The organism is Nitrosomonas oligotropha (assembly GCF_900106555.1).
Lineage (GTDB): Bacteria > Pseudomonadota > Gammaproteobacteria > Burkholderiales > Nitrosomonadaceae > Nitrosomonas > Nitrosomonas oligotropha_A.
Map to the genome: position 1 here is coordinate 1 of NZ_FNOE01000013.1, position 57,671 is coordinate 57,671.

Here is a 57,671-nt window from a genome sequence, read left to right on the forward strand (position 1 = left end):
AGGCCGTACTGCAACGTCTTGAACCGTTGGTTGGTACTATTACGCGGGACAAATTCCTGTAGCCTGGCTCGTTTCAGTACGTCATAAATCGTTGGACGGCTGACCTGGAAGCGTTCCGCAAAATGCGCTACCTTCCACAGCCGGGTTTGATATAGCTGCCAAATCTCCTGGCGATCCAATAATATTAAGCGAGTGCGTTTGTGTATCTTCATCTACAGTATTCTCCTGAATACTGTAAACAACGCCAGGAATTCTTACACCTAAGAGAATCCTGAATTTAAGCCCCGCCACTGAGCGGGGCTTTTTATTGTCCGGCGCGCAATCGATGTTATTTTTAAGTCATCGGACTGCTATGCGTATGCGAAGTGACGGAATGGGAATGCGGCTCTTGTTTCTGCTCGAGCGGAACGATATGCAGCTTGCCATGCCGTACTCCGTTGGTGGCGATCACCTGGTGTGCAAAAAGCCTGACATCTTGAATGGTGCCACGCAGAATCGCAACCTCAAGGCAATTATCGTGATCCATATGCACATGCATGCTCGACAGCGTTAAATCATGATGATGGTGGTATGCGGAGGTTACTTGACTGGCTAAATCTCTTTCATGGTGATTATAAATGTAGCTGAGTGTGGCAATGCAATAGCCTTTGTTGTCTTTTTCCAAGCGGGTGGATTCAAGGTAATCTCGCACCAGGTCGCGGATTGCTTCCGACCGATTATCATAACCGCGTGCTTGGGATACCTTATCAAATTGCTTAAACAATTGATCATCCATTGAAATAGTAAACCGTTCCATAACATTTCCTTGAATTTTCACCGGCCAGAGTCTATGACGGCCAGATTCCGGTAATTAAAAGTTTGCCACCAGATTAACACGAATTGAACGGCTTTCTATGGGATGAAAGTGTAAGTCCTTCACACCGGCGGCAGGTTCACCCGGTAGCCTTGATGCATAATAATAATCGATTGCATGGGCTTTGGAATTCAACAGATTAAATCCTTGCACGGCTACTTGCACATTTTTGCCGATTTTGTAGCCGATCTGCCCATTCAACGTAATTGTATGATTCGATTGCACGCTGTTATCTTCAATCAACGAGCGCTTGCCAAAATACCGCCACTGCATGTTACCAAACAACCGCCCGATGTTGTCCACCGATACCGCCAGCTTGCCGGCGCCTCTGATCGCCCCCGGTATATGGTCGCCACTCGGGTCGGGATCACTAAAATGTGCACGCGCCAGAGCATAATCCAGGTCGATCGTTAGCCAATCGGACGGCATATAAAACGCTGAGATTTCAAACCCCTCCCGCCGACTTGGGCGACTGGCTTCGGTAGTGCCGGCATCGCCGACAAATAATAACTCCGAATCCAGATCCAAGCGAAATACAGCCAAAGATGCTTGCAATCCGGGAATAATCCCGGTACGCACACCGGCTTCATAGCCTGTCGAACGCACCAGCGGGTTGACCCTATTCACCGGATCGCCGGATTTGGGATCAACGGTAGCCGTCGTGCCGCGTGCGTCGTTGCTATGAAACCCGCTACCGTAATTAACATAGAATTCGGTTTGCGCCCACGGTCCAAAAATCAGGCTGAGTTTTGGATTGGTCATGCTGTCATAGCGTTTGCCCGAATTAACATTGAGGCTGCTGTCGACATCGAACCAGTAGTAATCCGAACGTACACCGGCCACGGTACGGAATTTCTCCAACCATTGAATACTGTTTTGATAGTATATGCCTACACTATTTTCATTTATATGATCTCTTCGAGTAGTTGATAATGTCTGACGCTGCTTCGTACTGAGCAATCCATTGTCGATCACGTCATTTTGCAACTGCACTCCGGCTGTATTTTCGATTTCGAGCCCGCCGATTTTGTTGATCCAGAGATGATTGATATTCAGCGCAGACTGGAAGCGCTTATCGATTTGAGAGAATTGATCACCGTTGACGGGATCATCGAGAAAATAGGTAAAATTTGAAAATAGCGCCAGATTACTGTGTACGGTATAGAGATTTAATTGCGTGGTACCCAACCGGCTCACATGTTGCAATGCACCCGAAAGGCTGAAGCGATGCGATTCACCGCCATCACTGGGATCGATCGCCCCCAGCCTTGGAACGTAGCCATTCACAACGCCCCGGAGCGGAATCTGATCAGTGGAATTCCATTTTCCGCCATATCCCATTGCCGTCACATTAAACTTGGTCGGGCCACTATCCTGACTATAGCGCAACACTGCATTAAATTTTTTGAAATCTTCATTCTTAATCCAGGGACCGTCTTTGGTCAGCAGCTCCAGGGCATATAAAACATGACCTTTGCCGGTCTCATGCGATTTTGCTATCAATCCGCGCATAAATCCTTGCTGACCCAAGCCGTAGCTGGCGATGCCTTTCGGCAACTTGTCAACGTAGCTCATGCTGACTGCACCGGCTGAGGAAAAATCGCCTTGATTGGCATAATAAGGTCCTTTTACGTACTGCACATTACCACTCAATTCTGGAATGATGAAATTGGTATCCGACCAGCCCTGTCCATGCCCATGCGAGCGCTGATTGACCAGCATGCCGTCCACGGTAATGCGTAAGTCTGTGCCATGATCGAGATTAAATCCACGTAAGAAATATTGATTGGCTTTGCCTTCACCGCTATGCTGCGTAACGATCAAGCCGGGCACGGTTTCCAGCAATTCTCCCGGGCGATAAACGGTACGCGAATCGAGTTGCTGCTTTAGGACTGTACCCTCACTGGCGGAATTCGCAGTGCCGATCAACTCGCGCAAATTAGCACGTATAATCATTTCCTTAAGTGTCGGAACGCCTGCTGCATCGATTGAGAAAGGCATCCATGCCAATAACAAAATACTGTTACGGAAACTCTGCCGTTTCAATGTAAAAATTAGTTTTGTTCTCTTCTCCACACATTTTTCCTCGAAAAACTGCTCGTTTTCATGCACTAATGTGATATATCTATAAACTGGCTCAGGATCTAAGAATGTATGATAAATTGATTTTTTTTCATATTATCTTGCTATAGCGTAAGTACAAAGGAAAATTTCACAATGAAAAAATTAATGGATCGAATCGCCAGACTGCTTCTATACGGGTTCGCGCTGATGCTTTCACATTCGGCGCCAGTATTTGCGGTTGATGGAAAATTGAATATCGTGACCACCGTTTCACCGATTACGAATATTGTGCAGAATATTGGCGGAAGCCATGTCAAAGTAACCGGAATCGTTCCGGACGGAACCGATTCTCACACTTTTGAACCCCTCCCTTCCGATGTAAAAACACTGCAAGCAGCCAGCATCATTATTGTGAATGGTCTTGATCTGGAGTCGCCAACACTGAATCTGGCCAATAAAGTAAAAAATCCTGCCACACTCATTCTCCAATTAGGTAACCGGGCATTGACCGAAGCGGAATGGCAGTACGATTTCAGTTTTCCGCGTGAACAAGGGCATCCGAATCCGCATTTATGGCTCAATATTGCATTAGTGATGCGCTACGCGGAAATCGTCAAGGATCAATTGATCGCGATGGATCCAGTCAATACGGCAAGCTATCAGCAAAACGCAGCAATCTATCTGGCCAAACTGCAAAAACTCGATCAGGCGATTTTCAAGTGTGTTGAGAGCATTCCGGAAAACAACCGTAAACTCGTCACCTATCATGATTCTTTTGCTTATTTTGCGCCACGCTACGGCATGACCGTAATCGCGGCCATACAACCTTCCGATTTTTCAGAACCGGGCCCGCAGGAAGTCATCAGCATCATTAAGCAAATCAGAGAATCCGGCGTACCCGCGATCTTCGGTTCGGAAGTTTTTCCCAGCAAGGTGATGGCGCAAATCGCACGTGAATCAAAAGCCAAATTTGTCGATCAATTGTCCGACGACGCATTGCCTGCCGCGCCTAACCATTCGTTTATTGGCATGATGGTCCATAATATGACCATCATGACCGAAGCGCTTGGCGGAAACCCAACATGCGTGGCTAACATCGATGCCAGCAACATTCCCTTCTGATCCGCAAGTACACCATGCGGTCAAATTAACCGGCGTCACCGCTGGCTATGAGCACAATATCGTATTCGATAACCTTTCGCTGGAAATCGCCGCAGGTCAATTTGTCGGCATCGTCGGTCCCACAGCCAGCGGTAAAACCACGCTGCTTAAAATTATTTTGGGCTTGCATTCAGCGCACGCGGGCAAAGTACAATTGCATGACAGCACACCTGCAAATAAAGTAAAGCCGGGCGCCATCGGCTATGTGCCGCAACTGGGCAGTGTCGACTGGAATTTCCCGGTAACCGTCGCAGAAGTAATTACGATGGGGTTATACACCAATGGCCGTATTTGGCCCTGGCTCAGTGGGCAGGAACACGCACGCGTGCGCGATCTTGCACATCGATTGAACATCGACAATTGTTTACAGCATCATATTAGCGATATATCGGGCGGCCAGCGGCAGCGTGCATTTCTGGCGCGCGCGTTGATCAACAATCCCAAACTGCTGATACTCGATGAACCGACTTCCGGCGTGGATATCAAGACGCAACATGAGGTATTGCATTTATTGAGCGACATCAACCGGGAAGGCATCAGCATCATTCTGACGACGCATGACCTGAACGCAGTGGCCTCTCACCTGCCATGGATTATCTGTTTTAACCGGGGAATTGTGGCGCAAGGCCGCCCGCGCGACATTTTCACGAATGAAATCATGACCCGGACTTACGGCGGTGATATTGTCATCGTAAAGTACCAAGGTCACTTACTCATCGCCAACAGCACACCGCTCAATTTCAACGGCGATAATCAGTAATGGAGTTTCTGCTTGAACCGCTTGAGTATGAATTTTTTCGTCATGCCTTGCTCGCGGCCTTCATGATCGGCGCATCCAGTGGACTGATCGGCGTTTATGTCGTGCTGCGCGGCATGAGCTATGTCGGTCATGGACTATCGCATGCGGCAATTGGCGGCGCAATCGTTGGTATCACCCTGAATTTGAATTTTTATACGGGTGCATGTGCAATGGGGCTGCTCGCGGCGCTGATCATCAACAAAATTACAAAAAATAATAAAATCAAACTCGATGCCGCTATCGGTATAGTCACAACCGCCATGTTTGCGCTTGGTGTGGCGATTGTCAGCAAAATGCGTAATTTCAAGCAGAACTTCGAAGCGGTATTATTCGGCAACATCCTCGGCATCACCGGTGAAGATTTAATGATCATTGGATTGGTTACTTGTATCACACTGATTACAATGTTCTTTAGCTACCGCGCACTACTCTTCTCCACATTTGATAGCGAAGCGGCGCAGGTATCCGGTATCAAAACGGCGCCGGTCCAATTGCTATTTTCCTTGTTACTGACACTTTCCGTGATTGCATCCTTGAATGTAGTTGGCGTCACCATGGTTGCTGCCACACTCATTGCACCTGCGGTCACGGCGAGAATGTTGACCGATAGCTTTAGCAAAATGATCATTTATTCCATGTTCTTGGGTGCGATAACCGGCGTAACCGGCATGTATCTCAGCTATATTCTTAACGTGCCTTCCGGCACAACCATCGTGTTATTCAGCGCACTGGTATTCAGCCTGTCGTTATTGATAAAACCGGCGCGCAGCCTCAAAAAACGATTATCGCTTCCCTAACGCCCAGCGTCTTTCCAGCAGCTCCGCTCAAAGAATCGAGAGTTATGTCGCTATATAGTTCACTTTTATTTGCGGCATGTTCGATTCAACCAACACCGGCCCATTCGGGTAACAAGGAGCGCAAGAATATGGAAGGATTGATTGTTGAACCATCCAGGACTTATCAAAAACTTCTCTCAACCGCGATTGAATCAGGCGGACTCGGAACCCGGCAGGTTTCAACCGGCAACGAAGCATTGATTCTGCTCAAACAACAATCTTTTGATCTGGTATTTATCGCGACCCATCTGCAGGATATGGATGGCCCAATGTTTTCGTCGCAACTCCGCGCCGATTCCCGTACCCGGCAAATTCCGCTGGTGATGATTACCGCAAACGACAATAAGGAATTTCAGGACGAAGCATTTTCAGCCGGGGTAACAGAAATATTTTCCAAGCACGAACTGGATAAAATCACCAGCTACACCGTGCAGTTCTCGAGAAAACGATGCAACAAGGCCATGAGCGGTCGTATTTTGTATCTTGAAGACAGCACATCCATGGCAAGCGCGGTGACTACATTGCTCACCGAATGCGGTTATACGGTAGATCATTTCAGTAGTGGTGAAAAAGGATTGCTGGCGTTGCAAGACAATGATTATGATCTGGTGTTAGCCGACACTTTATTGAAAGGAAAGCTCAATGGCCACGGTATTGTCAAAGCGATCCGCAATCTTGAGAATGATAAAAAGGATGTGCCGCTACTGGTTTTCTCGGTTCTGGACGATGTTACGCGTAAAGTTGAGCTGCTGCGTTCCGGTGTGAATGACTACGTCAGTAAGCCACTCATCCAGGAAGAATTGCTGGCGCGAATCAACACGCTGATCAGCCATAAGAAACTGCTCAATAAAGCAATCACTCAGCAGAACCGGATGCACGAGCTGGCGATGAAAGATCCGCTCACCGGTTTATACAATCGCCATTTTCTGCTGGAGACGGCGCCGTCAAAATTGCGTGAAGCCGCCCGGCACAGCATTCCATGCAGCTTGATCGTGGCCGACATCGACCGGTTCAAAACCATCAATGATAACTTCGGTCTCGCTAGCGGGGATAAAGTATTAAAAGAAGTTGCTGCGACACTCACCGGATCCATTCGCAGAGAAGATATCGCGTCACGTTATGGTGAGGAAGAATTCGCCTTGCTGCTGCCACATTGTGATCTTGCTGGTGCGGCAATGATCGCCGAAAAAATACGCCAATCCATCGAGCACCTGCAACCTTCTGGCATCCATGTCACTGCAAGTCTGGGCGTTGCCGAACTGCAGTTCAAAACATCCGATGGCTTCTCCGATCTATTGAAAGCCGCAACGGAAGCGGTCGATCGTGCTAAATCAAACGGATGCAATCAAGTTTCCGTACATCATCCATAAACAATCGCAAGTATCAATCGAACCGCTATGCGGAATTTCGCTTTAGTATGGCGGCTTCGTGGCTCTCAATATAGCGTTGATGTTTCTTTTCCTTGATGGCGCCGACATGCACCAAAATTAGCGCGTCCACACAGTTGGAAAATTGCGGATCGATATTAAAACCGAGGAACTCGCAACCGCCCGGCTCGCATAATTCCACGTACTGCTTATACAGAACCGGCACTTTAACCCCGGCCGCATCCAACTTTTCTTTCAACAGTGCATACGCTTGCTTGTATCCCGTTTCATCGGTAGCTTTGCCAAACCTTGCGAAATCCGCTGCTGCATTGAATTGAAACGGAAGCCTGGGCGCGGCCAACTGATTGTCATTGCCGCACAGTTGCTGATAGAAATTTGCAATCGTCTGCTGAGCCGCTTCCGGTAGCGCAGTGCTCATCGACACCGGTCCGGTCATATAGCGAATTTCCGGGTGCTTATACAGATAAGCGCCAATGCCGTACCACAAATAATCCAGGCTGCGTTTGTTCTGGTAGCGCGGTTGAATGAAACTGCGCCCAAGTTCTATCGAATGTTCCAGATACGGCAGAAATGCCGGGGTGAATTTGAACAAGCTATGCGTGTACAACCCATCCGCACCGCGTGCTTTGAGAATTTTTGCCGCTTCACCGATACGATACGAACCGATAATCTCCAGTTCGTCTTCGTCCCACAATATCAAATGACGGTAATAACGGTCATAGCTGTCGATATCTAGTGTGTTGCCGGTGCCTTCCTGCACCTGACGGAAAGATAATTCGCGTAAACGGCCGATTTCACGCATCACGCTGGAATTCGGCATGTAGTCAAACAGATAAATATGCTTGCCATCCTGGGTTTTCCCGATGAGTTGGGAGGCTTTTAACTCCTTGCGGATTAACTTGGTGCGAACGGGGTGAATTATGTTTTCAATCGGTTTGAACAGCTCTTTCTTCTTCCTTTCGCCCAGTAAATAAACCTGCTTGCGCATCAGTTTCGCCACAGCCTTTTTAGACAAATCCATTGCCGCAATCGATTCCCATGGAATCGGCTTGCCGATACGGAACGAAACCTCACCGCCTTGCTTATTGAACATTTCATTGACCAGCATCATCGTGCCAAGCGGTCTGTAGATACTGGATAGACCGTAAAACATCGCGGAATTTTTACCACCGATATGAACCGGTACAATCGGCGCTTTGGTTTTCTTGGCCAGCGAAATAAAACCGGATTTCCACTTGCCGTCACGCACGCCCAGCGGGGAAATACGCGATACTTCACCGGTGGGAAACACAATCACCGCTTGTTCAGCTTCCAATGCCTCGATAATCTGATTCATGTTGTCACGGTGCTGCGCAACTTTGGAAAAATTATCCACCGGCAAAAACAGACTTTTCAGTGGATCAATACAATCCAGCAAGCTCGTCGCCACAATCTTCACATCGGCGCGAATCTCCGACACCAGCTTCAACAGCGCCAAACCATCCAAGGAGCCGAGCGGATGATTGGCTACAATCAACACCCGCCGCTGATCGGGAATACGCGCCCGGTCTTTACTGGAAACCTGAAACGAAAAATTGAAATGCTCCAGCACCGCATCGTTAAATTCCAATCCCTCCAAATGCCGATGCGTCTCGATGAAACGATTGATCTCATCCTGATGCAGTAACTTCTTCAAAAACGAAGAAGCCGCTTTCATCAGCGGCTTGTCGCTTTGCGTATCCGTGCCTGGAAAATAATCTTTCAACATCGCATCGACATCCAACATAAAACCGACTCCATTACGGGAATTGTATGCTGATGAAGATATAGGATTAATGTGACAAGAAAATGACAGTTAGCCTAAGATTCTCTAACAAATCATTCCAGTGAAATATTGACGTTAAAAGTCACAAAACCGACGCATCTTTCAGCCTCAGATTGTCAACATATGGGACAAAATCACGATCTGAGAAAAGCAAAGGTGTTTTGGTTTCGATGCAGTACGTGGCGATGAGGCAATCGATGGTTTTTCTGATGGTAATGCCTTGCTTTCTGAGCGTGCGATAGTTTTGGGCCGATTTAATTGCCAAATCACTATTGCAAATTTGCACGAGTTCAAGCTCTGTCAGTAGTGATTTTGCTATTTGGTAATCTTTGTCGCTTCTAAATCCTTGCAGCACTTCAGCCAGAATTAAATCTCCAACGATGATCACCGTGCTGGACAGATAATGATCGAGTTTTTCGGTCTGACTGCTAATTTTGCCGTTGAAAAAATCCACCCATACACCGGTGTCGACCAATACCATCAATCAGTTCTCATCTCATCGAGATTACCATCCCATTCCAGTTTACCCCGATGCCGCTTGATCTCTTCTTGTTTTTTTATTCTTATCAAAGTTAACAGGCCGAGTTCTACGGCTTCTTTTTTGGTCTTTGCGCCGGTCAGCTTGATGACTTCATTCATCAGTTCGTCGTCAATAACAATATTGGTTCTCATCATACCTCCATGTGTATGGTTGCACTCTATTTTACACATAGAATATAGAATACGCATAGGGTTCACTCGTTGCTATTGGCTGGATAGCTCGCTTATCGCTGTATCGAACCAATGCCTGATGTTTTGAGCCAACCACTCCGGTTCATCCAGCGGCAAATCATGCCCGGCGGATTCATGTTCAATATAGTCAGCACCCCAAGTTTGCGCCAGCTTACGGCTACAGCGGTAATCGACCAACCGGTCTGCTCGACTGGCGACGACCAATAGCGGTTGCTGCGGTTTTGTGGTGACTAAAAATTTCATGGCAGCGAGGAATTGGTTTCTGGCACTGGCGGGCGTTACCGGGTTTTGCCGTTGCCATTGCTGCCAGGATTCGAGCAATTTTTTATCGTGTTGATGACGGTTGGAAGTCAATCGCAGAATGCCCGATTCTCTTTGCGCAGCAGAATGAAGAATCAGCGGCAGAACATGCGGATAAGCTGTCCAGCGTAAACGGTGGTAAAACGGTGATAGTGGTCTCGCACTGGTATTGATCAACACTGCGGCTTCAATTTCGGCGGGATAGCGCGTCATCCAATCGATGGCCATCATGCCGCCCATCGACAAAGCAATCAGCCGGATTGGTTGAGTTGAATTGATTTGCTGGTGCAACGCGCCGGTCATAGCGGCGATGGTGTCCGGGCTAATTTCATGATTACGCAAGCCATTGCCGGGAATATCCGGTGTGCTGATCAGCGCAGCAGGAAATTGTTGTTGCAGTTGATCGGTAAATTTTCCCCAATGCCGCGCTTCGCGCCATAAGCCGCGCAGCAACACGAAATGCGGCGGATGGTTCATGGATACCACAGCGCCAGCGCCTGTTGTTCCAGTTTTTCCGCGTCACTTTGATTGATCCAATTTTGGTATGACAGCGTGGCGTGCAGCAAAAATTCCATCAGGATCAAATGGCTTCTCAGCACACGATTCAGACGGTGCGGTTTGATCGGGTGATACAGGCCAAGCAATTGACGCAGCTGCAGCGGATTCTTGCGGATCCAGCGCCACGATCCCATTTCCAGCGTCAATGGCAGAAAAACATTGTTCTGTTTCAATGACTCTAAATACAAAAAATCCCACAAGTCGCCATGCACCAGATAGTGCTGCGATTGCGGTTCAAATAAATAGTCCTGGTGCGGATAGGTTTGCATGAACAGGTTGCGCAAATAGCAGACTTCCTTCAAATGTTTGATCGGCTCGCAGCGGCTGCGGGCATAAGGAAACCAGATCTGATTGCGGAAACCGAAACCGGAATGGCAGTCGAGCACGAGGCTGAATGGCGCGGGCAAGACTTCCTGCGTGATGAAATCGCACAGTGCTTGCGCTTCGGGTTGCATGGGTTCATTGGTTTTTCCGCGATACCACGGCAAAGCGGATGAAATCCGGTGCCCACCAGCGAGCAGGATGGTTTTTTCCTGACTATCGACCGGCGCGTTGCGCATCAAATCGACACCCTGCCCGTTCGCGCGGGTTTTATTCAGCATGCCGGCCGGATTGACGAGGGGTAGAAAATGAATGCGCACGCGTTGCAAAATCTCGGCCAAAACCCGGTCCCACTTCAAGCGCTCCAGCAAACCTTCCAGGAACGCGATGACAACTTGCGTGCCGATACGCTCTAAGCCATGAATCCCGCCGACATACGCCACGCATGGCACATCCGGCGCACGATTACCGAGCGTCAACGCATACACCGGCAACTCAGCAGCACCATACGGCACTTGGCACAGCACTTGGTGGTGCAGATACGCCGCATTGCCTTCTTGCAGAATGGTTTCAATCTGTTCGAGTTCCGGAAATGGTTGTTGAATCCTGGATGGCGCGCGCATTGTTGATTAAGAAAGTGTTGCCGGAGTCCCGGTTGCGATAAAAAGCCCATGTTACTCGAATCATTTCATTTGCAGCAAAGAATCACTGCAAAAACGGCCCTCTTTCTCTTTTTTCACAAAGATTTCATCAATATTTAACAAATGCTTCAAAGAAGCTTAACAAAATCGCTTTATGCTGCACTGCCATCACCAATCCATTTAAAAAGGCATTTATGATTAAGAATAAAGCCCCCATCAAGGTACGCAGTGTTTGGATTTCGGATGTGCATCTCGGGTTTCGCGGTTGCCAGGCGGAAGCATTGCTGCATTTTCTGCACTCGGTTGAAACCGATTATCTCTTCCTGGTCGGTGATATCGTTGATTTCTGGAGCATTAAAAAGAGCCCCTACTGGCCGCAACATCACACTAATGTGATCCGCTCCATCCTGGGTAAAGCCAAGCACGGCACCAAAGTGATTTATGTGCCGGGCAATCACGATGAAGCGTTGCGCGATTGTATCGGTCACGTCTTCGGCAACGTCGAGATTCACCAGGATTACGTGCATACCACCACGGATGGTAAGAAACTGCTGGTCATGCACGGCGACGAGTTCGACATGATCGTTAAAAACAGCCGCTGGCTCGCTAAACTGGGCAATATCGCCTACGATACCCTACTGGATATGAATCACTACATCAATCGGTTGCGCAAATTCTTCGGTTATTCCTACTGGTCGCTCGCAGCCTACTTGAAGCTGAAAGTGAAGAACGCGGTCAGTTATATCAGCAGTTTTGAAGACGCACTGGCGCATTTGGCCAAGGATCGCGGTGTCGATGGTGTTGTATGCGGTCATATCCATCACGCGGAACTGCGGGAAATCAATTCAGTGCTGTATTGCAACGACGGCGATTGGGTGGAAAGCTGTTCTACCCTGTTGGAGCATCTCGATGGTTCGCTGGAACTGGTTTTTTGGGCTGAGCGGTTTGAGCAGCACAAAAATCTCGTGCACGCAGAATTGCTGGCCAGTAAAAGAGCAGCTTGATTCATTTGAAACACTCACTGCCAATTAAAACCATTCTAAGCCTGGACGGCGGCGGCAGCCATTTGCTGATTCAGTTAAGCGTATTGGCCTGCCTGGAAGAAGATACCGGCGTTGCCACGTACGATTTGTTCGATCTAATTGCCGGTTCTTCTTCAGGCGGATTGATCACCTGCTTGATCCTAGGACGGCAATTGAGCGCAAAGCGCATAATCGAAAAAGTTGTGCAAGAAAAATTGCTGGAAAAAATAATGTCGGAACACCGGTTCGGCCGTTTATTGAACAAATTGCAAGTTCGCCCGAAGTATCAAGGCATTCCGAAAAAACTGACGTTGCAACAGGAACTGGGTGATTTGAAACTATCGTCGCTCAGCAAACAGATTTTTATTCCCTGCTTCAATCTCAATCAGGATCAGCTGGAAATTTTCACCAATGACAGCGAGCCGGATTTTTTACTCAGCGAAATCGCTGATGCCTGCACGGCCGCGCCATCGTATTACCCGCCGGTGCAAATGCAGGATGGCGGCTGGCGCATCGATGGCGGTGTCGGCATGAATAATCCCGGATTCAATGCTTATCTCTACGCGCAACGCTGTTGGCGTCAGCATCATATCAAACTGCTTTCGATCGGCTCCGGCTGGCGCAGTTTTGCAATCAACGGTACGAAAGCTTGCGGATACGGTGGCGTGCAATGGTCAGCGCAAGGCATTGCATCGATCATACTCCGAGAAAAGATGAAGACCAATGTGAAAACAACCGCGGAAATATTAGGCGATCAAGTGCTATACATCAATCACCACTTGAAAGATTATGACATGCCGGATCACATGGATTCCGCCAATAACGCGGTCGTACAGCAAAAAGCGCTGGATATAGGCAAACGCTGGTACGCCCTGCAGCGCGAACAAATTCAGCAATGGCTGCAACCCGCGTAGCCACAGCAACCTTATCCAGCCAGCTGCAAAATTCTTTGTCCGGCAGATTGAGAAAGCCAAGATAACAGTTGATCAAAAGCGCTGTTGCTTCTTCACATCCGCGTTAACTTTACGCTTCGCAAAATTATCTCATAATCCAAATTAACTAATCACTCAAATTAATTAATTTTAAAAGTGATTTTTCTCACAGTAACTGATATTTAATTTAGGGTATACTGCCGCGGCATTTTAATGAATGCAATAGTTTATCCTAATGAGACAAATAGTTACTACCACCTTTCAGGGAGAAAGCACGATGGCTGCTAATTCGGCGAATCAGAAAGCAAATTCATTTGAGCAAAATTCCAAAGCTCAGAATGACAGTTTCACGGATTTAAACAACAACCGTGACAGCTTCATACTTAATGTGCTGGCAAATGATCAAGGTGGCTTATTAAAAGTATTATGGTCTCTGGACGAAGGCAGCGGTACCTGGAACGAACCCAGCGATTTGTTGACCCGTGATAATTACGACGCGATTAACTATAGCGAGCTAGGCGCGCAGATTTCGATCACCAAATTTGGTACCGTTTCTTACGTTATTACACCGGAATTGCAAGCAAAACTTAAAGATCTATCAACCGGCGAGAGCTTAACCGATACCTTTATCTACGCCATGAAGGTCGGTCAAGGCAATAGCCCGCTGAGCTGGGCTAAGGCAACAGTGACACTCAACGGACTGAATCATGCGCCGGAACTGACCGGAACGACTGCCATTCTGCCGAATGGAACGGAAAACACCGGCTATGAAATCCTAACAAGCGATTTGCTGAAGGGTTTCACTGATGCCGATAAGGATGAAATAACAATCAAGAATCTGTTGGTTACTCATGGTACGCTGACAGAAACCGCAACCGGCTGGATCTTCACCCCGGAAAGCAATTTTTCCGGCGATGTCGAATTAAGCTATGACATTGTGGATGGTCATGGCGGAAGCCTGGGCGCGACGCTCAAATTCACACTTGAACCTGCATTTCTGGACACGGATCCACCCGCTCTATTATTTTCCGAACCTGCTGATGACTCTGCGGCAGTTCCTGTTAATGATAATATTGTTTTACATTTCAACGAAGTAGTCGTACCGGGATCCGGTAATATCATTGTTACTAACGGCACGGATACTCGCCTCATTGCTGTCGATGATAGCAACCAGGTGATATTTAGCGGCAGCAAGGTCACCATTAATCCCAGTGCCAACCTGGTGCCCAACACCGCTTACCATGTCGAAATGGCCAGTGGCGTACTAGCCGATCTATCCGGAAACCCTTACACTGGAATGAGTGACTCATCAACGCTCAACTTTACAACAATTGCCGATACCGTTCCACCGGCTCTAAATTGGAGTTGGCCATTTGACGGGCAGCTATTCAAGGCCAATGACAATATCACCTTGGTTTTCAATGAAGAAATCATGGCAGGGACCGGCAACATCATCATCAGCAACGGAACTGATACCCGAAGCATCGCAATTGACGATGCCGGCCAAGTAGCTATCAATAACTTCACCGGACTCGGCACCGCCAATGGCGGCATGATCACCATCAATCCTACAGAAGATCTGATTCTTAATTCTACCTATAGCATCCAGATTGCCGCTGGTGTGGTTACCGATACATCAGGTAATGCTTGGGAAGGAATCAGTGATGCGCTGAGCTTTAATACGGTGGGGTCTGGTCCACTTTTATCTTGGAGCAATCCGTGGGACGATTTCACCGATTTTCAAGTGGACAGCAATATCGAGTTATCCTTCGATGAGGCAATTAAACCGGGTACCGGCAATGTTATCATCAGCAACGGCTCGGATACGCGCACCATCTCGATCAATGACAGCAGCCAAGTAATATTTGATGGTTTTGCGAATGTAATCATTAATCCAACAACCAATCTGGTTCCCAATACCCATTACAGTATCAAGATCGATAGCGGTGCCATCACCGACCTGGAGGATAACCCTTACACTGGAATCAGCAACGATACGACACTTGATTTCTCTACAGTCACGACCGAGCCTCAGCTGAATGGCAGCTATCCTAGTGATGATTCCACCGGTTTCCAAGTAGATAAAAATATTGAACTCTTTTTTAATGAGCAGGTTAAGTCTGGCAGTGGCGGCAATATCATTATCAACAATGGTTCCGATACACGCACCATCGCTATTAATGATGCCAGTCAAGTCAGCTTTGATAATTCCAATAGAGTTGCCATTAATCCAACTGCCGATCTGACCCCCAATACTCATTACAGTATCAAGATCGATAGCGGCGCCATCACCGACCTGGAGGGTAACCCTTACACTGGAATCAGTGACGACACATCGCTTGATTTTTCTACAGTCACAGGCGAGCCTCGATTAACCGGAAGTAATCCTTGGGATGATTCCACCGGGTTCCAAGTGGATAAAAATATTGAACTCTATTTTAATGAACAGGTTAAGTCTGGCGGTAGCGGCAATATCAATATCAGCAATGGTTCCGATACACGTACAATCGCTATTAGTGATGCCAGCCAAGTCACTTTTGACGGTTATAGTGGTGTAATCATCAATCCAACAACCGATCTGGTCCCCAACACCCATTACAGCATCAAGATCGACAACGGCGCCATTACCGATTTGGATGGCAATGCTTATGCCGGTATCAGTGATGAAACCACACTCGATTTTTCGACAATTACGAGCGAACCTCGTCTATCTGGTAGCAATCCTGGAGACAATTCCACCGATTTTCCAGTTGACAGTAACATTCAGTTATCCTTCAATGAAGAGGTTAAAGTCGGTAGCGGCGGCAATATCGTTCTTAGTAATGGCTCCGATACACGCACCATTGCGATTAATGATGCCAGCCAAGTCACTTTTAGCGGAAGTAAGATGATAACCATCGATCCGACTGCCGATCTGATTCCCAACACTAACTACAGCATCAAAATCGACAACGGCGCCATCATCGATCTGACCGGTAATCCTTACGCCGGAATCAGCGACGACACCACGCTCAACTTCTCCACCGTCACCACCGAACCACGTTTATCCTGGAGCAATCCTTGGGATGGGTTCACGGATTTCCAGGTTGACCAGAATATCGCTTTGTCCTTCAATCAGGCAATTAAGAGTAGTGGCAGTGGTAACATCATTATCAGCAACGGTTCCGATACACGTACCATCTCGATCAGTGACAGCAGCCAAGTTGCATTCGATGGTTACAATAGCGTAATTATCAATCCAACTACCGATCTGATCCCCAATACGCATTACAGCATCAAGATCGACAACGGCGCTATCACCGATCTGGATGGTAACCCTTACGCCGGAATCAGCGACGAGACCACGCTCGATTTCTCCACAACCACGAGCGAACCTCGGCTAACCGGAAGTAATCCTTGGGATGATTCCACCGGTTTCCAAGTGGATAGAAATATTGAACTCTATTTTAATGAGCAGGTTAAGTCCGGCAGCAACGGCAATATCATCATCAGCAATGGTTCCGATACACGCACCATCGCCATCAATGATGCCAGTCAGGTCAGTTTTGATAATTCCAATAGAGTCGTCATTAATCCGCTAGCCGATCTGATTCCCGACACGCATTACAATATCAAGATCGATAGCGGCGCGATCACCGATTTGACCGATCATGCCTACGCCGGTATCAGCGATGACACCGCGCTTGATTTCACCACCATCACGGGCGAACCTCGTCTCGATGGCAGCATTCCTGGTGACGATTCCATCGATTTCCAAATTGATCGGAATATCGAACTCTATTTCAATGAACCGGTTAAGCCTGGCAGCAGCGGCAATATCATCATCAGTAACGGTTCCGATACACGCACCATTTCGATCAATGACCGCAGCCAAGTCACATTCGATGGTTACACGGCTGTCATCATCAATCCAGCAACTGATTTGGTCCCTAACACTGACTACAGCATTAGAATCGATAGTGGCGCCATTACCGACTTAATCGGCAATCCTTATGGTGGTATCAGTGACGATACGTCGCTTAACTTTACGACGATACCTAGCAACCCTCTGTTGACTAGCAGTTCACCGGTGGATAATGCCAGCGATGTTGCAGTGGGTGACAACATCGCCCTCTATTTCAACGAGGCGATAAAACCGGCAATCGGTCACATTGTGATCAGCAGTGATTCAGATACACGGACGATTTCAATCAATGATTCCAGTCAGGTTACTTTCAGCAGCAGTAAATTCGGCGGCAATCAAATCATTATTGATTCGGCAGCCGATTTGGTTCCCAATACGACTTACCATATTGAAATTGATGCCAGCGCGATCACCGATACCGCCGGAAATAATTACGCGGGAATCAGTGATGACACTACACTCAATTTCACGACAGCTGATAGTGCTGGATTTTCTCTGGCGACACCGTTAGTTGTCGGCGTATCAAGTTTTGACGAACAGTTTTTTCCAGTTCTCTAATACCTAAGCTGTATCGTTCAAGCAGCGCCATCGTAATTAGGTGGCGCTGCTTGAACGTCAAAGAAATCACCGCGACCATGCTTTTTTGACTCAAAATTTCTCCATGCGACAAATTTCCGAAGCCCTGCAACGTGCTGTCCGCCATCAGCAATCCGGACAGTTTTCCGAAGCGGAAGCGGTTTGCCGCCAAATTCTTGCCGCACTGCCGGATCAGCCCGATACACTACATCTGCTCGCGATTATTTATGCCCAAACCAAGCGGTATGCGCAAGCGAACGATAATTTCCGCACAGCGATCACCCTAGCGCCCGCGCGCGCCGATTTTATCGGCAATTATGCCAATGCGTTATGGGAACAAGGTTCGATCGAAGAAGCCATCAGTTATTGCGAGCGCTCGCTCGCCATCAATGCCAATCAAGCCGAAGTGCTCAATGTATTGGGTAATGCGTTGATGGTGCAAAACCGCCATGAGAAAGCAGTAGAGCGTTTCCGCCAGGCGCTCCAATTGCGTCCGCAGTATCCGCATGCGCTCAATAACCTGGGCAATGCGCTGCAAAAAATGAACCAAGCCGCGGAAGCAATTCCCTGCTATCAGCAAGCAATCGAATTGCAGAGTGATTATTCGGAGGCCTGCAATAATTTGGGACAGGCTTTAAAGAACCTGGGAAGAATTGATGAAGCCAGAGTCCAATTTCATAAAGCATTACAGCTTACCCCCAACTTCAATCAGGCGCGCAACAATCTTGCGGAAGTCGATTCCTGCTGGCTGGAACCGCTAGAAGGAAAGAAATTATTCCTACGCCGTTACGAAGCACAAGACGCTGCTTACTTGCGGTACTGCCACCAAAATAATGACTTCATGACGTTGTACAATCAATACATTCCGCGCCATCAACCGGCCGATGAATTAGCCGAAAAATTGCGTCAGACGCAAGCGTTGCATCCTTGCCAGACAAAATCCGCCGACTGGGTCATTTTCCGCAAAAACACCGGTCAACCGGCCGGTATCGCCAATCTCGTCGACATCAATTTATCGCATCGCCGGGCGGAGTTTTTGATCGGATTGCCGGACTCTGAAGATCGCACCCGCGGCATTGCGCTTGAAGCGACCTTACTGGTTCTGGACTATGTATTCAACCGAGTGAAATTAAACAAACTGATCGCCCATGTTTATGCGCACAATGCCTTTTCCCAGAAAAATGCTTTGGCGCTCGGATTTACGCAAGAAAGCTATTTACGTGAACATCTGGTGGATCCGCATGGCAATCTTCTGGATGTATATGGCAATGGCATGACTATGCGCGATTTCCATTCTAATCCCAGAATTTCCAAACTTTCACTACGAATACTTGGCCGCGATATCACCGTCGTATAAGCAGCGATTGTCTGCAATTTTCTAAGTTTTCCGGCCCTTCAGCACGCCCGATGTAATCCACCAAACTGTCATTTTTCTGTCATGACAGCTTGCTACACTCTGCCCGATTTAATAAAACCCTGACACATCCAGGTTTCAAATCACCATCGCAGATATCCATTAAGGAACTGGAGCACCATGAAAATTTTTTACGGCATCCAAGGAACAGGAAATGGCCATATCACGCGTGGCCGTATCATGGCGCGTGAGTTGCAAGCAGCGAATCTCGAAGTCAATTATTTGTTCACTGGCAGGCCGCAGGACAAGTTTTTCGCTATGGAAGTTTTCAACGGCCATCAGTGGCGCGAAGGACTGACATTCGCTACCAACAAAGGCAAAATCAATCACCTGAAAACCGTATTGCAATCCAAACCGCTCAATTTTCTCAAGGATATCCGGCAGCTGGATTTGAGTGCTTACGATCTGGTCATTTGCGATTTTGAGCCGATAACCGCTTGGGCAGCGCGCAGGCAAAACAAAAAAACCGTCGGTATCTGTCATCAATACGCTTTCCAACATGACATACCGCGCGCAGGCAATGATCCGGTTTCCGAAATCGTACTGAAAAAATTCGCGCCGGTGGATTTAAGCATCGGCTTGCATTGGCACCATTTCGATCAGCCCATTCTACCGCCGGTGATTGAGACGCCTTTTATTCCCGAGCGGATTCAAAAAAACAAAATTGTCGTTTATCTGCCGTTTGAAGATCAGCAGCACATCATCCAACTGTTCGCACGCTTCAAAAATTTCGAGTTCTTCATCTATTCTCCGGAAGCATCGCCTTCGCATCATGCGCATATCCATTGCAAACCCTTATCGTTGACCGGATTTCAGCAGGATTTGTCGGATTGCGCGGGCATCATCTGCAATGCCGGCTTTGAATTGGCCAGCGAAGCGTTGCAATTAGGCAAAAAAATCCTGGTAAAACCCGTGCATGCACAGATGGAACAAGCTTCTAATGCAGCAGCGCTCAGCCTGCTGGGTTATGGGCAGATGATGCAAACCGTCGATGCCAGACGTATTGAACCATGGCTCTATGAAACCAAAGCGATCCGTGTCACTTACCCAAACACGGCCAAACATCTGGTGCAATGGATCAAGGACGGTATGCCGCCCGTTGAACAGTCATGGTGCAATCAAATCTGGTCGGAGGTCAATATCACCCCGGTTGAATTATCGTGAATTTAAACAGACACGCTGGAATTAACCCGCACATTTCATCCATGAACGACAGTCATTTGTTTCAACCCAATCCGCTGCTCCTTAAAATACCCGCGCCGGAAAAAATCCTGATCATTTTTAATCCGATATCCAGCGCTGGCAATACGGAATCGCTCGCGCATCAAATGGCAGCAGCGCTCTCTCAACAAGGCAAGCATGCTGAAATCTGTCCCTCCGAGAAAAAAATGAAGGGCTATACCCGCATCGTGGATAACATCGCGGCCAGTGATCTGGTCGTGGTGGTGGGCGGTGACGGCACCATCCGGAAGTTATTGGACCCGCTTAATAAAACAACCACACCGGTGTATGCCATACCGGGCGGAAACGAGTCGCTGTTTGCACGTTCCTACGCCATGAGCACCGCAGCGGATGATTTGCTCCAGGCCATCGCTTCCGGAGTTTGCTTGCAGCAGTTTTATGGTTTGATCAGCGGCAAGGGCATTCGCGGCGAGAAACCTTTTTTTCATATGGCTTCGATGGGATTGGATTCTTTAACGGTCAAAAACATCGGCAAACGAAAAGGCCCTCTCAATGATTCGATTTACCTTTGGCATGGACTGAAAGCGCTGTGTTCACTGCATCACCCTACTGTCTCGGTGAGTGTCGATGGCGAGCAAGTCATCGACCATGGTTCCGGGTATGTCATCGTGGCCAACAATTCGGCGTATGCGAAAAACCTGCAACTTGTGCCGAGCGCCGATCCATCCAAAAATGAATTGGTCGCCGGTTTTCTGCCGGGTGCCCGGCCGCAGCATGAATTGGTCAAAGCCATGCGCATTCTGCAACAAAAACCCGCAAACCTTCCCATGCAGTATTTCAGCGGTAAGCAAATCGCTTGCACGTTGCACGACAAGGCCTATCCACTTCAGGTCGACGGCGATTATTTCCGCAATCGCGATATCGAAGCCGAAAGCACCATTGAATTCAGCGTCAGTCAGCGACCCATCCGGGTATTAATTCCGCCAGCTCTTAATACAACCGCATTGCACGTCAGCAACGACTGATACCCCACCCCATTGGTTTTACCACCACAGATTCTTAATTGATTGTTCTCCAATGAGAATCCCGGATTCACGGGATTCTCATCATACCGTGCAAGCACTACCAGCAATACCACAAGCTGGATTCAATAATTCCCCTCGTTGCTGAAGCCTTTGGCATTGCTTGCACGGCTTTGATGCACACTATCGATAAAACAGCTGGAATGGTTTCTATGTCGGGATAGATATGATATGGTATCGCATTTAAGGTTGAAACAATCTAAGATACAGAATGTTAGTCAATAGAGTTAATCATACACTCGAAATTAAACCAGACCATCGGTCAAGCCAAAACAGTACCGGCAACGCAATCCTTCTCATTTGAATGACCAGCATGTTTAAACCCATCCCGATAAAGAAAATAACCCTTTTCTATACAAAGTGTTGTGCCTATATCGTTGTGCTTTGCTGGTGCAGTCTTGCACATGCCGAACCCATACAACTCGGCATGAGCACTTCGCTCAGCGGCCCCAATCAGTTATTGGGACGCGCCATGTACCTGGGTATGAATGCTTTGTTCGAGGAAATCAATCAGCAAGGCGGTATTCGCGGCCGCATGATCAATCTGACCGTACTCGATGACGGTTATGAGCCGGATAGTGTCAAGGTGAACACGATGCAGTTGATTGATCAGCATAAAGTCATCGCGATTGTCGGTAACGCCGGTACGCCGACGGCGGCGATTGCCGCACCCCTTGCCAACGCACGCGGCGTAGTATTTTACGGCGCTTTCACCGGCGCCGATCTATTACGCAAGATTCCGCCGGATCCTTATATATTCAACTTCCGCGCCAGCTACCGGCAAGAAATGGAGTTGATCGTGCAGGATATTCTGGAGCGCGGTATTTCTCCGTACCGCATTGCACTCTTTTTGCAGGATGACACGCTGGGACAGACCGGCTTCGACATCACCAAAGCGGTCTTGGAAAAATCGGGTTTCAAGCATACCGACCGGCTGCTGGTCACGTACTACCCGCGCAATTCTTTAGCGATACAAAGCGCAATCAAAGCAATGATTCAAGCAACACCGAAGCCCGAAGCGATCATCATCGTGGGCGCATACCAACCCGCCGCGCAGTTTATCCGCTTTTCTCACCGCATTTTTCCCAATGCGCGGTTTTATAACTTATCCTTTTCCGCCGCTTCGCTATTGGCCGATGCCCTACCCGGCATCCATGGGCGAATCTATATGACCCAGGTGGTGCCGCCCGCGGAAACCGGCTCCGAGGAACAAGACTTCATCTGGCGCGAAGGTTATCTTGCGGCACAGGTTCTGGTGAAAGCGCTGCAAAGCATCCCCGGTGAAATCAGCGGCGACACCCTGAAACAAGCATTGGAGGCGTTAGGATCGGTGAATTTGGAAGGTTTTGGCACAGTCACCCTAAATCCCGGCGATCATCAGGCAAGCGATCATGTTTGGCTGACGCATCTGGATAAAACCCGTCAATGGAATAGCGTGAAAACCACTGGAGAAAATAATTGAAGGGAACCCAGCAACTTGAATCGCCGGAACAAGCGAAGTGGACATTCATTTCCTGGATCAAGGGAATTCTCGGTATTTGCATGGTCATCTTCCTATGCATTTTTATTGCGTCAACCAATGGTATGGTGCAGAAATACCGCACCACCATGCAGCTATCGCAACAACATGCACTGGCCACCACGCAAACCATTGCCGATTCGATTAACGATCAATTAGCCGCGTTGGCTTCCGCCGCCAATGAACTTGCGGAAAACTTGCGGGAAATTTCTTGGAGCCAGGAAACAATTAATACCGCATTGAATGAAGCGGCGCTCAATCATTTTGGTTTCAATGCATTGGGTGTAGCTTTCGATTTATACCAAGCTGACCCCCAACTGCGTTTGTTTGCACCCTTTATCCGCCAGCAAGGCACGGCCTATCAACTGGACCGGATCGATCAGTATTATGACTATACCGGTCATGCGGCGTATAGCGCGAAAAACGGCAACAGCAAGAACAGTGACTGGTATCTGCAAGGCACCGGCGGAAGAAGCGGTTGGCTGGCGCCCTACTTTGATATGGCCTATCAGCAGCATACGCTGAAGTATGTCGTGCCGTTGCAAAAAAATACCGAAGCCAGAAAAGTGGCTGGCGTGGTATTTTTGGATATCGATCTGGATTGGGTCAGGCAGCAAGTCGAGAACCACGATGTAGGCGATAATGGTTATGCGATCGTCGTCAATGAATTCGACCAAATTATCTATCATGGACTCAAAGGTTCCAAGAAAATCGTCAGTGACTTGAATCAAGCCATTACGCCGACTTACTTTGCCGAATTCACTGCGGGAAAATTAGGGACTAATGAGCTCACCGATCGCTCCGCCTGGTTCAACCGCTATCCCATCGGCGAAACCGGGTGGTATGTGTTAACCGTGATGAATGCGGAAATCGGCAAGACGCACTTGTTTGAGAACGATAGTGACGAAGATACCCGAGTAATTCACGAATCCGATTTGATCAGCTGGATCGTCAATGCTGTCGTGTTGTGCCTCCTGATTTATATCTGGATTGCGTTCATCAAACAGCAGCAATCGGTTGCGCAATTGTTACGGCATGCATTTATCACGTCATTACTGCTGACCGTGGGCATCGTGTCGATCTGGATCACGGAATATTACACGCCCTCAGTGACCCGCAATCAATTGCTGACACTATCGAATCGCGCGATCGTCGAGCAATTTCAGAACGACTTTGCCGTCGCTGCTCTGCAGGAATCAAAAACACCGCCCTTTTTTGTTCCAACGGGCTTGTTCATTCAGTCGATTGAATTTCAGAACGCGACCAACGTGGCGATAACCGGCTATATATGGCAGCGCTTTCCCAGGCATTTTGAAGAAGATATCGAACATGGCGTCATTTTTCCCGAAGCCATAGAAACATCCATAACCGAAGCGTATGAACACGAGGAAGGCGATGAAATCGTCAAAGGTTGGTATTTTGAAGCCACATTGCGAGAAACCTTCGATTACAAAATATATCCTTTCGACCGGCAACTTCTCTGGGTACGTCTCTGGCATACCAGTTTTTCCAAGAATGTCATTCTCGTGCCGGATTTTAAATCCTTCGACAGTCTGAATCCCAATACTTTGCCCGGTGTTGAACAGGATTTTGTTTTGTCCGAATGGAATCCATCGCGGGCTTTCTTCGGAATCAAGGTGAATAAATACAACAGCAATTTTGGCGATCGTCAGTTCACCAGCCACGACAAGATGCCGGAACTGTATTTCAACCTGGAAATCTCGCGCAATATTTTAAATCCATTCATTGCGCATTTATTTCCTCTGGCTGTGGTGCTGTTGATGCTATACGGACTCGTTCTAACCATCTCCAAACAGGAAGCGAAACTGACACTCACCGGTTTCAATGTATCGACCATCGTCGCCGCGTGCTCGGCGCTTTTTTTCATCTTATTGATTATGCATGTGCAGCTAAGAGACGAACTGGCGGTAAATACCATTGTATATTTGGAATATTTCTATCTTGTCTCCTACATTACAATTTTGATGGTAACCGTCAATGCCGTGCTGATTTCATATGATCCGCCGCTCGGGATATTGGCATTTAAGGATAATTTCATTCCAAAACTTATTTATTGGCCGATCTTGCTGACTTGGATTTTTACCATTACCGCCATTCTATTTTAACCGCTTGCCTTCAGTGCCACGATACCAGGAGCAACCATGGAAGATAATCAATCGCCCGATCCTTATAAACAAACGAGTCTGAGGTATCAGCTCTACCGGGAAGCACGGGCCATGGCCGAATACGCGCTTGCCAACGGCAAAACGGTACCGGATAAAGTGATACGTACCATCGATACATTTACTGTGCAGAGCGATACCAGTTTGAATGACCGGATTCATGTCCGGGCCGATCTGGATATTGGTGAATTGCTTGCCGCACACTGCGCATTGGCCAGAATAGTGGAGCCCGCCAAACCGAATACCATTCTGTTGCTGGATATCGAACAAGGGGTTACCGGGTTCATGAAATTTCTCGGCCCGGTTTCATTGATCCGCCAGATGATGATCGCGGCTATCATATCGCTGATGTTATTCATCGGACTGACATTGACCGAAGAAGTAAGCCACGACAGCGGCAATATTATGTTGCAAGATGGCTTGGAATTGTTACTTAATCTAATGTTCTATCTGGCCGCAGCCGGATTAGGCGCTTCGTTTGCCGCACTGTATAAAGCCAATACGTTTATCGCTAACGGGACCTTTGATCCCACCTATCATGCTTCCTACTGGATTCGTTTCTTTCTTGGCCTGATTGCCGGCTTAATTCTCGCCATCATGGTTTCCGAGGCGTACTTTAGCAAACACTTGAGTGAAACGCCTTTCCTGGAAAAGGGTATTATCCGGCCATTACTGGCCATGCTCGGTGGATTCTCCGCCGATCTTACACACACGGTTTTAAGCCGCTTGGTTGAAACCATCCGGTCGCTGTTCACCGGCAGCCCGAAAGATCAGATTGCCAATAAGAAGAAAGCCATGCAGGTTGATTTCGCCGCGCAACAAAACCAGCAACACATCAATATGGCTTCCAATCTGATTGATCTCCAGCAGGTGATCAACAGCGGTGCGACACCGGAAGAAATCAATCAGAAAATTGATCAAATATTAAAAGATGCGCTGCCTAATTCGGATATCCGGCTAAAATCCTCCGGAAAACAGGATGATGACAGTTAAATCCACCGGTTTTCCTGCGCTAGTGCTTATGGCTGGTGCGCATAAGCATGAATTGCCTGCTTTAATTGCAGGATTTCTGGTTGATTCAAGGTTTCGGTTTTGAGCAGCGCTTCCGCGGTTTGATCCAGTAAGGCGCGGTTATTTTGCAGAATATTGATGGCTCGCTCCAAAGCCTGATCGACCAGGACGCGCACGGCAATATCGATTTTATTCGCGGTTTCCTCGCTGTAAGTGCGGCTTTGCGGCAATACCATATTGGGTTGCAAGAAAGCTGATTGCTCACGGTCGTATGCCACATTACCCAGTGCTTCGCTCATGCCATAACGGAGCACCATGGCACGCGCGATATCGGTGGCGCGCACCAGATCATCCGCAGCACCCGTGGAAACCTCATGAAACACCACTTGTTCGGCCGCTCTACCGCCCAGCAGCACCGCCATTTTGTTCAGCAGTTCCACGCGAGTCATGAGATAGCGGTCTTCCGTAGGGCGTTGAATGGTGTAACCCAGAGCACCGACACCGCGCGGAATAATCGATATCTTATGCACGTCATCGCTGCCCGGTAACGCGAGCGCTACCATGGCGTGACCAAGTTCATGAAAAGCGACGACACGCCGTTCGTTCGGATTGAGCAGGCGGTTACGTTTCTCCAATCCGGCCACGATACGTTCAATGGCGTTGTTGAAGTCGTCCATCGTCACCGATACGGCTGCGCGGCGTGTCGCGAGTAATGTTGCTTCATTGATCAAATTCGCCAGATCCGCGCCGGTAAACCCGGGAGTCAATGCAGCAATTTGCTCAATTTTGACATCGGTATTCAGTTTCACTTTTTTCGCATGCACGGCAAGAATCTGTTCACGCCCGGTTTTGTCGGGCCGGTCCACGAGTACTTGACGGTCAAACCGTCCGGCGCGCAACAATGCCGGATCGAGGATCTCCGGACGGTTGGTTGCAGCCAGCAGCACGATGCCGCTGCTAGGGTCAAAACCATCCAATTCCGCCAGGAGTTGATTCAGTGTTTGTTCCTTTTCATCGTGCCCGCCGCCCATACCGCCATAAGCACTGCGGGCACGCCCCAATGAATCCAATTCATCGATAAAAATGATTGCTGGCGCCATTTGCCGCGCTTGTTCAAATAGATCGCGCACCCGCGCCGCGCCGACACCGACAAACATTTCCACGAATTCCGAACCGGAAATGGAAAAGAACGGCACGCCCGCTTCACCGGCCACGGCGCGCGCAAGCAATGTTTTTCCAGTGCCGGGCGGTCCCACCAGCAAAATACCTTTCGGTGCGCGCCCGCCCAAACGGCCATAATCCACGGGATTTTTCAAGAAATTGATAATTTCCACCAATTCTTCTTTGGCTTCATCCACACCTGCTACATCGTCAAAGGTGACTTTGGTTTCTTTTTCGACAAAAACTTTGGCGCGGCTTTTACCAATCGACATCAATCCGCTTCCCATACCGCCACCCATGCGGCGAATCACAAACAACCAAATGCCGACAAAGATCGCCGTTGGCACGATCCACGATAGCAAATCGCGCAGCCAAGTGCTTTGCACCACTCCGGTATACACCACGTTGTGCTTATCCAGTATTTCCGCCAATTCCGGCTCTACCCGTGTAGTCACAAAATCTTTGACTCCATCGGCATTTTTTTCTTTCAGTGTGCCAAAAATCTGATTTTGTGTTATCGCAATCTCAGCCACTCTGCCCTGCTCAAGCAGACGATGAAATTCACTATACGGAATGGGTTTTATTTGGGTGTATTGAGAATAGAGATTTTGAATCAGCAGCAAACTTAACAATGCCACAATGACAAACCAGAAGTTAACATGTGTTTTTTTGTCCATTGTTCAACCTCGATTTATGGATACGAAGAATTATTGATAGCGCCATTAGAAACGAAACGCCGTCATAAGATACCGCAAACCGGCATAAGTTTCAGCAAACTACAGGGGATACTACGCGAGTTAGAAGCGCCAATCCATTTGCAGGCCGCCGATATTGATTTGCTCGGAATATTGTCCGGCGAGAACATCGGCTGTTGCACCTCGATGATTAATGCCGGCGTCGTTCATGAATAAGTGCCCGTATGCCGCGTGGATATTGACATTCTTCATGACGGCATAAGTCAATCCCGCAGTCAGCCAATAGCGGCTTGCATCAGGAATGCGCGGCGAACGATATCGGGCATTGGGAACCGGTGTTTGATCATAGGCAAAGCCCATCCGCACGGTCCATTTATTACTTTCGGAAAAATAATTGACGCCGAAAGCATAACGCCAGGTATCGTTCCATTTCAGGTTTTGCACATCATCCGATTGCGCCGATGCAAAATTGATCCGCAGCTCCTGTATCAAACTCCAGTGCGTCCACAACGCATCCGCGGAAACCGCCCAGCGCGGATTGAGGCGGTGCGACAAACCGAACAATACCGAATCCGGCAGCGTAACCGGCGTGCTTGTGCTGGTATCGACGAGAATGTTGCCTTGCGTCAACCCGATGGCCCTATCCGGAACGGAAAAATTTGCATGACCATTAACATCGTGCGCAATTCTGGAGCGGTAGCTGACACCGAAGCGCGTATCTTGATTCGGCGCATAAAAAGCACCGAAGTTATAGCCGAATCCAACACTGTCGCCTTTCAAGGACACATGGCCATCCGCGGATTGCGGCAAAATGCCTTGACGAGCGCACGGTGTTGGTCCCAATGTCAGGAAACAAGCGGGACCAAGATCAATGGCGTTGGTCAACCGGGATTGCAAATATTGGACATTGAAACCCGCGCCCAGTGAGAATTTCTCGGTGACTTTGAAGGAAAGCGATGGATTAAAGTTTAAGGTCAGAATCTCCGAATCAAGCGCTTGATAGCGCCCTTTCCAATCCGCATCATAGCTATTGCGCGTACCAAAAGGGGTATTGAATCCGAAACCGAAGGCCACCCGGTTTGTCAGTTCCTGCACATAATAAACATTCGGTACAAAAGCCAGATTAGGTGAATCGCCGCCATTACCGCCTTTCAGCGGCGCGCCTCCCAAAAATGGATTGAGATGTGAAGCGTCATTGTGAAAAACTGCGGAAGGTGCAATGACATATCCTGCTGTCGAAACCAGCCTACCGCGCACCTGACTCATTGCAGCCGGATTAAAAAACACCATACTGCCGTCGTCAGTGTTAGTGGGCGCACCCGAAAACGCTTGCCCCAGCTCCTTGACACTTTGCTCCATCACGGCAATGCCTGCACCGCGTATTGAAGTGGAGACAATCAAAAAAACCAAACCCGCAAACCAGAAAACACTTCGTTCCAAGGAACAATTAGTTATAGATAGCGTTTTAATAGATTAATCTCCATAATTTTCTTGATCGATTGAAAATTCACTGTTTTAATCCGGATGATCCTTACCGCTGTAAAGGTTTTCTTTACTTACATAAAATTCAAAGTATAATTTTCTGATTCTCAATAAGAATATTCTTACGCGTGTAGAAATGAGTGTTTTTCATTCACAATCCAGGCCGCATTATGTCATTGAAATAAAATGCTTACAAATCCTCAGCAATCTAGTTGTTTATTTTGAATTATGGTTATCCCGGCAATTCGCAAATAGTTCTAAATTCTTTGAAAAGTCATCCGACAAATTGCGTACAATTTTCAGCATTTGTCCGCAATGAAAAATGACTACCGGGCATCAGAGCTTAATCACCGTACTGTAGATTCCTCCTTGCAGCAAAACAATCATTCCACGGCATTATTGGCCGAGCAAGTAAAATTGCTTTATCAACAAGCCCCCAAGGCACTGGTTGTCACACTGATCACCTCCGCCGCGCTCGCTTTTATTTTCTGGAATCATGTTGCCAAGACTTGGCTGTTGGGATGGTTAGTCGCAATTTATTTACTGACTTTCGTCAGATTTCTGCTGGTCAAATCCTATTTCCGTAAAGAGCCATCAACTGCCGAATCCGCTCGCTGGGGCCGGCAATTTCTAATCGGTACGTTATTTTCCGGCATACTTTGGGGCTCCGCGGGCAGCATTTTCTTTGTCAGCGGCAGCGCCACACACCAATTATTTCTCGCGTACTTATTGGGCGGCATGGTTGCGGGTGCGATGGCTAGCTTGTCGTCTTACCGGGGCGCATTCCTGGCCTTCTCAATTCCCGTCGTCATTCCTTTTACTTATGAGGTGATGACGCACGACAGCGATGTACAACTCGCGATCGCCTTTACCTACCTCATTTTTGTTTTTGCAATGGGTAGTATTTCCCATCGCTTGTATCAAACTGTCGCGGAATCACTCAAATTCGGCTTCGATAATTTCGATTTGCTCAAACGGCTGATACAAGCGAAAGATCATCAAGAAGCGATCAATCAGGCATTGCAAATCGAAATCGCCGAAAAAGACCGTTCGCAACAAGCATTGAAAAGCGTTACGGAGCAACTGGAGCAACGTGTCGCAGAACGCACCCATGCACTCGCTTTGGCCAACGCTGTGTTGCATCAGGAAAAAGAATTGTTTCAGGTCACTTTGGCCAGCATCGGCGATGCGGTCATCACGACCGATGCCGGCGGTAACGTCACCTACCTGAATCCAATCGCAGAGATATTTACAGGCTGGAGCAACCAGGATTCCAATGGCCTGCCGTTGCAGCAGGTATTTAACATTCTTGATAGCGTTAACCGGTCGGCTGTTGCCGACCCGCTGGTATGTCATAACGGGACATCTGGAAATGCGCAAAAACACCATGAGTGTTTGTTAATCCGCAAGGATAAACAAGAATGGATTATCGATTACGCCGTGGCGCCAATTCAGAATGAGCAACAGCATGTGATTGGAACTGTTTTGACTTTCCGCGATGTCACAGAACAACGTAAGCTGACGCAAAAACTTGCCTATCAGGCAGCGCATGATTCACTGACCGGCTTGTTGAACCGTAAGGAATTTGAAACCCGTCTCGGCAAAATCCTGGCGGCCACCCGCAAGAACGATTCACACGCATTGCTGTATCTCGATCTAGATCAATTCAAAATTATCAATGATACCTGCGGACATAGCGCCGGCGATGAATTGCTGCGCCAAGTCACCGCATTGTTGCATGCCAAGCTGCGTACACGCGATACGCTAGCGCGTCTTGGCGGTGATGAATTCGGTGTCATCCTGGAGCACTGCCCGCAGAACGAGGCGCTGCAGGTTGCGCAAGCATTGCGAGAATTGGTGCAAAACTTTCGTTTTCAATGGCAAGGCAATACTTTCAGTATCGGAGTCAGTATTGGATTATTTCCCATCACGCATGCCAACGAAGGCCTCGCTTATGCATTAAATGCGGCCGATAGCGCCTGTTATGCGGCCAAAGAACAAGGACGTAATCGAGTACATATATATCAAGCCGATACAGCGCAGCAAAAATCCGGCGAAGTGCAATGGCTGCCCCGCATTCAGCAAGCCATGATCGACCAGCGGTTGTGCTTATATTTCCAGCCGATTCAGTCTATTTCGAGCAACAATGGTAAAGAGAAACACGGTGAAATCCTGTTGCGCTTGGAAGATGAACACGGCCGTCTCGTCATGCCGGGGGCATTCTTACCGGCTGCTGAACGGCATGATCATATGCTGGTCATCGATCGTTGGGTGATGGAACATTCGTTTAAATTAATCAAGGCACATGCACACCACCAATCCAACGTCATCTATACTATCAATTTATCTGCACAAGTACTTGAGAATGCAGATTTTCTTGATTTCGCTGTGAATACCATCAAAGCCAGTAAGCTAAACCCAGCTTGTATTTGCTTTGAAATCACAGAACATGTCGCGCTGACTGAAACGAACCACGCAGTGCGTTTTGTGACTACGTTAAAAGAACTCGGATGCCGTTTTTCGATGGATAATTTCAGCGGTGGCTTGTCATCACTCGGGTATTTAAAAAATATTCCGCTCGATTATCTGAAAATCGATGGCCGGTTGATCAAGAACATGCTTTCCGATCCGGTCGATCAAGCTATGGTTGAATCGATCAACCATATTGGTCACGTGATGCGGCTTAAAACCATCGCCGAGTGGGTCGAAAACGATCAGACTTTACAACTGCTGGAAAATATGGGCATCGACTATGCGCAAGGTTACTGGATCGCTGAACCTTACCCCATTGACGCCAAGTCATTAAAATTCCCGGCTAACGATAAAATCAACCATAAGCTTGATCGCTAGAATTGTTTGTTAGGTAGTTAAACGCAGAAGAAATTGGGAAACAGCACGAAGATTCACAACAGAACGATCAAACGCAGATCGGCAAGTGAGAAATCATAAGGTAAATCGTGCATTAACCTGGAAATATCAAGTTAGTACATTGATTTACCTTAGATTCTTACTTAATTTATTTAGTCGAAGAAATAACGCGCCCATTCAGATTCTGCGGTGATCTCGCATTATCTGTATAGAATCCCTTGAGCTGTGAAAGCTGTGCCGCAGATATCGAAATGCTATCCAATAAAAGATACCACTGCACGCCTTCGCTACAAGGCGGTGTTGTTAAAGAGCCAGCGAATGCTACGTAATCAAACGATTGATGACGCATTGGCGGCAATAACGTTGTAGGATCAATTTGAATGCCGGTGGCGTTGGCATTTTGATCACCCCCCGTAGCGGGCATATTGTTTAAAATAGTCTGCAATGTCGCATTCTCTTCTCCCACGGTTACCGCAACACCCAGAACGATGAGCCGCCCGTCCGGACCGACATGAACAAAATGTAATTCCGCCGGAAACTTCACGCCACCAACTGCATGTTCGCTGGGCTCATGAAAGTGAAACTGAACCAGCGGATACGATTCTTCTCCGATTTTCAGCTCACCTTTATAGTGCGTCGAGGTATTGACCTGAACCGCGTGGCCGGTATTGAAGAATACCGGAGTGTCCACATCGTACCAAACCTCCAGATCATTCAATTTACGGGCATTATCAATTCTCGCATCGGCTAAATCGACCGGCGATTGGTGTGAGCCGATACTGCATTCCGCATACGGATAATTCAATGGCACTACGGTTTGTGACGGATCCTGGATCGCTCCCCAGGTTGCCTGTTCCTCATGCGTCCAGTGTGGAGCGGAAACTGCGGCTGCGGTATAACATGCAAAAATTGCTGAAGCCAGATTTCTCAATACTTTTCTGTTCATTGGTTATCTCCAATTTGCAAATCGTCATTCGATTAACATGTATGTTTTTTGCAATAATCCACCATCGACGGTTTCTTATCCTTCTCGGAATCCTTTGCCGATTGAGAATTTTCCTTTGTGGTCGATGAACTCGATTGTGAAGTTTGTGTTTGTTGGCTGGAATCAGCAGATGACTTTGCGTTGTTCGATCCGGATTCAGCAAAACACGAAACACTTAAACTCATTGCGATAGCCAAAAATATTTTTATCAGCATAATTCCCTCGTTTATAAAGAAGTTTGATTACCCTTTTAATTGCAGGAGCAGGCACGATATCATGATAAATGTAAAAAAAATGTCAAGAAAAATTACGTATTTTGTGAAAAATATGTGAATTAAAACAAATGTTAGCAGTAATGTTATTACAATTTAGATTAAGAATTCCGCCGCGATTGGAGCGCAACCGGATTGATGAGCGAAGGAGGCTGAAGATAAAAATCTGACGATAACTTTTTCTTTAATGATAAAAAACCGTTAACAACGCATAGCTTTCTTTTCAAGATATTCAATGGTCAATCCGGCAATTTTAGGCACGCCAAGATAAGCCGGATAAGCCTCAACCCGGCCGGTGCAGTGATATCCCCTGCGCTGATAAAATCCAATTAATTCAGTACGTTGTGATATCACGAACATGACAAATTGATGTATATTCATGACGGTGCTGGCAAAGGTTTCCGCTTGTTCGAGCATGTATTTTCCGAGTCCCTGCCCTTGCAGATCAGGATGAACTGAAAAAAAACCGATGTATGCGTATTCCTTTTCTGGAGCGACATAAATGCACGACGCTAGCATGGAAGGCAGGTTAACAACGAAAAAATGCGTACTGGAATTTTGCATGGCGGCTTCAATTTCCTGCCGGTTAGTTCTATCGCCGTGAATAATTGCCGCTTCCGTGGTCCAACCGGCGTTTCCGCGATACGTCAAGTTGATCAGATCGCTGATTGCCTGCGCTTGATTGACATTGGCTTTTTCAAAACGAAAAGCGGAGAAATCCATTCGTTGTCAGTAAATTTTACGGAGATGCGCCGCCGGATTCTAGCCGAGACCTAATACCGGGCTTTTTGTGATTGCAACCAGCACAATGTAAATGAATACACACTGCGCCGCCGCCCAGGCGATGATTTTTGTCCGCCGGGTTTTGCCGAAGCGCATCGCCACCATACCCAGAGCGATATACAACAGTAAACCAGCAACCTTGGCGGTTAACCAGGAATCCTGCAGCGGATTCTGCTGGATGGTCATCGCCAGAAAAACCGCGCTGGTCAGCAGAACGGTATCGATGATATGCGGCAGAATCTTGATCCAACGTTGGCGTAAATTGGTTGAGTCTTGGATCAACCAGACACCACGCAGGAGAAACAGTGAGTAACTGAGTATCACGCTACTGACATGAATCATTTTCAACAATGCGTAACTCACATTCAACTCCCGGCTATCAGCCAGCCATGACTACCCGCCACGGCGCCGGCGATGGTAATTAAACTGAGTATCAATAAGAACAAATGTTTGCGCTGAATTCTGGCAAATGTTTCCGGTGTAACGTCTTGCTGCACCGGGGCCGCGCCTTGCCTGCGACGTCCGCGCGGCTCCATGACGAATAACATCACGCTAAACAGCAGCCAGATCGCTACCATCATGTGCATCCACCAGTATTGCCACTGCATGAAACGTTGCCAAGCATCGAGCACATAAACCATGTAGAAACCGCTCAATCCAACGATCAATGTGGAAAAACGCGCTTGCGCGGCAAACCGCTGCCGGAAACGGGAAAAAAATGCCATTGCATCCGTGGGCGACTGCATGCGCGCCAAAGTTGGCAACAACACAAACGTCACCATTGCAACCCCGCCTATCCAAAGCACGATGCCCAGTACGTGCAAAACTCGGGCTAAAACTAAATCATCCATTCGATTTTTCTTACCGCTTAAAAACAAACTTGGAAATCATAGTCAATACTCAGTCGTGTATTACGCATGCACTTTATGTGCGGCGTTTCGTAACACACACAGATCGCGTTAATTCGTCACAATCATTCAGCCGGGAATCGGTCATTCAGTCTCCGAGGCCCAAATTTCGGCTTCCTCGTAATCGTGAAAAGTTGTTACATTGGCGTGAATGAATAAATTAAAAACCCATGCGCCCCACGTTTGCCATTCATCGTCGGTCACAACCGCCACCCGGTTGAATTCACTGCCGTGATCGCGCATGAATTTAACTTCTTCCCAGGCTACATCAACGGTGTAATCCAGCATGTCGCGCCAATCAAACAGAAGATTGGTTTTACCGTCAGAATGGGATTGATACAGCACTTGTTGTTCAAATTCATTGTAGTCGGCTAATGTAAACTCCCCAATAACCGCAACAATTATGAGATTGTCTTTCTTTTGAATAGTTATCATGACTCCCTCCTCAACAAATAATTAGCTCATCATAGGGAATTAAACAGGATGGTGCAAATTTTGCCGCTCCCCGCATCAAAGCAAAATCACTTTGGCGCCACAGCGGGAGCTTGTTTAATACTTAGAATGCCGCTTAATGTACCACCCAGAACAATCAATCCCATCCCAAGCCAGGCCACGGGAGGCAATACTTCATTCCACAACAGAATCCCCCAAAGACTGGCAAATAATACCGTGCTATAGCCCAATGAAGTCACAACCATCGTCGCACCTTGATGATAGGCACGCGTCATCGCCAGTTGCGCCAATGTTGCCGTCACACCGGTGCCCAGCAGCAGCAATAAACCATCCCAGTTAACCGGACTGAATGCCGTAAACAGTAGCCACACCCCGGTTCCTAATGTGCTAATTAATGTGAAATAAAATACCACTTGCCATTCAGACTCGCCCAATTCACCGAGTTGTTTGACATTGATATAGGCGATTGCAGCAAAAAAACCCGAAGCCATCCCCAGCAAACCGGCAACCCAATGATCCTCGGGCAACGAAGGGCGCAGCAACAGAACTACGCCAATAAAACCGACCAGAACTGTGCAGACTAACGGCCAACGAATATGTTCTTTCAAAATCAACGTGGAAAACAATGCCAAGAAAAGCGGCCAGGTATAATTCAGTGAAATAGCGGTCGCCAAGGGTAATTGCGTTATACAGTAAAAAAACATCAATAAACTGATCAAGCCGGATATTCCGCGCCAGCAGTGAACCCGCCAATGCGGCGTTGTCACCGGAAGGCGATAATAGCGGATGACCAGGTAAGTCATCCAGACGCCAAACAGCGAACGGTAAAACACCAATTCCGTACTGGAAAAATACGCCGCACCGAGTTTAACCAATACGCCCATGCAGGCAAACAAAAAGCCTGCAACTAGCATCCACAATGAACGCACTTGTCGGTTATCCTAAAAAATACAGCAATTGCGGTTATTGAATCAGCGGATATGCGGTCCGATTTCTCGTTGCAGGAATTGATGGAAGTGCTTCATTCCTTCTTCCATGGGAATTTGATAAGGCCCTATTTCATTCAAACCTTGTTCAAATAAAGCACGCCGCCCAGCGGTCATCAGCTTGCAGATCTCATCATCTTCGAGCGCGGTTTCTTTGTATGCGGCTTGTTCGGCTTCCACGAAATCACGTTCAAATAGCGCAATCTCTTCCGGATAGTAAAATTCAACCACATTCATACAGCTCTCCACCCCAGTTGGCAGAATCGTGCTGATAACCAGCGTATGCGGATACCACTCGAGCATGATATTGGGATAATACAACAACCAGATCGATCCATGCGGCGGCATTTTCCCTTCCGATTGCTGTAACACTTGTTCGTGCCATTTGGCATACACCGTACTGCCCGGTTTTTGCAAACACCCACTATCGATTGCCACAGTCTGCACGCTATACCAATCGCCAAACTCCCAATCGAGTTTTCCAGTATCGACAAAATGGCTTAATCCCGGGTGAAATGGATCGACGTGATAATCTTCCAAATACACTTCGATAAATGTTTTCCAATTACAGTGATAGTGATCAATCTGCACGCGATCAAAGACATAGCCGGAAAAATCAAAATCCTGCAACACACTCAGATTGCCCATATCGCGCGAAACATTACGTTCACCGTTAAACAACAAACCATTCCAACTTTGCAAGGCGGTCTTGCTCAGATTCAGGCAAGGATTCTGCTCAAAATGCGGCGCGCCCAGCAATCTGCCATTCAATGCATAGGTCCAGCGATGTACCGGACACACGATGCTTTTGGTATTACTTTTACCCGTTAATAAAATCGCTTGACGGTGACGGCAAACATTCGATAACAATTCAATGCCTTGTTCGTTATGCACCAACACTTTGGCATTATTCATCCATTCCGGTACATAATAATCGCCTACATTGGGGACCATTACTTCATGACCTACGTAACCCGGTCCGCGATCAAACAAAATACGTTTCTCGAGCTCAAGAATCTTGGGATCCAAGTACCAGTTGACGGGAAGCTGCACTGACATGTCCGCCAGTTGCGAAATCTCAGCCATGTTAGACATAGAAATACCTTATATCCCCCAGAAAAAATAGCGGCGAAAATACACGAAAAGACAAAAATTTAAAACCTATTTAAGCAAGTCAGGAACGAAAAACCGAATGCATGGCTATAATAGCAATCTTGATAGTAAAATATCAGCATCCATCGATACGTTACGCGGACAAAAAAAGTAAATTGTACAAGATTGAATTATTTAATTAATCAAAAAGAGAGCATCTTAATGAAATCTAAACAGCAATTAAGAAAAAAATCATGGATACCCGTATTATCCACAGTATTTGTTGTTGGTCTAGCTGCCTGCGACAACGACGGTGAAAAAGCACTTGATACCTCATCCTCTTCGTCATCATCGTCAGCAACGGCTGTCAAAAGAACCATGCCGACAGGCCCTGCAACCGGTATTTTAGTTGACTCCCCCGTATCCGGTGTAACGTTCGCGGCAACTTCTGGTAAATCTGGCACCACCGACGAGAAAGGTAGTTTTAATTTCAATCATGGTGACAAAATCGAATTCAAACTGGGCGGTTTGACATTGGGTAATATTCCCGGTTCACAGATTGTGACACCGATTGAATTGGCCGGTGACAACGCTAATAAATTACAAAATCTGCTGGTTTTACTGCAATCATTAGATTCCGATAGCGATCTTTCCAACGGTATTTCCATTTCGCGCGAAACGGCTAACGCTGTTAAAGGATCGATTAATCTGGATAGCAGTCCGGAAACATTCGCTGATTCCGCCGGGTTAAAAGATATTATGGAAGCCAGCGGTATTTCGGGTGAAGTGAAAACACCCGAAGCCGCACGCACGCACTTTCTTTCCCAGGGTGTCGCACTACTCAGCGCGCAAGTCTGGGTCAGTTATACCAACCAAACTGCCAGTGTGTTGCGGGTGGCTGCCGATAGCAGCGGAGAATACTTGCAAGGCGACGCAAGACCGGACGATTCCTGTGATGAAAACCGGGTGTGCGGCGGGAAAACCGTGTTCCAGGCTGGTGTTGAATATGGCGTAGCCAAAGCGGCTGATTTTGACAACCGCGGCTTCAAGCTAGTGAGTACCCCCAGCGTGGATACCAATCTGAAAGCCGGTTTCTCCAACCCAGGTCCGACGCGGCGAGTACGCACCGATGGTTCCGAATTGATTAATTCGGATATTGTCGCGGTGCAAAGAGCACGCGAACAAGGCAGTGTATTCGGTGAACTTTTCCATATTGCCAAACCGATACAGTTAAGCGACGAAAATGAAGTTGCGGAAAAAGAAGTCAAAGAATCCCGTTACGCAAAAATTGATAATGATGCAAACGGTATTGTCGGCGCATGGGCATATGACAGTGAAGCGATCAAAACACAGACTTTGGTTTTCTTCCCCAATGGCAAATATATGATGATCGATCCGACGGGCGCAACACAGCGTGAAGATCAAGTAAAATGCGCAAAACCCGGTATCGAATTTTCTTCTTATACCTATAACAAGGGCGGGAATAATTTCAGTTTATCCAGCTTCACCTATAACACCAATGGTTGCGCCGGTTTCTCCGATGTAGAAGGCAGCATCGGCTTCACCCTCAGTTCGGATGGCAATACCGCCAAACTGGACAAACCCGGTGAACCATCGGTCACACTGTACCGTGTTTCTAAATAACCAGTTGTCTGCATCTTAAACGCACAATACTCACCGGAACTTGCTCCATGCCCGGTGAGTCGTGCTTCACCTTTGTTATAAATTCGGCTGCTCATGCCCATCATCCGTGTCGCACTGAATGTTCCAGTCGACACACTGTTTGATTATCAGGCAGAAGACGCCAGTCAACACGATATCGGGCTGCGCGCCTGTGTGCCTTTCGGCAAAAAACAAGTCACCGGCATTATCCTCGCGGTTAGCGATGAAACGCAGATTCCCGTTGAGAAACTAAAATCCGCGTATTGCATCTTCAGGGAAATAAAGCCTCTACCCGCTGCATTGCTGGATTTATTTCATTTTTGCAGCCAGTATTATCATCACCCGCTGGGTATGGTGATCATGAATGGCCTGCCCGTTAAGCTGCGTAATAACAAACCGGTTAGCTTAAAAAGAAAACCGCATCAGTATCAATACAGCCTGACTTCAGCCGGTAAAAATGTTGAGTTAACGCAAATTCCTGCACGTAACCGGGTAGCGCGCCGCCTGCTCAATGAATTTCAGCAAGCTGTCACGCTGACCAACCCGCAAATCAAGCACATTTCACCCCGTGCGGAAAAATTGCTGCAAGATTGGATTCAGCTCGGCTGGATCACGTCAGAACTCTGTTCAGCCTCAACGGCGGCGCGAGTTGCAAAGACTCCCGTATTGACTGCCGAACAAGAAATCGCGGTAAATGCCATCACTGCCGGTGGTAAGCAATTCAATACTTGGTTGCTGCATGGTGTAACCGGCAGCGGCAAAACCGAGGTGTATCTCAGAATTATCGAATCCGTGCTAGCACAAGGCCGGCAAGCACTAGTGCTGATTCCAGAAATCAGCCTGACACCCCAATTGGAAGGTGTTTTTCGCGGTCGTTTTTCTAACGTACCCTTGGTCAGTCTGCATAGCGGTCTCAACGATACCGAGCGACTAACTGGTTGGCTGCAAGCCGAGAGCGGTGAAGCCAAAATTATCCTGGGCACACGCTTGGCTGTGTTCACACCGCTATCCGATCTTGGTGTGATTATCGTCGATGAAGAACAGGATAGCTCATTCAAACAGCAGGATGGGTTGCGCTATTCCGCGCGCGATCTGGCGATTTTCCGTGCCAGGCAAAACGCTATCCCGGTGATACTGGGCTCGGCTACGCCGTCATTGGAAAGTTATTACAATGCACTCACAAACCGTTACCGGCACATACGCCTACTTTCCCGCGCGGTGCAAAATGCTACCCTGCCCTTGATTCAATGCATTGATACACGTATCCACAAAAACCAGGAAGGTTTATCCGATCCACTGATCCAAGCACTCAATCAGTGTCTACAGGAAAAACATCAAAGCCTCATTTTTATCAACCGGCGCGGCTATGCACCCGTGTTGCTGTGCAAGTCCTGCGGCTGGACAGCTCCCTGCCAGCGATGTTCCAGCCGCTTGGTTGTGCACCTGCGCGATAAAAAGCTACGCTGCCACCACTGTGGTCATCAGGAACAGTTTCCACGCGCTTGCCCTCAGTGCGGCAATCAGGATATCGCCCCTTTCGGGCAAGGCACGCAACGCGTGGAAGAAACATTGACCGCACATTTTCCGGCGGCGCGGATTTTGCGTATCGATCGCGACAGCACGCGCCGCAAACATGCGTGGCAAGAAATTCTGCATGCCGTTCATACGCACCAGGTAGATATTCTAATCGGCACACAATTGTTGTCCAAGGGCCATGATTTCCCCAATCTATCCTTAGTGGGTATTCTGAATGCTGATGGTGCGCTCTATAGCACCGATTTTCGTGCCAGTGAACGATTATTTGCGCAACTGATGCAGGTCGCCGGGCGTGCCGGGCGCGCCAATGTGGCCGGACACGTATTGATTCAAACCGAGTTTCCGGATCACCCGTTGTACCAAGCGTTACAACGGCACGATTACGATGCGCTGGCACAGACTCTGCTGGCAGAAAGAAAAATAGCCGGATTCCCGCCTTATGTTTATCAAGCCCTATTGCGAGCGGAAGCGCATCATATAAAAACCGTGCTGGATTTTCTTGCCCAAGCGGCACAGCTCGCCCGCCCGCCGCAAGCAGTTGAATTATTCGACCCGGTACCGGCGCACATGTCACGGTTGAAAGGCTTGGAACGTGCGCACTTACTGGTACAATCTTCCTCACGCAAACATTTGCACACTTTTCTGACCGGTTGGTATGCAAAAATTACCACATTGCCCAGCCAAAAAGTGCGCTGGGTACTGGATGTCGACCCGTTGGAGTTTTGATCTGTATCAGCGCCTATTCTTTGCAGTCAGTCAAAATGTAAAATTGCACCGAGAATAATAAGAGGAGTATCCCAATGATCGACAAACACGATTTACACCATGAATTCCCGGAATATTATGACCGCATTCATGAATTAAAAACCAATAACACTCACTTCGCGCGCCTGTTTGAGGAATATCACGATCTCAACCGTGAAATCCTGAGAATCGAAGAAGGCGTTGAGAATACTACCGATGAATACTTGGAGGAATTGAAAAAGAAGCGATTGCTATATAAAGATAAGCTTTATGGAATGATTGCCAATCCCTGAGAATCGTCCGGTAACATGGCATCTTCAATCCATGCAATACCACGAACAGTAACCATAAGAGCGCAACCCATGAAAGCAATCTATTTCAATACCGGTGGAACAACAGATGTTCTGCAGCATGGTGAGGTAGAATCCCTCAGCCAGTGTGGTGACAAGCAAGTCTTGATCCGTATTAAAGCAGCGGGCATCAATCCGATCGATTGTAAAATCCGCACGGCGCCGCAGCGTTTCCCGGTGACTTTTCCGGTCATTCCAGGCTGCGACGGCGCCGGTATCGTTGAAAGTGTAGGCACACAGGTAAAAAATTTCCAACCCGGCGACGAAGTGTATTTTTCTCAACCTGGCTTCAACAATCGTCAGGGCACGTATGCCGAGTATGTGCTGGTTGATGCCAGCCTGCTGGCTTTGAAGCCGCGCTCATTGTCATTTGAACAAGCTGCTGCGGCACCGCTGGTTTTTATCACCGCATGGGAAGCATTGCATGATCGGGCACGTCTTACCAAGGGTCAAACGGTCTTAATTCATGCAGGCGCCGGTGGTGTCGGTCATGCCGCTATCCAATTGGCAAAACTGGCCGGTGCCAAAGTCATCACGACAGTCAGCAGCGAGGAAAAAGCACATTTTGTACAACAGCTCGGTGCCGATTACATCATCAACTACCGGACACACAATGTAACAGCGGAAGTGTTGCAATGGACTGACGGTAATGGCGTGGATATCGCGTTTGATACAGTCGGACCGGAGGTACTGCAAAGCTGTTTTGGCTGCGTAAAGCCCTACGGCGATGTGGTCACCATTCTGCAACCTTCACCGGAAACCGATTGGAGCGAAGCACGAAAACGCAATGTGCGATTCAGTCTGGAATTGATGCTGTCACCGGTTTTACTGGAACTGGAAGAGGCAAAACGCTATCAGGGTGAGATACTGCGGCAGTGTGCCGCATTATTTGATGAAAATAAGCTGACTGTAAAAATTGCCCGTACTTTTGCACTAGCCGATGCCGCCGCAGCACAGCAGTATCTTGAACAAAATCAGCCCGCTGGAAAGATTATCTTGGCGTTGTGAACTTTCGTTTAACCCGATACCGCCAACAGAACCGGCGGTATCGGGTTTTATTCAACAAACACACACTTGGAAAATGGATAGCGCCAAAGTTACTGTCGTACAAGCGTAGGAATGCGATGCCGCTTAAAACAACCCCATATATAACCACCGATGGCTGAAATCATCATTGATTTTAATATTTGAATCACTGTAATCACCGGAGTAATCAAGCTGTATGTGTGGAAAATCGCAAAGCGAAAGCGCGCGTGCCATGCTATGCAGAGTAAAACTATAGCTACTCATTCCTTCCTGCCCGCTATTGCTCGCGCATCCTTGACTTGCATCCGTGCCATTCTTCAAGCAGCTGATTGCTTTTTCGCCGACGCGGATATCATTGGAAACAGTAGCAACTCGTAATGTGTTAAGAATACTCTCATCCACGATATCAAAGTATACGCCATGCAGATTCCCCATAGTACCACCGGCTTGTTTAACTTTGAACAATAGCGCCCCGCCAGCTACTTCTTCAACTGTCACCCATGCTATAGTTTTTGCTTGATTGGCTGCGGTACCGTTAACCAGAAAAGATATTGTCGCCATGATTGCTCCCTGAATTAAATTTGTAATTACTGCCTTATTAACTTAATCGTGTTTCGTGAACTCAGGCGTAACTTTAAATCGAGAAAGCAATCCAATTGTGAAGCGAATGTAAACTCTTTGTTAAATGTCAGTCAAAATTGTTCAAACTGACACCAGCACATTACCAATATCATGACTAAGTATTGATTAATAATAAATTAAGCGGTTTTCTATTCGGAGAAGAATTCCCGCGCTTTGTCCATCCACGACTTAGCACGCGGACTATGGCGAGGGCCATCTTTCAAGCTGATTGCCTCCAATTCTTCCAACAGTTCTTTCTGCCGCGCCGTCAGTTTGACCGGAGTTTCCACAACCACATGGCAAAGTAAATCGCCTTTTTCATGACTGCGCACACCTTTGATTCCTTTGCTGCGCAAGCGGAAGATCTTGCCGGTTTGGGTTTCAGCGGGCACTTTGATTTTGGCATGGCCTTCCAGTGTCGGCACTTCAATTTCGCCACCCAGTGCGGCCACGGTAAAACTGATTGGAATTTCACAGTGCAAATTATCGCCATCTCGGCGGAAAACGGAATGCGCCGATAAGTGAATCACAACATACAAATCGCCTGGGGGACCGCCGTTTAAGCCAGCTTCACCCTCACCGGAAATACGAATGCGATCGCCATCGTCCACACCTTCCGGAATTTTTACGTTCAGTGTCTTTTGCTGCTTGATGCGCCCTACGCCATGACAGCTTGCGCAGGCGTGAGTAATAATTTTGCCGTTGCCTTGACACTTGGGACAGGTTTGTTGGATAGAGAAAAATCCTTGCTGCATTCTGACTTGCCCGTGGCCGTTACAAGTCGGGCAGGTTTTCGGCGAGCTACCCGGTTTCGAACCGCTGCCGTGACATGCATCGCATTCTTCCAAAGTGGGAATGCGGATTTTAGTTTCGGTTCCATGCGCCGCCTGTTCCAGGGAAATTTCCAAGTTGTAGCGTAAATCAGAACCGCGATGCACATTGGAACGTCCGCCGCGTCCGCCAAAAATATCGCCGAAAATATCGCTAAACGCATCGCTGAAGCCCTGTGCGCCCGCGCCTCCGCCTGCATTTGCATCAACGCCGGCATGTCCGAATTGATCGTATGAAGCCCGCTTATTCGCATCCGTCAGTACTTCATAAGCCTCTTTGGCTTCTTTGAACATCTCCTCCGATTTCACATCGCCTGCGTTGCGATCGGGGTGATACTTCATCGCCAATTTACGATAGGCTTTTTTGATTGTCGCTTCATCGGCATCGCGGCTGACACCGAGCACATGATAATAATCTCGCTTACTCATCTTGACTTCCTGCTCGCGTGATAAGGATATATTGTTCTGATTGTTGAAATTTACACTTTATGCAAACACTAAAACGCAGAGCTCACACAAGCATTTACTGCGCTGCCGTGTGCGTCTCTGCGTTCGATTGTTTTAACAACAATTACTTTTTGTTTTTCACTTCCTCAAATTCCGCATCAACCACCTCGCCTTCCACCGGCTTCTCGCCTCGGCCGGATGATGATGAAGATCCGGCTTCAGGTTGCGCTTCTCCGCCGCCTTGTTGATCTTTCTGTTGATACATCTTTTCAGCCAGTTTATGCGCCGCTTCGGTCAACGCCTGTGTTTTGGCATCGATCTCGTCCTTATTGTCGGCTTTCAACACGTCTTCGGCATCTTTTAGTGCAGCTTCGATCTTAGCTTTTTCATCACTGCTCAATTGATCGCCGTGTTCTTTCAACGATTTCTTCACTGAATGAATCATCGCATCGCATTGATTACGGCTGGAAATCAGTTCCAGTGCCTTATGATCTTCCTCGGCGTGCGCTTCGGCATCTTTGACCATACGGTCAATTTCATCATCCGATAACCCGGAGCTTGCCTGGATCTTGATTTTGTTTTCCTTGCCGGTCGCCTTGTCTTTAGCGGATACGTGCAAAATACCATTGGCATCAATGTCGAACGTCACTTCGATTTGTGGCAAACCACGCGGTGACGGTGGAATATCGCTCAAGTTAAATTGCCCCAGGCTTTTGTTTCCTGATGCCATCTCACGCTCGCCTTGCAGCACGTGGATCGTCACTGCGGTCTGGTTATCGTCCGCGGTGGAGAATACTTGCTGCGCCTTGGTCGGAATCGTGGTATTTTTTTGGATCAGTTTGGTCATTACACCGCCCAGCGTTTCGATACCCAGTGACAATGGTGTCACATCCAGCAACAGGACATCCTTCACATCGCCTTTCAGAACGCCGCCTTGAATGGCCGCACCAACCGCTACCGCTTCGTCCGGATTAACATCTTTACGTGGTTCTTTACCGAAAATTTCTCTTACCTTATCTTGCACTTTCGGCATGCGGGTTTGTCCGCCCACCAGAATGACGTCGTCGATGTCCGATGCGGATAAACCGGCATCTTTGATCGCCGTGCGGCAAGGTCCGGCGGTACGTTCGATCAAATCTTCCACTAGACTTTCCAGTTTCGCGCGGGTTATTTTGACCGCCAAATGTTTCGGTCCAGAAGCGTCCGCCGTGATATACGGCAAATTCACTTCGGTCTGCTGGCTGGAAGACAACTCGATTTTGGTTTTTTCCGCCGCATCTTTCAGGCGTTGCAGCGCCAACATATCTTTTTTCAGATCAATACCGGTTTCTTTCTTGAATTCATCCACCAGATACTCGATCACGCGCGAGTCAAAATCCTCACCACCGAGGAACGTATCGCCGTTGGTCGCCAGTACTTCAAATTGATGCTCGCCTTCAATTTCGGCAATCTCTATGATGGAAATATCGAACGTACCGCCACCCAAGTCGTATACCGCGATTTTCCGGTCGCCTTCTTTTTTATCCAGACCGAAAGCCAGCGCAGCGGCGGTCGGTTCATTGATAATCCGTTTGACTTCGAGACCAGCAATCCGTCCGGCATCTTTGGTTGCCTGACGTTGTGAATCATTGAAATAAGCCGGTACCGTGATGACTGCTTCGGTAACAGTCTCACCCAAATAATCCTCGGCGGTTTTTTTCATTTTCATCAGCACTTGCGCGGAGACTTCGGGCGGCGCGATTTTCTTGCCGCGCACTTCCACCCACGCATCATTGTTATCCGCTTTAACAATACTATACGGAACCATCTTGATATCGCGCTGCACCATATCTTCGTTAAAACGCCGTCCGATCAACCGTTTGACTGCAAACAGTGTGTTTCTAGGATTCGTGATTGCTTGACGCTTGGCGGAGGCACCCACCAGAACTTCATTTTCTTCCGTATAGGCCACGATGGAAGGAGTTGTTCGCGTACCTTCCGAATTCTCTATGACTTTGGGCTTGCCGTTTTCCATGACGGCTACACAAGAGTTCGTGGTACCCAGGTCGATACCGATGATTTTTGCCATGTTTAGATCCTTTTAAAGATTAATTCTGTCTGTCGATGGGTATAAAAATGGAGATACTTGTAAAAAATTCAAGAGTCTTTTGTTTTTGAAACGGATACAAGCGCCGGACGAATAATGCGCTCATGCAGCTTGTAGCCTTTTTGCATGACTTGAACCACGGTATTCGGCGGTAGTTCGGAATCAATCATGCACATGGCTTGATGTTGATGCGGATCGAATTTCTCGCCTTTGGGATCAATCGCCTTGATATTGAATTTATCGAAAACGTTGATGAGTTGTTTTTGTGTAAGCTCCATGCCGCTCTTGAAATTTTCAATAGTCGCGTTCTCAACCGCCAATGCGGCGTCCAAACTGTCCATTACCGTCAGCAATTGCGCCGAGAAATTCTCAATCGCAAATTTATGCGCATTGGAAACGTCGGTTTGCGCGCGTTTGCGGATATTTTCCGTTTCCGCCTTGGCGCGGATCCAGGCATCGTGATGCTCGGCCGCTTTGATTTCCGCTTCTTTCAGTAAATGTTCCAAATCGGGTTGCGCGTTAGTGATTTCCCCGGTTTGAATGGTTGCATCGTTAGTCGCTCCGGGGATTTTGATTTCTTCCTGGGAATCAGCCATATCTTTTGGACTCGCTTCTGTATTGTGTGAATTTTCTGGACTTTGCATCGTAGCTCCTCATAACTGTGAGGGCGATATTGGGACAGCTCTGCCAAATTTCAAGCCGGAAATGAAAATTTATCTGAGAATACGTAGAGAAATGATTAATTAGTGTAACCAGATCAGTATGTTGCTCATAGACATAATTTTCAGTTTTTGATTCTTACGGCCAGATCGCGTGCTTTGCCAATATAGTTCCGCGGCGTCATCGCTAATAAACGACCCTTTTCTGCCTCCGGAATGCTTAAACCGGAGATAAATTGATGCAACGCTGCCTGGGTAATTCCGCCTTTGCCGCGCGTTAGTGCTTTTAGCTGTTCATAAGGATTGGCAACGCCATAGCGCCGCATCACGGTTTGAATCGGCTCCGCCAGAATCTCCCAGGCATTATCCAGGTCGGCGGCCAGCTGCGCTATATTCACGTCCAGTTTGTTAAGCCCTTTAAGGCACGAGTCATAAGCCAGCAGCGTGTGACCTAACGCGACACCCATATTGCGCAGCACGGTGGAGTCGGTTAAATCGCGCTGCCAGCGGGATACGGGTAATTTTTCGCTCAAATGCCGCAACAAAGCATTGGCAATTCCCAAATTGCCTTCCGAGTTTTCAAAATCAATCGGATTGACTTTATGCGGCATCGTAGAAGAACCGACTTCATCCGCTTTGGTTTTTTGCTTGAAATAGCCGAGCGAAATATAGCCCCAGATATCGCGGTTCAAATCCAGTAAAACGGTATTAATCCGGGCATAGGCGTCGAACAATTCCGCCATAGTATCGTGCGGCTCAATCTGAGTCGTGTAAGGATTGAATTCCAGTCCCAATTTCTCGACAAACGATTGCGCGAATTTTTCCCAATCCAGATCAGGGTAAGCGGATAAATGCGCGTTGTAATTACCTACTGCACCATTGATTTTCCCCAGTATGGCGACAGTCGCGAGTCTTTCCCTGCCGCGCTGCAAGCGGTACACGGTATTGGCGATCTCCTTGCCCAAGGTCGTCGGTGTTGCCGGTTGCCCGTGCGTGCGCGCCAGCATCGCGACATCCGCCAATTGATGCGCCAATTCGATCAAGCGCGCAATAATTCTGTCGAGCGCGGGTAACATGACTTTTTCCAGACTCATCTTCAACATCAAGCCGTGCGACAGATTATTGATATCTTCAGAGGTGCAGGCGAAATGAATAAATTCGGCCACTTTGACCACTTCCGCATTACCGGCGAGTTTTTGCTTTAACCAATATTCCACCGCTTTGACGTCATGGTTGGTTGTCGTTTCAATGGCTTTAACCGCTGCCGCGTCTTCGACCGAAAAATTGGCAGCCAAATCGTCCAATTGCGCGTGAGTTGCTGCGGAAAAAGCTGGTACTTCAGCAATCTCAGGGTCATCGCTCAATGCTCTAAGCCACGCAACCTCAACTTGCACACGGAAACGAATCAGCGCGAATTCACTGAAATAAAATCGTAATGGCTCAACTTTGCTGTGATAACGACCATCCAGGGGAGACAAGGCGGTAATAACGGTGGAATTCATGATATTGGCAATTTTTCAGAAGGCCGGATTTTACCATGCCTGATGTGTGCTCAAAGCGGTTAATTTTCCCAGCGGTATCTCAATAATTTCTATCGCAATACCGCACCGTTATTGGGGTGCGGCAATTTGCCGCAGCGACAATTTGCCGCATTGTTTTATCAGAATTTTCCCATAAACTATAAAAACGTAATTTATTGAGACAGATACCAGACAAAGCCACGCTTGCCGCAAGACAGGCACGGAAAGCCAGCGGATCTCATTTGAATCTCAACATTGTGAGATGGCCGGGTTGCCTCCCGTGAGTATGGGGAGTAGCTGAAACAGACAGTGTGACATTACACACAGGTTTCAGATCATCGCTCAAAAAGAAGCGCCGCACAGTTGTTGTTTCTTCTCAATTCTACAGACAACCGGCAGCGCCGCATAACCTTTAAATAGTATCGTTTTGGAGAAAAGAAATGCAATTAAAATCATATCATAAGAAAACAAGCACACTAGCTTCAGCCGTCATCATTTCACTTGCGGCGTTGGCAAGCAGCAATGTCTACGCAGCCGATGCCGTATCACCAAAGGACTGGGTTGGCAGCGATAATGTCGTGAGTCTGGGTGAAACCATTACAGCCAATGAAAGCGGCTTGAAAAGCGCATATACAGGCAATCCGAATCTGAATTTCTCTGCTTGGGCGCATACCGGAGATTGGTTTGTTTTTCAAAATACCAATTTGGCAGATGTTAGCGTAACCGTTTCCGGAGCTGCTGGATTCGCTCCCGGTCTGACCGTGTGGGCAACTGGCGCGGCGAAATTTGACGGCGGTACCGAAGGCTTTGGCTCAGAAATCAGCGCCGCAGGATTTGGCACGCCACACTCACTAAACGCTACCGGTGCAATGGGCGATGCAGGCACGCTGTGGATGGCCAACGATCAAGGCGGTAACGTTATCGAAACCCTTGGATATGCAGTATCAGGTCCGGCAGCATTCACTGCGGCCGACACAGGTTGGGGCGAAACCATTTTTACCGGCGCACATGATGTTAGCGTAACCAACACATTTGAAAATGGTGTAACCGGTAGCACTGGTGCAAACGTAGCAACACTAACATTCAATGACTTAGCCTCAGGCTGGTACGCTGTATATGTCGGCGGCACCAACCATGCCTCAGCAGGTGGCGCGTTTGAATTGACGGTTAGCGCAGTGCCGGAAGCAGAAACCTGGGCGATGTTACTCGCAGGTCTGGGTTTGGTTGGCTGGCGTTTGAGAAGATCACCAACAGATTCATGCGAAGCCGCAGCTTAATCACCGCATGACGTATCAATAAGCAGTTACGGGGGGGTTTTACAGAATCCTCCGTTCTTACCAAAAAAATCAATCAGGTCATAACTAATAAATTTCACGCAGCTTAAGCGCAGCTCGTGATGAACACAAATTGTGAGCGCCTCAAACATGTAAATCGTTCTGATGTTCTATAACACACCATAGCGCACATACTAAATTGCAGAGCGCATGAGGAGTAATATCATGATAATCAATATAAAAAACACCATTATTACCTTAGTCCGGATAGCTTGCCTTACTATTTGCATCGTTTCAGTGTCGCGAGCTGACGGATTTGGGCCTATTCCCATGTCTCTGAAAGGCGCGCCGGTTCCCGAAGTTCCCGGCTTACTGGATGGCCCTGATCCGATCATTATCAACAAGAACAAAGCAATCGCATTGGGCAAAGCTTTATTTTGGGATGTCAATGTGGGAAGCGACGGTATCTCTTGTGCCACCTGCCATTATCATGCGGGCGCGGACCGCCGCACAAAGAATCAGATTGCACCAGCCGGTAGAAACAGCACACTACCCAAGGAATTCTCGCTGGCAAGCGACGGAACGCCTCGCGGACCGAATAGCAAACTGAAAAAAACCGATTTTCCTTTTTTTCAAACCAGCGATCCGATGAGCCCTACCGGTGAGCCTATTTATATTAATAATGACGTGGTATCGTCCTCGGGCACTTTCGGCGGCGACTATCGTGATGTCGAATGGTTTCAAGAAAAAAACGATGAATGCGAACGCAACACCGATCCGGTATTCCATGCCGGTGCAAAAGGCACACGCAAGGTTGAACCGCGTAATACACCGACCGTCATCAATTCAGTTTTCAATTTTCGCAATTTTTGGGACGGTCGCGCCAACAACATTTTCAACGGCAGCAGTCCCTGGGGGGATCGCGATCCGGATGCCGGTGTCTGGGTGAAAAACAGCGACGGCACAGTCACCAAACAACGGTTAAGACTAATCAATTCCTCGCTTGCATCTCAAGCCGTCGCTCCCCCGCTGGATAACTTCGAAATGGGTTGTCATGGCCGCACTTTCGCCGATCTGGGCCGTAAATTATTAAACCGTAAATCGCTGGAACATCAACGCGTTCACTGGAACGACAGCGTTCTCGGTCCATTGGCACACAGCACCAATAATAACTTGCAGAAAGGTTTGAATACGCGTTATTACCGGTTGGTCATGGATTCATTCAATTCCAAGTACTGGAAGCATAACGATGTTGGTCTGTTCGGTTCTCCCTCGCCTGCCTCAGCCACGCACGATCTGCCTTACCGGCAGATAGAAGCCAATTTTGCCATGTTCTTTGCGCTTGCTATTCAAATGTATGAATCGACATTGATTTCCGATGACTCACCTTTTGATCAAAGCGCTGTTGATGAACATGGCATGCCAACTGAACTCAGCGAATCGGCGCTGCGCGGTCTGGATGTTTTTCGTGATTCACATTGCGCACTCTGCCATATTGGCCCAAATTTCACCTCATCCGCTGTCGTAACGAATGGCATTTTGCAAAAAATCAACCCGCATGCATTCGGCAACTCCTCTTTCCGCATCAGCACCACGAATGTTGTGACCTATTTATCGCTGACCGGCGGTATGATGTTTCAGGATACCGGCTTTTCCGGAACCGGCGTCACACCCGTAGAAAACGATATCGGTTTAGGTGGCGTCGATCCCTTTGGAAATCCCTTATCGTTCGCCGATCAATACATGCAGCTTTTGGCCGGCAATAAAGCGGGGATTATCGATCCTTATGTTGCCGATGTGCGCGCATGCGATTTTGATACGGCCATTGCGCTGGATCGCGATAAGCCGCATCCGCTGCTATTCACCCGCGCGGATGGCATACAAAAGCAAACGCAGGATGCTACGGATTGTTTCAACCCGGCAGGCGCATTTGTCCCGACAGTTGACGCAGCTGCCGCGGAATTGAAGAAAGCCAAGAGAAAACGTTTTTTAAGTGCTGCCGCGGGTACATTTAAAATTCCAACATTAAGAAACATAGAACTAACAGGACCTTATATGCATAACGGCGGTATGGCTTCATTGGAAGAAGTGTTGGAATTTTATATCCGGGGCGGTAATTTTGAAGTGCCGCCGAAAGAATTTGGCAAAGTTTTTTCACTGGTTGATTTGCAATTGTCATCGGAAAGCCGTGAAGATTTGCTGAATTTTCTGAAAAGCCTGACAGATGATCGTGTACGCTATGAGAAAGCACCCTTTGACCATCCAGAACTGGCCGTTCCTCACGGTCATGCAGGAAATAATGTACTGATCACGGCCACTCATGCGCTGGGTGATAACCTCGCGGCGGATGAATATTTCACGGTACCTGCGGTAGGCGCTGAAGGACGTGGAGTCAATCCATTGCACTCATTCGAGCGCTATCTGCAATAACATTTGCAGCGTTGTCCGTCCACCGAACAGGCTTGAGAATCCCCATCAAGGTTTTTTCAAGCCTGTTTACCATTCTAGTGCAGCTTAAAAAACTTATCGTGAATGCGCCGTGTAGCCCGCCATACCGCCCAGAGTACAACCGGAATCATCACTCCGGCAGCCAATTCAGGGTGAATCGGCAAACCCGCCGCCTTGCCGGCTTTAGCCAGATACAGCAGTAAACTGACCACATAATACGAAATCGCCGCAATCGACAAACCTTCTACAGTACTTTGCAACCGCAGCTGGAGCTCTTGACCGCGTGTCAGTTTTTCCAGCAATTGCTGATTCTGCGCTTCAGTCAAAATATCGACACGGGTACGCAACAAAGCACTGGCGCGTGAAACGCGCGCGGAAAGATAGCTCATACGCTGCACAGTTGCTTCAACCGTCGCAATCGCCGGAGACAACCGCCGTTGCATGAATTCGCCAATCGTCTGCGTGCCTGGTATCGCTTGCTCCCTAAGTTCGGCGATGCGTTGCGTAACCAGCTTGTTATACGCTTGTGTCGCGGCGAAGCGATACGCGTGTTGAACTGTCGCACGTTCAATCCGTGCGGCTAACGCAATCAGCGTATCGAGCAATTCCTGATCGGACGCCGCTTTATTTTCCAGCCGCGCCGTGATATCCGCCAACTGCTGTTCCGCGCTGGTCAATTCAGGAAACAGTCGTTTGGCAACCGGCAAACCACGCAACGCCATCAAGCGGTAAGTTTCGATTTCGAGCAAACGCTGCGAAACCCGCCCCGCACGTGTTTCGGAAGACCCCGCTGGCATAATCACCAGTATGCGTTCAAAGCCGCTAGGACGCAACATGAAATCCGTAACCGCCAGAGAATGCCGTTCTCTACCGATCAATGAAGCCACCACCGGATTTCCCCCCAACCATTTGCGAGCCTGCAACAGCAATTCTTCGGGTTGGTTCAGATCGCCACAGACCATCGCCAGTTTGACCGCAGCAAACGTGCGGCCAGGTATCTCAGCCAGCCAATCTCGCGGCAACGTCACATAGGAAAGTAATTCCGGATCGGTCGCCCCCAATTGTGCAATTTCGGGCAAATTTTGCACCACGGAATAGCGTGTAAATTCGCTGTGACGCTCCCAGCGCACGGTAAAGCCTTGTAAGCGCAAACGCAGAAAATTACTTTGCAACTGTTCGAGCATCAGTGTTTGCTGACCGGGAAGACGGCGCAAATGCTCGCACTCTTGTTCGCGCGTGATGCCTTCGTTAATGACTACCACATACACTACCAATGCAGGCAAGCGGATACGCTGACTGGGGCGGGCATGCACCTCGTTGTGCAACAAAACACGTTGCGGATCATTATCGGGCAACAAATCGGTTAAACCGGAATCAATACTGGAGTACATGCAGGCAGAATAAGTAAAATTGTTTGAAGGTTTGAATGTACCAAGGATCCCATGTCAGGTCAAAAGCACTGAAAAACTACACTTCATAGTCTACAATGACCGGTAACACCAGCAGATGATATGCGGCTGCATGCATTTTTAGCTGACTTCCATACTCATAAAAACATGACAAATTCCGATCACACACCCTCTTCACCGGCATCGCAACTGCAACACAGAAGCCTTGCCGCCGTATGGCACCCCTGCACGCAAATGAAACAACACGAAACCTATCCGCTCGTTCCGGTCGTACGCGGGAAAGGCGCGTGGTTATACGATGCCGACGGTAATCGCTATTTGGATGCGATCAGTTCCTGGTGGGTTAATTTGTTCGGCCATGCCAATCCGGTCATCAATGCCGCGATCCGCGATCAATTGGAAAAGATCGAGCATGTCATGCTGGCAGGCTTTACCCATGAACCGGTTGTCATGCTATCGGAGCGGCTCAAACGCATTGCCCCCGGTTCTCTCGGACATTGTTTTTATGCCAGCGACGGCGCATCGGCGATTGAGATCGCCTTAAAAATGAGCTTTCACTATTGGCTTTTGTCTGGGCAACCGCAAAAAAACGGTTTTATCAGCTTGCAAAACGATTATCACGGCGAAACGCTTGGTGCGTTATCCGTCACCGATGTAGCCATTTTTCGTGAAACGTATGCGCCACTGCTCAGACCATGCACCCATGTCCCCACACCGGATTGGCGCTACGCGGAAGCGGGCGAACCGGCAGAAGCTTACGCGCTCCGTGCCGCTGCGGCATTGGAACATTATCTAGCGGAACACCATGCACAAACGGCTGCCTTGATTCTTGAACCGCTGGTGCAAGGCGCGGCGGGAATGGGTATGTACCATCCCGTTTATTTGCAACGCGCCCGGGAAATTTGCGACCGCTATCAAGTGCATTTGATCGCCGATGAAATCGCGGTCGGTTTTGGCCGCACCGGAACCCTATTTGCTTGTAACCAGGCAAATATCGCCCCGGATTTTCTATGCTTATCGAAAGGTCTGAGCGGCGGCTACCTGCCGCTCTCCGTGGTGATGACAACCGATAAGGTTTTTCAGGCTTTTTACGACGACAAAACCGCACGCGCTTTTTTGCATTCGCATTCGCACACCGGCAACGCGTTGGCCTGCCGCGCCGCTTTAGCTGCTTTGGATATGATTGAGCAAGACCAGGTTATTACAACAAACACACGCAAGACTGCCTATCTGAATCGCATCGCAGCCCCGTTAGCGGCACATCCCAAAGTCCGGAATTTCCGCAATTGCGGCATGATCTGGGCGTTCGAGGTCGAAACCGATGATCCCGATTTTGCCGCACAATGCTTTGAAGCCGGATTGAAGCAACAATTGGTGTTACGCCCCTTGGGGAAAACCATTTATTTCATGCCGCCCTATATTATTAGCGAGCAGGAAATGGATTTACTGGTCGACGGCACGTTGCACGTGCTGAATACGCTCTAACTTTATAACAGCGAGTGAATGCGATGAAACTGACTTTTTTGGGTGCAGCAGGTGAAGTAACCGGCTCCAGTTATCTGATCGAAACCGGATCTGTCCGCTTTCTGGTCGATTGCGGCATGTTTCAGGGCGGGCGCGAAGCCGACAAGAAAAACCGCACGGCTTTTAAATACGATCCCAAAACCATCGATTTTGTTTTGCTGACGCATGCGCATATCGATCATTCCGGTTTATTGCCGCGGCTGAGCGCGTGGGGTTTTCGCGGCCCGGTTTATTGCACCGCGGCAACGGCGGATTTATTGCAGGTGATGTTGAAGGATAGCGCTTACATTCAGGAAAAGGAAATCGAATGGCGCAATCAGTCGCGCCGCCGCGGTCAATCCGCTCAAGAGCTGGCACCGCTGTATACCGTCACGCAGGCGGAAGCGTTGTTAAAGCAATTGCAGCGCGTCGATTACAACGCTGAGCTTAATCCGCATCCGTCGATACGCTGTTGCTTTCGTGAAGCTGGTCATATTCTCGGTTCCGCTATCATCGAATTGTGGGTCAAAAAACAGGCTGGCAACAAGAAAATTGTGTTCTCCGGTGATCTGGGGAAACCCGGTCATCCGATTGTGCGCGATCCGGCTTTCATCCGCCAGACTGACATCCTGCTGATAGAATCCACTTATGGCAACCGCCTGCATCGCAGCATGCCGGATACCCTCGACGAGCTTGTTTATGCCATTAACAATACACTCGTGCATAAGGGCGGCAACGTCATCATTCCGGCTTTTACCGTCGGACGCACGCAGGATTTGTTGTTTTTGCTGATTGACTTGTACCGCCAGGGCAAATTGGGTGAAATGGCCATTTATGTGGATTCGCCGATGGCACGGGCAGCGACGGAAATCACGTTGAAGCATCTGGCATTGCTCGACCCGGAAGCTTCCGATGCACTGCATTGGATGAATCAGAATGTACAAAAACCGCGCATCCATTTTGTGCAGGATATCGAAGAATCGATGCAGCTCAATCATATGAAGCACGGCGTCATCATTATTTCCGCCAGCGGCATGTGCGACGCTGGCCGTATCAAGCATCACCTGAAATACAACCTTAACCGCGCCGAATGCAGCATCCTGATCACCGGATTCCAAGCGGAAAGAACATTGGGCAGACGGCTTGTCGACGGCGCAAAACTCGTTAAAATTTTTGGCCAGGATATTCACGTCAAAGCGGCCATTTACACCATCGGCGGACTCTCGGCACACGCCGATCAGGCCGGTCTGCTTAATTGGCTGGGCCACTTCGAAAAAGCGCCGGAAAAGATTTTTGTGGTACACGGCGAACTCAGCAACTCCACCGCCTTAGCCGCTGCCATTCAGCAAAAACTCAATTGGACGGCCACTATCCCGGAATATTTGTCGGCTGTTACACTGTAAATTCACTCTACCGGGTACAGTTCTGCACCGTCCCAGCGGACTCAATCCATTGAGGAAAAGAACGATACGCAGCGCGTGGTGAACACCACACACGCCCCGTCCATGAACGATTAACCACCCAAAATGAAAGATTGTTTGCCATTCAGTCCTTAAAACAAGTCATTTTTTTAAATTTCTTGTAATCTT

General features: G+C 48.3%; 45 protein-coding genes and 1 riboswitch. Of the genes, 22 read left to right on the forward strand and 23 right to left on the reverse strand.

Translation table 11 applies throughout. The features are described 5' to 3' along the window. The 3 genes from BLU57_RS08495 to BLU57_RS08505 all read right to left on the reverse strand — a co-directional run. Positions 1-212: hypothetical protein (locus BLU57_RS08495; RefSeq protein ID WP_218131656.1), on the reverse strand; the 212-nt coding region annotated here is incomplete at its 3' end. Between the two features lie 122 nt (positions 213-334). Next, positions 335-796 (reverse strand): nickel-responsive transcriptional regulator NikR, encoded by a 462-nt coding sequence (gene nikR / locus BLU57_RS08500; protein WP_090319201.1) that lies wholly within the window; start codon positions 794-796, stop codon positions 335-337. A 54-nt stretch (positions 797-850) separates the two neighbouring features. Beyond that, entirely contained in the window at positions 851-2,929 is a 2,079-nt protein-coding gene (locus tag BLU57_RS08505; protein WP_256206215.1) for a TonB-dependent receptor, read from the reverse strand. Between the two features lie 141 nt (positions 2,930-3,070). Here BLU57_RS08505 and BLU57_RS08510 point away from each other — a divergent pair, with 141 nt between their 5' ends. From BLU57_RS08510 to BLU57_RS08525, 4 genes are read left to right on the forward strand one after another with little or no spacing between them, the layout of a single operon-like run. Further along, a complete protein-coding gene (locus tag BLU57_RS08510; RefSeq protein WP_218131657.1) occupies positions 3,071-4,039 on the forward strand; it encodes a metal ABC transporter substrate-binding protein in 969 nt (322 codons plus the stop codon). Beyond that, entirely contained in the window at positions 4,017-4,838 is an 822-nt protein-coding gene (locus BLU57_RS08515) for a metal ABC transporter ATP-binding protein (RefSeq protein WP_090319204.1), read from the forward strand. Before BLU57_RS08510 ends, BLU57_RS08515 begins: the two co-directional genes overlap by 23 nt. Next, on the forward strand, positions 4,838-5,674 hold the full coding sequence (locus BLU57_RS08520) for a metal ABC transporter permease (protein ID WP_090319208.1): 837 nt from the start codon (positions 4,838-4,840) through the stop codon (positions 5,672-5,674). Before BLU57_RS08515 ends, BLU57_RS08520 begins: the two co-directional genes overlap by 1 nt. Positions 5,675-5,718: 44 nt before the next feature. After that, positions 5,719-7,083, forward strand: a complete 1,365-nt coding sequence (locus tag BLU57_RS08525; protein ID WP_090319210.1) for a diguanylate cyclase — start codon at positions 5,719-5,721, stop codon at positions 7,081-7,083. A 25-nt stretch (positions 7,084-7,108) separates the two neighbouring features. On the opposite strand, the gene BLU57_RS08530 is transcribed toward BLU57_RS08525, so the two are convergent. The 5 genes from BLU57_RS08530 to BLU57_RS08550 form a co-directional block, all read right to left on the reverse strand. Then, positions 7,109-8,866, reverse strand: coding sequence for a bifunctional ornithine lipid synthase OlsF (locus BLU57_RS08530; RefSeq protein WP_090319213.1), 1,758 nt, complete (start codon positions 8,864-8,866; stop codon positions 7,109-7,111). Positions 8,867-8,987: 121 nt separating this feature from the next. Beyond that, positions 8,988-9,386 carry a type II toxin-antitoxin system VapC family toxin gene (gene vapC, locus BLU57_RS08535; protein WP_090319216.1) on the reverse strand — a complete coding sequence of 133 codons (399 nt, stop codon included), beginning with the start codon at positions 9,384-9,386 and terminating at the stop codon, positions 8,988-8,990. Beyond that, on the reverse strand, positions 9,386-9,580 hold the full coding sequence (locus tag BLU57_RS08540; protein ID WP_256206216.1) for a type II toxin-antitoxin system VapB family antitoxin: 195 nt from the start codon (positions 9,578-9,580) through the stop codon (positions 9,386-9,388). Before BLU57_RS08540 ends, vapC begins: the two co-directional genes overlap by 1 nt. Positions 9,581-9,649: 69 nt before the next feature. Beyond that, on the reverse strand, positions 9,650-10,414 hold the full coding sequence (locus tag BLU57_RS08545; protein ID WP_090319222.1) for an alpha/beta fold hydrolase: 765 nt from the start codon (positions 10,412-10,414) through the stop codon (positions 9,650-9,652). Beyond that, on the reverse strand, positions 10,411-11,439 hold the full coding sequence (locus tag BLU57_RS08550; protein WP_090319224.1) for a M14 family zinc carboxypeptidase: 1,029 nt from the start codon (positions 11,437-11,439) through the stop codon (positions 10,411-10,413). The genes BLU57_RS08545 and BLU57_RS08550 overlap by 4 nt, the downstream gene beginning before the upstream one ends. Positions 11,440-11,651: 212 nt before the next feature. Here BLU57_RS08550 and BLU57_RS08555 point away from each other — a divergent pair, with 212 nt between their 5' ends. From BLU57_RS08555 to BLU57_RS08595, 9 genes are all read left to right on the forward strand, one after another. Then, the gene (locus tag BLU57_RS08555; protein WP_090319227.1) at positions 11,652-12,461 is read left to right on the forward strand and encodes a UDP-2,3-diacylglucosamine diphosphatase; all 810 of its coding nucleotides are present in this window, start codon (positions 11,652-11,654) and stop codon (positions 12,459-12,461) included. 5 nt (positions 12,462-12,466) lie between these two features. Further along, complete coding sequence (locus BLU57_RS08560; protein ID WP_090319366.1) at positions 12,467-13,393, forward strand: patatin-like phospholipase family protein; 927 nt, start codon at positions 12,467-12,469, stop codon at positions 13,391-13,393. A gap of 295 nt (positions 13,394-13,688) precedes the next feature. Beyond that, positions 13,689-17,873, forward strand: coding sequence for an Ig-like domain-containing protein (locus BLU57_RS08565; RefSeq protein ID WP_176776400.1), 4,185 nt, complete (start codon positions 13,689-13,691; stop codon positions 17,871-17,873). 103 nt (positions 17,874-17,976) lie between these two features. Next, complete coding sequence (locus BLU57_RS08570; protein ID WP_143026954.1) at positions 17,977-19,248, forward strand: GNAT family N-acetyltransferase; 1,272 nt, start codon at positions 17,977-17,979, stop codon at positions 19,246-19,248. A gap of 177 nt (positions 19,249-19,425) precedes the next feature. Continuing rightward, positions 19,426-20,469, forward strand: coding sequence for an MJ1255/VC2487 family glycosyltransferase (locus BLU57_RS08575; protein ID WP_090319236.1), 1,044 nt, complete (start codon positions 19,426-19,428; stop codon positions 20,467-20,469). Next, positions 20,466-21,512 carry a diacylglycerol/lipid kinase family protein gene (locus tag BLU57_RS08580; protein WP_256206217.1) on the forward strand — a complete coding sequence of 349 codons (1,047 nt, stop codon included), beginning with the start codon at positions 20,466-20,468 and terminating at the stop codon, positions 21,510-21,512. The genes BLU57_RS08575 and BLU57_RS08580 overlap by 4 nt, the downstream gene beginning before the upstream one ends. A gap of 370 nt (positions 21,513-21,882) precedes the next feature. Next, positions 21,883-23,031 carry an ABC transporter substrate-binding protein gene (locus tag BLU57_RS08585; RefSeq protein WP_176776401.1) on the forward strand — a complete coding sequence of 383 codons (1,149 nt, stop codon included), beginning with the start codon at positions 21,883-21,885 and terminating at the stop codon, positions 23,029-23,031. After that, on the forward strand, positions 23,028-25,214 hold the full coding sequence (locus BLU57_RS08590; protein ID WP_090319244.1) for a cache domain-containing protein: 2,187 nt from the start codon (positions 23,028-23,030) through the stop codon (positions 25,212-25,214). The genes BLU57_RS08585 and BLU57_RS08590 overlap by 4 nt, the downstream gene beginning before the upstream one ends. 36 nt (positions 25,215-25,250) lie before the next feature. Continuing rightward, positions 25,251-26,264 carry a hypothetical protein gene (locus BLU57_RS08595; protein ID WP_090319247.1) on the forward strand — a complete coding sequence of 338 codons (1,014 nt, stop codon included), beginning with the start codon at positions 25,251-25,253 and terminating at the stop codon, positions 26,262-26,264. 26 nt (positions 26,265-26,290) lie between these two features. Here BLU57_RS08595 and ftsH read toward each other — a convergent pair whose 3' ends face one another. Beyond that, a complete protein-coding gene (gene ftsH / locus BLU57_RS08600) occupies positions 26,291-28,120 on the reverse strand; it encodes an ATP-dependent zinc metalloprotease FtsH (RefSeq protein ID WP_090319250.1) in 1,830 nt (609 codons plus the stop codon). 120 nt (positions 28,121-28,240) lie between these two features. Then, positions 28,241-29,578 (reverse strand): OmpP1/FadL family transporter, encoded by a 1,338-nt coding sequence (locus BLU57_RS08605; RefSeq protein WP_090319253.1) that lies wholly within the window; start codon positions 29,576-29,578, stop codon positions 28,241-28,243. A 357-nt stretch (positions 29,579-29,935) separates the two neighbouring features. On the opposite strand from BLU57_RS08605, the gene BLU57_RS08610 reads away from it, so the two are divergent. Then, a complete protein-coding gene (locus tag BLU57_RS08610) occupies positions 29,936-32,470 on the forward strand; it encodes an EAL domain-containing protein (protein WP_090319256.1) in 2,535 nt (844 codons plus the stop codon). A 166-nt stretch (positions 32,471-32,636) separates the two neighbouring features. Here the strand turns inward: BLU57_RS08610 and BLU57_RS08615 are convergent, their stop codons facing one another. From BLU57_RS08615 to BLU57_RS08650, 7 genes are all read right to left on the reverse strand, one after another. After that, positions 32,637-33,434, reverse strand: coding sequence for a carbonic anhydrase (locus tag BLU57_RS08615; protein ID WP_090319259.1), 798 nt, complete (start codon positions 33,432-33,434; stop codon positions 32,637-32,639). A 512-nt stretch (positions 33,435-33,946) separates the two neighbouring features. Then, positions 33,947-34,468, reverse strand: a complete 522-nt coding sequence (locus BLU57_RS08625) for a GNAT family N-acetyltransferase (RefSeq protein ID WP_090319265.1) — start codon at positions 34,466-34,468, stop codon at positions 33,947-33,949. A gap of 39 nt (positions 34,469-34,507) precedes the next feature. Continuing rightward, positions 34,508-34,891, reverse strand: a complete 384-nt coding sequence (locus tag BLU57_RS08630; protein WP_090319268.1) for a SirB2 family protein — start codon at positions 34,889-34,891, stop codon at positions 34,508-34,510. Between the two features lie 2 nt (positions 34,892-34,893). Then, the gene (locus BLU57_RS08635) at positions 34,894-35,379 is read right to left on the reverse strand and encodes a DUF4149 domain-containing protein (protein ID WP_090319271.1); all 486 of its coding nucleotides are present in this window, start codon (positions 35,377-35,379) and stop codon (positions 34,894-34,896) included. Positions 35,380-35,520: 141 nt separating this feature from the next. After that, a complete protein-coding gene (locus tag BLU57_RS08640) occupies positions 35,521-35,871 on the reverse strand; it encodes a SpoIIAA family protein (protein ID WP_090319274.1) in 351 nt (116 codons plus the stop codon). 86 nt (positions 35,872-35,957) lie between these two features. Further along, complete coding sequence (locus tag BLU57_RS08645; protein WP_090319278.1) at positions 35,958-36,803, reverse strand: DMT family transporter; 846 nt, start codon at positions 36,801-36,803, stop codon at positions 35,958-35,960. A gap of 57 nt (positions 36,804-36,860) precedes the next feature. Beyond that, positions 36,861-37,970 (reverse strand): aromatic ring-hydroxylating oxygenase subunit alpha, encoded by a 1,110-nt coding sequence (locus BLU57_RS08650; RefSeq protein WP_090319281.1) that lies wholly within the window; start codon positions 37,968-37,970, stop codon positions 36,861-36,863. 219 nt (positions 37,971-38,189) lie between these two features. Between BLU57_RS08650 and BLU57_RS08655 the strand changes: the two genes are divergently transcribed. The 4 genes from BLU57_RS08655 to BLU57_RS08670 all read left to right on the forward strand — a co-directional run bounded on the left by BLU57_RS08655 (position 38,190) and on the right by BLU57_RS08670 (position 43,267). Then, positions 38,190-39,611, forward strand: a complete 1,422-nt coding sequence (locus tag BLU57_RS08655; RefSeq protein ID WP_090319284.1) for an adhesin — start codon at positions 38,190-38,192, stop codon at positions 39,609-39,611. A 93-nt stretch (positions 39,612-39,704) separates the two neighbouring features. Next, a complete protein-coding gene (locus BLU57_RS08660; protein WP_090319287.1) occupies positions 39,705-41,891 on the forward strand; it encodes a primosomal protein N' in 2,187 nt (728 codons plus the stop codon). A gap of 74 nt (positions 41,892-41,965) precedes the next feature. Continuing rightward, a complete protein-coding gene (locus tag BLU57_RS08665; RefSeq protein WP_090319290.1) occupies positions 41,966-42,202 on the forward strand; it encodes an HP1242/YdcH family protein in 237 nt (78 codons plus the stop codon). Between the two features lie 69 nt (positions 42,203-42,271). Then, entirely contained in the window at positions 42,272-43,267 is a 996-nt protein-coding gene (locus BLU57_RS08670) for a zinc-binding dehydrogenase (protein ID WP_090319294.1), read from the forward strand. A gap of 123 nt (positions 43,268-43,390) precedes the next feature. On the opposite strand, the gene BLU57_RS08675 is transcribed toward BLU57_RS08670, so the two are convergent. From BLU57_RS08675 to purB, 5 genes are all read right to left on the reverse strand, one after another. Beyond that, positions 43,391-43,846, reverse strand: coding sequence for a hypothetical protein (locus BLU57_RS08675; protein ID WP_090319297.1), 456 nt, complete (start codon positions 43,844-43,846; stop codon positions 43,391-43,393). Between the two features lie 209 nt (positions 43,847-44,055). Then, positions 44,056-45,165, reverse strand: coding sequence for a molecular chaperone DnaJ (gene dnaJ, locus BLU57_RS08680; RefSeq protein WP_090319300.1), 1,110 nt, complete (start codon positions 45,163-45,165; stop codon positions 44,056-44,058). A gap of 142 nt (positions 45,166-45,307) precedes the next feature. Continuing rightward, positions 45,308-47,251: a molecular chaperone DnaK gene (gene dnaK / locus BLU57_RS08685; protein WP_090319302.1), complete on the reverse strand. Its 1,944-nt coding sequence runs from the start codon at positions 47,249-47,251 to the stop codon at positions 45,308-45,310. A 68-nt stretch (positions 47,252-47,319) separates the two neighbouring features. Further along, positions 47,320-47,913, reverse strand: a complete 594-nt coding sequence (grpE, locus tag BLU57_RS08690) for a nucleotide exchange factor GrpE (protein ID WP_090319305.1) — start codon at positions 47,911-47,913, stop codon at positions 47,320-47,322. A 140-nt stretch (positions 47,914-48,053) separates the two neighbouring features. After that, complete coding sequence (gene purB / locus BLU57_RS08695) at positions 48,054-49,430, reverse strand: adenylosuccinate lyase (protein WP_090319308.1); 1,377 nt, start codon at positions 49,428-49,430, stop codon at positions 48,054-48,056. Between the two features lie 205 nt (positions 49,431-49,635). Next, positions 49,636-49,727: riboswitch (cyclic di-GMP riboswitch) on the forward strand. A 161-nt stretch (positions 49,728-49,888) separates the two neighbouring features. On the opposite strand from purB, the gene BLU57_RS08700 reads away from it, so the two are divergent. Next, complete coding sequence (locus BLU57_RS08700; RefSeq protein WP_090319311.1) at positions 49,889-50,725, forward strand: FxDxF family PEP-CTERM protein; 837 nt, start codon at positions 49,889-49,891, stop codon at positions 50,723-50,725. 222 nt (positions 50,726-50,947) lie between these two features. Further along, entirely contained in the window at positions 50,948-53,152 is a 2,205-nt protein-coding gene (locus tag BLU57_RS08705) for a cytochrome-c peroxidase (protein ID WP_090319314.1), read from the forward strand. Positions 53,153-53,226: 74 nt separating this feature from the next. Here the strand turns inward: BLU57_RS08705 and BLU57_RS08710 are convergent, their stop codons facing one another. After that, positions 53,227-54,561, reverse strand: coding sequence for a DUF3422 family protein (locus tag BLU57_RS08710; RefSeq protein ID WP_090319317.1), 1,335 nt, complete (start codon positions 54,559-54,561; stop codon positions 53,227-53,229). A gap of 165 nt (positions 54,562-54,726) precedes the next feature. Between BLU57_RS08710 and bioA the strand changes: the two genes are divergently transcribed. Together bioA and BLU57_RS08720 are read left to right on the forward strand one after the other, a co-directional pair. Then, the gene (gene bioA / locus BLU57_RS08715; RefSeq protein WP_090319369.1) at positions 54,727-56,064 is read left to right on the forward strand and encodes an adenosylmethionine--8-amino-7-oxononanoate transaminase; all 1,338 of its coding nucleotides are present in this window, start codon (positions 54,727-54,729) and stop codon (positions 56,062-56,064) included. A gap of 23 nt (positions 56,065-56,087) precedes the next feature. Then, positions 56,088-57,485: an MBL fold metallo-hydrolase RNA specificity domain-containing protein gene (locus tag BLU57_RS08720; protein ID WP_090319319.1), complete on the forward strand. Its 1,398-nt coding sequence runs from the start codon at positions 56,088-56,090 to the stop codon at positions 57,483-57,485. Positions 57,486-57,671 lie beyond the last annotated feature (186 nt).

What these genes read in the sequence shown, in the direction of transcription:
- BLU57_RS08595 (WP_090319247.1), top strand. Translation starts at nt 25,251, where the DNA reads ATGGAAGATAATCAATCGCCCGATCCTTATAAACAAACGAGTCTGAGG.
- BLU57_RS08575 (WP_090319236.1), top strand. Translation starts at nt 19,426, where the DNA reads ATGAAAATTTTTTACGGCATCCAAGGAACAGGAAATGGCCATATCACG.
- BLU57_RS08515 (WP_090319204.1), top strand. Translation starts at nt 4,017, where the DNA reads ATGCCAGCAACATTCCCTTCTGATCCGCAAGTACACCATGCGGTCAAA.
- BLU57_RS08585 (WP_176776401.1), top strand. Translation starts at nt 21,883, where the DNA reads ATGTTTAAACCCATCCCGATAAAGAAAATAACCCTTTTCTATACAAAG.
- BLU57_RS08540 (WP_256206216.1), bottom strand. Translation starts at nt 9,580, where the DNA reads ATGATGAGAACCAATATTGTTATTGACGACGAACTGATGAATGAAGTC.
- purB (WP_090319308.1), bottom strand. Translation starts at nt 49,430, where the DNA reads ATGAATTCCACCGTTATTACCGCCTTGTCTCCCCTGGATGGTCGTTAT.
- BLU57_RS08530 (WP_090319213.1), bottom strand. Translation starts at nt 8,866, where the DNA reads ATGTTGGATGTCGATGCGATGTTGAAAGATTATTTTCCAGGCACGGAT.
- grpE (WP_090319305.1), bottom strand. Translation starts at nt 47,913, where the DNA reads ATGCAAAGTCCAGAAAATTCACACAATACAGAAGCGAGTCCAAAAGAT.
- BLU57_RS08615 (WP_090319259.1), bottom strand. Translation starts at nt 33,434, where the DNA reads ATGAACAGAAAAGTATTGAGAAATCTGGCTTCAGCAATTTTTGCATGT.
- BLU57_RS08665 (WP_090319290.1), top strand. Translation starts at nt 41,966, where the DNA reads ATGATCGACAAACACGATTTACACCATGAATTCCCGGAATATTATGAC.
- BLU57_RS08525 (WP_090319210.1), top strand. Translation starts at nt 5,719, where the DNA reads ATGTCGCTATATAGTTCACTTTTATTTGCGGCATGTTCGATTCAACCA.
- BLU57_RS08675 (WP_090319297.1), bottom strand. Translation starts at nt 43,846, where the DNA reads ATGGCGACAATATCTTTTCTGGTTAACGGTACCGCAGCCAATCAAGCA.
- ftsH (WP_090319250.1), bottom strand. Translation starts at nt 28,120, where the DNA reads ATGGACAAAAAAACACATGTTAACTTCTGGTTTGTCATTGTGGCATTG.
- BLU57_RS08510 (WP_218131657.1), top strand. Translation starts at nt 3,071, where the DNA reads ATGAAAAAATTAATGGATCGAATCGCCAGACTGCTTCTATACGGGTTC.
- BLU57_RS08610 (WP_090319256.1), top strand. Translation starts at nt 29,936, where the DNA reads ATGAAAAATGACTACCGGGCATCAGAGCTTAATCACCGTACTGTAGAT.
- BLU57_RS08545 (WP_090319222.1), bottom strand. Translation starts at nt 10,414, where the DNA reads ATGAACCATCCGCCGCATTTCGTGTTGCTGCGCGGCTTATGGCGCGAA.
- vapC (WP_090319216.1), bottom strand. Translation starts at nt 9,386, where the DNA reads ATGGTATTGGTCGACACCGGTGTATGGGTGGATTTTTTCAACGGCAAA.
- BLU57_RS08635 (WP_090319271.1), bottom strand. Translation starts at nt 35,379, where the DNA reads ATGGATGATTTAGTTTTAGCCCGAGTTTTGCACGTACTGGGCATCGTG.
- BLU57_RS08640 (WP_090319274.1), bottom strand. Translation starts at nt 35,871, where the DNA reads ATGATAACTATTCAAAAGAAAGACAATCTCATAATTGTTGCGGTTATT.
- BLU57_RS08520 (WP_090319208.1), top strand. Translation starts at nt 4,838, where the DNA reads ATGGAGTTTCTGCTTGAACCGCTTGAGTATGAATTTTTTCGTCATGCC.
- BLU57_RS08655 (WP_090319284.1), top strand. Translation starts at nt 38,190, where the DNA reads ATGAAATCTAAACAGCAATTAAGAAAAAAATCATGGATACCCGTATTA.
- nikR (WP_090319201.1), bottom strand. Translation starts at nt 796, where the DNA reads ATGGAACGGTTTACTATTTCAATGGATGATCAATTGTTTAAGCAATTT.
- BLU57_RS08670 (WP_090319294.1), top strand. Translation starts at nt 42,272, where the DNA reads ATGAAAGCAATCTATTTCAATACCGGTGGAACAACAGATGTTCTGCAG.
- BLU57_RS08710 (WP_090319317.1), bottom strand. Translation starts at nt 54,561, where the DNA reads ATGTACTCCAGTATTGATTCCGGTTTAACCGATTTGTTGCCCGATAAT.
- BLU57_RS08705 (WP_090319314.1), top strand. Translation starts at nt 50,948, where the DNA reads ATGATAATCAATATAAAAAACACCATTATTACCTTAGTCCGGATAGCT.
- BLU57_RS08720 (WP_090319319.1), top strand. Translation starts at nt 56,088, where the DNA reads ATGAAACTGACTTTTTTGGGTGCAGCAGGTGAAGTAACCGGCTCCAGT.
- BLU57_RS08570 (WP_143026954.1), top strand. Translation starts at nt 17,977, where the DNA reads ATGCGACAAATTTCCGAAGCCCTGCAACGTGCTGTCCGCCATCAGCAA.
- BLU57_RS08660 (WP_090319287.1), top strand. Translation starts at nt 39,705, where the DNA reads ATGCCCATCATCCGTGTCGCACTGAATGTTCCAGTCGACACACTGTTT.
- bioA (WP_090319369.1), top strand. Translation starts at nt 54,727, where the DNA reads ATGACAAATTCCGATCACACACCCTCTTCACCGGCATCGCAACTGCAA.
- BLU57_RS08550 (WP_090319224.1), bottom strand. Translation starts at nt 11,439, where the DNA reads ATGCGCGCGCCATCCAGGATTCAACAACCATTTCCGGAACTCGAACAG.
- BLU57_RS08650 (WP_090319281.1), bottom strand. Translation starts at nt 37,970, where the DNA reads ATGTCTAACATGGCTGAGATTTCGCAACTGGCGGACATGTCAGTGCAG.
- BLU57_RS08700 (WP_090319311.1), top strand. Translation starts at nt 49,889, where the DNA reads ATGCAATTAAAATCATATCATAAGAAAACAAGCACACTAGCTTCAGCC.
- BLU57_RS08625 (WP_090319265.1), bottom strand. Translation starts at nt 34,468, where the DNA reads ATGGATTTCTCCGCTTTTCGTTTTGAAAAAGCCAATGTCAATCAAGCG.
- BLU57_RS08565 (WP_176776400.1), top strand. Translation starts at nt 13,689, where the DNA reads ATGGCTGCTAATTCGGCGAATCAGAAAGCAAATTCATTTGAGCAAAAT.
- dnaK (WP_090319302.1), bottom strand. Translation starts at nt 47,251, where the DNA reads ATGGCAAAAATCATCGGTATCGACCTGGGTACCACGAACTCTTGTGTA.
- BLU57_RS08555 (WP_090319227.1), top strand. Translation starts at nt 11,652, where the DNA reads ATGATTAAGAATAAAGCCCCCATCAAGGTACGCAGTGTTTGGATTTCG.
- dnaJ (WP_090319300.1), bottom strand. Translation starts at nt 45,165, where the DNA reads ATGAGTAAGCGAGATTATTATCATGTGCTCGGTGTCAGCCGCGATGCC.
- BLU57_RS08645 (WP_090319278.1), bottom strand. Translation starts at nt 36,803, where the DNA reads ATGCTAGTTGCAGGCTTTTTGTTTGCCTGCATGGGCGTATTGGTTAAA.